This window comes from Pseudonocardia nigra (genome assembly GCF_019396355.1).
In the GTDB taxonomy this organism is placed as follows: Bacteria; Actinomycetota; Actinomycetes; order Mycobacteriales; family Pseudonocardiaceae; genus Pseudonocardia; species Pseudonocardia nigra.
Map to the genome: position 1 here is coordinate 1 of NZ_JAHKRK010000029.1, position 53,399 is coordinate 53,399.

Consider the following 53,399-nt stretch of genomic DNA (forward strand, 5'->3'; position numbering starts at 1 on the left):
GCGACGGTCCGTTCACGTGGGCTTGTGTTGGCAAACCCATTCTCGCGTGAATCGGACCGTCACTCGCTTGTCGACACGCGCAAGTTGATCTCAGAACCGTAACGAAACGCTTCGCTGAATAACCCTCCCTGGAGAAACACCCGTGAGCGTTCTGCAGAACAACAAGAAGGCGGCCGCAGGTATCGGAGTCGCCGCCGTCGCCGCCGCCGTCGTCGCGCTGGGTGCGGGCACCTATGCGGCCTTCACCGACACCGAGGACACGCAGGCCACCTTCGCCGCCGGCTCCCTCGACCTCGAGGTCGGCGGCTTCGGCGACGCCGGCACGCTCCAGTTCGCCGACCTCGCGCCGGGCTGGTCGGAGGAGCACGTCGTGTCGATCGACAACGTCGGCACGATCGACGGCGTCCTGAAGTTCACCGTCGACGTGACGGGCAGCGACAACACCTGCACCGAGCCCGAGGAGACGGACGGCCGCTGCTCCACCAACGGCGACCTCGCCGAGGCGATCACCGTTAGCGTCCCCGGCGCCGGCACCTACACGCTGGCGCAGCTCGACGACGAGGGTCTCGGCGGCATCCCGCTCGCGGCCGAGGGTGGCGCGCAGTCGTACACGCTGACGTTCGCGATTCCCGACACGGTCGGCAACGAGATCCAGAGCGACTCGGCGGTCGTCGCCATCGAGGCGATCCTCGAGCAGGCCGGCTCCTGATCCCGCGGGGCGGCGGGCACATCGTCCGCCGCTCCGTTCCCGTGCGAGGAGACACGATGCGCAAGAAGCTGCTGGCCGGCGGGCTCGGCCTGCTCGGCTGCGCGGCGCTCGGAATGGGGGCGACCGGCACGTACGCAGGGTTCGTCGACACCGAGCAGGCGCCGCAGGTACTCGTCCGGGCCGGCACCCTGGACCTGCGGCTCACCACGGCCGACGGCGCCGAGACCGAGCCGGTCACGTTCGCGAACCTCTCCCCGGAGGCCGCCCCGGTCGCAGGCACCTACCGCCCGTCGGCGCACCACTACTTCATCCGGCTCACGAACGACGGAAGCCTGCCCGGGCGCGCGAAGTGGGCGACGAGCGGTGTGGCCGAGCGCGAGAACGCGTGCAACGCCCCGGAGCGGACCGCAGGGGACCGGTCCTGCGGCGACGGCGACGACCAGGGCGAGCTCGGTGACCAGTTGCTCGTGTCGTTCTCGCTGATGCCCGGCGCGGACTGCGCGGGCGAACCCGGCGTGGTGCCGCCGCCCCGGCAGTACCCCGCGACCGCCGAGCGCGACTACCGCGACATCCTCCCCGGCGGGGCGGGCGACCCGCTCGTCCTCGCCCCCGGCGAGGCGCGGTGCGTCCGCGTGGACGTCCATTTCCCGCTCGTCCCCGAGAACAACCTGGCACAGGGCGATTCCTCGACGTTCCGGCTGGGTTTCCGGCTCGAACAGATCGGCTGAGCGCATTTCCGTGAACAGGCCCAGAACGAGCCGCCGGGTCGCGGCGGCATTCGCGATCTGCACCCTGGTGGTGGTTGCCGGTGGGGTACTGGCCGTCGCGCGGTGGGCGGCACGGCCGCGGCCCTGTCGGACACCGACCCCGCCACGCCGTCCGTCGTCGGGGCCGCGGAGGTCGTGCTCGGCCGCGACGGCGCCGCGCCTGAGCTCGTCTACGACGGCCTCGAGACCGGCAGGCCGCAGACCGTCGAACTCACCGTCGAGTACCTCGGGACCGTTCCCGCAGACCTGACTCTCGCGGTCGGGCCGGCGGGCCGTTCGGCGTTGTGCCGGCAGCAGGACGGGCAGTGGCGGCCGCAGCCGAACCGGGAGGTCACCGTCACGGTCGACGCCGGACCGCCGCTGGCCTTCTGCGACCTCTACAACGGCCACGAGCTGTCGCTCGCCCGCGTCGAGCCGGCGACGAGCCCGCGGTTCGCCGTGACGGTCGCCCGGGTCGGGGCCACGCCGGCCGAGGTCCCGTTCGCGGAGGACGCCGTCGTCGAGATCGTCGCGACCGGTGGCTTCGCCGACCGCGCCGAGGGCCGGATGAGCGTCCGCGCCTCGCCACGGACCGGACCGCCCGGCGCCGACGTGCCCGTCCTGCCCGCCGCGCCCGCGCCGCCCGGTCCACCGTCCGGGCGCGCCGTCACGGCCCCGGAAGCCCAGGTTTTGCCGAGTCCCACGGCCGTCGTGCCGCCGGTGCCCGAGGTCGACGAGGTGCCGGTCGACGTCCCTGCGGCGTGCCGTGACGCCGGGATGGTCGCCGCCGACTTCGTCGACGTGATCGTGCTCGACCCCGCCGACCCGGTCTGGGACGCGAGGGCGGAACCGGGGCCGTTCCTCGTCCTCGGCACCGACGGCGACGACACGGTGGCCGGCTCGGCGGAGGGCGACTGCGTCGTCGGCGGCGCGGGAGCCGACCGGCTGTCCGGCGGCGCGGGTAACGACGTCGTGGTGGGCGAGGCCGGTACCGACGTGCTGACGGGGGGTGACGGCGACGATCTCCTCGACGGCGGCGCCGACCTCGACGACCTGACCGGCGGCGACGGCCCGGACCGCTTCGACGGCGGGCCCGCGGAGGCAACCTGTGATGCGGGACCGCAGGAACAGGCCGTTCGATGCGCGGCGGCACCGGTTGCGGCCGAGCCTGAGCCGACGCCACTCGCGACCGTGGATCCGACGACGACCGCGCCGGAACCGGCCACGGAGGGCGCCCCCGTGACGGCCGAGCCTCCCGCGGTCACGCAACCGGCATCGACGACGGTTCCGAACCCGCCGGAGCCGGACCAGGGCGTTACCGACGGGGCGGGCTAGCTGTACTGCTCCTCGTGCACACAGTCGTGCGCCGCTCGTGAAGGAAGCGTGAGGGCTAACGGACTTTGTCCCGTTCGGCGCGAAGCAGTGCGCCCGTGCCGAGCCTGGTCACTGAACGGATCCGGAACGCCCTCGGCATAACGTCGCGTGTCCCGGTGGTCGACGGCAACGGTGGAACCGGCCGGTCCGCGGGTGCGCCGAGGAACACAGCGAGGTCATCGACGAGCTGCCGGGCGAGGAACTGTTCAGCGAACTCGGGTCCGCCGTTGAGGAGGAGGGACCGGACGCCTCCCGCGTACAGCTCGGCCAGGGCATCGGCCGGCTCGGCGGTGAGGACCGAGTCGGGGAGGGCGAACGAGTCGGCCCCGTGAACACCGGGGCGTCCTTCCTCGATACGGCCGTCCGCGCGCAACACAGCGTCGACACCGAATCGGAGTCCGGCGTGAGCGAGTACTTCGGCGGGGAGTGCACGTGGCCCGTCCGCTCTGGCTTCATACGCCCACACAACGAACGGACGCCCGGACTTCAGCGCTTGCAGCCACGGTCCGAGGACGACTAATGCCTCGTCGGCAAGGACTCCGACCTCGACCTCGATGCCGGCCTGCCGGAGCCGGGCGGCGCCGCCCTCGCCCCTCGAGGTCGGGTCGATGACCGCGATCAACACCCGCGACACACTGGCGTCGATGAGGGCCTGATGGCACGGGGGAGTGCGCCCGTGGTGGTTGCACGGTTCGAGGGTGACCACGGCTGTTCCGCCGGCGGCTCGCGCTCCGGCCGCCGTCAGGGCCTTCACCTCGGCGTGCGGTTCGCCTTTGCGTCGGTGGTAGCCCTCGCCAACAGGACGTCCGGCACGATCGAGGATGACGCAACCGACGGGCGGGTTGGGGCTGGTCGACCCGAGGCCGAGAGCGGAGATGGTGATGGCGCGCCGCATCGCGTCGGCCTCGGTGCCGCTGACGCTCATGCGGGAGCGCCCAGCTCGTTGAGCAGCGCTCCGACCGCGGGGACCCGTTGGTGCCGCGCGAGGAACCGGCCGAGGCGGCTCACCATTTGCTCGGTCTGCAGGGAACCGGAGCTGCGGGCAATCGCAAGCGCCTCGCGTCCGACCTGCGCGGCGGAGTCGACCTCGCCCGTGGCCGCGTACGCCTGTGCCAGTTGACCGCAGGCGACGCCGCGGTCCCGGCGGTACACCGCAGGGAGGGTGGGCAGCACGACCTCGAAGAGCTGAATGGCCTGTTTCGGCCTGCCGAGCGTCGCCCAGCACGCAGCGCGCTGCAGCTCCAGGTACGGGCCGGTGCAGAAGGAACCGTGGCCGCTGCGGGCGTCGCCTGCGGTGTCTGGCGCTGCCCACCCGAGTGCGCGGTCCAGTGCGCGGTGGGTCATCAGCTCGTCTCCTTCCAGGGCGTATCTATGGGCTTCCTGGTGGACGATTGCGGCACGCATCGGGTCGGGTAGCTGGTCACCGTCCCGCGCCGCGGCGCGCGCCAGGCTCAGCGTCCCCTGCGCGTCACGTTCCCGAGCAGCGTGCTGGCTGCGGCGGAACAACGTCCACGCGAGGAGCCTCCGGTCGCCGGCCTCGTGCGCCCACTCCATCGCCGAGCTCACCCACTGTGCCGCCGCAGGCATTTGGCCGGCGTCCTCGTGCAGCCAGGCTGCCGATTCGGCATACGTCGCGGCCAGCCTCACCAGCTCCGCGCGGTGCGTGCCGGACGTAATGGGCAGGAGTTCCTCGATGACGGAGATCTGGTCCAGGACGCCGGCCAGGGCGAATCGCGGCCCGAGCAGGTTGTCGGTTCGAACCAGCGCGTGCCATTGCTCGCGCAGGTGCACCAGGAGTTCTGCGATGTGGTCCGCGGAGCCCAGCGGCAGCCCGAAACTGGAGCTGCTCGGACGGGCGAACACGCGCTCGCGGTCGTCTCGACCAGGGTGATCGCCGGCGCGAGAGAGCAGGACGAACCGCTGCTGGGTCGCCGGATCGGCCCGGCTGAGTGCCGTGTCGAGGATGGCCTGGGTGTCCGGGCGCGGCACCGTGACGACGCCACCGGCCTCCCACTTCGACACCGTGCGCGCCGCGACACCGAGGTGCTCGGCGAAGGCGCGCACGCTGAGCCGGAGCGCGATCCGGAGTGCGCGGGCCTCGCGCCCGGTCCAGCGCCGGACCGCAGTCATGGTTGAACGGCGCCTTCCCCCTCGTACCTGCCTCAGCTGATCGTCGCCAGCTGAGCATCACATCTCCTCTGATACTCCCAGGTCCAGTCGAGCGGGTGCGGCGCAAGTGCCACAGGCGTTCCACAGCAGCTCGTTCCCGGCCCGGGCCTGGACGCCGAGCATTTGGTGATCTGCGGGACCGAACCCGCACTCGAACGGCCGGTCGGCGCGGGGAACTGCCAGCCCGATGCGCTCGCGGCGACCGGCGTCCACCTCACGGATGGAGCGGCTGTGACCTCGACGTACGAATCCCTCTGGCCGGTCGTCCGCCGGTTCTGGCGTGAGCGGCGCCGTCGCCGGCTCGGAGCCCGGTTGGAGCGGGTGACCTGTCGCGAGTACCTCGAGTTCCAGCGGGCCCGCTGGCGATCGCGATCGGGACGAGGACGAGGCAGGTGAGATGAACCCGCTCGTCGCACTGATCGTGTCGCAGCCCGGCATGGTCGACCGGCTCCTCGAACAGCACGTCGACGACGGGACCGGCCGTTGCCTGGTCTGTTCCGGTGGCGCTCAATCCGGCCGGCACGCGTGGCCGTGCACGATCCACGAGTACGCACGCCGGGCGTTCGAGGCGCAGTGCGGTCCTTCCCCCACTCGCGTGCCCCGCCGCGACGCTAAGTGAGCCGCTCGGCCAGGTGGACGGTGACGGTCGCGCCGGCGTTCTTGCCGATGACCTTGCGGACGTCGGCCTTCACCGGCAGCTTGTGGGTGCCGTCCCCGAGGGCCACGAACGAGCTCTGGAAGGGGTGGCCGTCGATGGTGCCGCGCACCTTGACCAGGCCGCGGGTGCCGAAGAACTCGGCGGAGCCGGGCATCACCACGTAGGTCCAGCCGCCCGGGTTCGGGCTCTTCTGCAGCACGGCGGTGAAGTCGTGGTTCAAGGCCTGCGGGTCGTTCTGGCTCATCATGGTGTCCTCTCTGGTGCCTACGGTGGAGTGTCGAGACCGAGGAGCTGGTTTCGACACTCCTGCAGCGAGAAACCGGCTGTCGGAACCGATCCGATGCCCCGTCCGTTGGCCGGGCGAAGCCAGGGGAAGGATCACCACCGATGTCTGCACGCCGCACCGCGGCCCGTTGTCGTCGGCTCGGGGCTGCGGCGGCGCTGGGCGGCATGGCAGCGGCTCTCGTCGTGCCCGATCGGCTGCGCCTCGACCACCGGTTCCCCGGCGTCGACGTCGTGGCCTGGCGCCCGCACACCACCGCGGCCACGTTGGCCGCCGCCGCGTTCCTCGCGACGAGGCGGCGTTCGCGTCCCGGGGCCGCACTGGTGGGAGCCGTGGGGCTGGGCGGGGCCGCCGCGGTCGCCGGCCGGGCGATCACGCGGCGAGCGCCCGAGCAGGGCCCGGAAGACCTCAGGATCCTCTCGCTCAACGCGCTCCACGGGCGGGCCGACACCGGCGAGCTGGCCACCGTCATCGAGCGGGAGGTCCCCGATTTCGTGGTGCTCCCCGAAGCCGGGTGCGACTTCCGCGACAAGCTCCTGCCGCTCGTCGAGGTGCTGGGCTACCGGGCGTGGACGTCGACCGAGCCCGGCGTCAGGGACGGGCACAGCGTCACCCTGCTGGCCGGCGGCCGGGCCGGCGACGTCCGCGTTCGCATCGGCACCGGGATGCGGTACCCGCACCTGGAGGTGACGGGCGGCATCCTCGGCAGGCGCACCCTCTACGCCGTCCACCCCACCGCCCCGATGGGACCGCGGCGCACCGCGCTCTGGCGCAAGGACCTCGCGCTGATCGCGCAGTGGTGCCGGGCCCCGATCGCGCCGATCGTCGCGGGCGACTTCAACTCCACCCTCGACCACAGCGTGTTCCGCGCCGCGATGGCCGGGTGCCGCAGCGCCGCGGCCGGTAGCGGGCAGGGCCTGGTCGCCACCTACCCGTCGGCGCTGCCGCGGTGGCTCGGCATCCAGATCGACCACGTGCTGGTCCCGCCGCGCACGGTCACAACCCGGTTCGACGTCGTCGACGTCGCGGGCACCGACCACCGCGCGGTGCTCGCTGGGGTGCGTCTGGGCAGCTGACGAACGGCGCCTCATCGTCCTACCCCGGCGCGCGGCGGCCCCTCGGCAGAAGGAGGATTCCCCCAGGCATCGGCAAGGGCCTGTCGTTCCGGGCGGCGAGGCGTCGGATGAGCGCCGCGGCCCGATTCCCGTGGGGACGGAAACGATTTGAATGCGATGGCGCATGCCGACCCGCGCCTACGGCGCCAGCACTCCTCGGTCGGTCAGCGGCGGCCGAGGGAGTAGCACGTGAAGCCGGCGCGGCGCAGCACGTCGGGGTCGAGCAGGTTGCGAGTGTCGATGACGATGGCACGCGAGGTCGCCTCGGCAAGCGCGGACCAGTCCAGTAAACGGAACTCCGGCCACTCGGTGAGGATGACCAGCGCCTCGGCGCCCTTCGCTGCGGCGACGGCGCTGTCGACGACGTCGATCCCGGCGAGGCCACCGTGGGTTGATCCAGTCGGTACTGACGGGTCGTAGGCGGCCAGCTCGGCGCCCGCCTGACGGAGCAGGGCGGCCACCGCAATCGACGGCGAGTCGCGGATGTCGTCGGTGCCCGCTTTGAACGTCAGACCCAGCACCCCGATCCGGCGGCCCGAGAGCGAACCGGTGCGCGAGCCGGTCACCGCCACCCGGACCTTGTCGACCATGCGCTGACGCTGCCGGGTGTTGGTATCGATGGTGGCTCGCAGCAGCCGGAACTCGAAGTCGGCCGAGTCCGACACCTGCAGCATCGCTTCGGTGTCCTTGGGCAGACAGGATCCGCCCCAGCCGGGGCCGGGAGACAGGAACGATTGGCCGATGCGGCGGTCGTAGCCCATTCCCTCGGTGACGTCACCGATGTCGGCCCCGAGCCGTTCGCACAATTCGGCAAGGGAGTTCACGTAGGACAGTTTCATCGCCAGAAAGCAGTTGGCGGCGTACTTGACCATTTCGGCGCTCGCCGAGTCGGTCAGCACGGTCGACGCGCCCAAACGCGAGTACAGTGCCGCGACGCGCTCGGCGGCGTCCTGCTGCTCGCACCCGACGACGATGCGATCCGGGTTGAGGAAATCCTGCACCGCGGAACCCTCGCGTAGGAACTCCGGGTTGCTGACCACGGCGACGTCGTCGCGCCCGAGCAGCTCGCTGGTGTGCCGCGTGGTTCCCACGGGCACCGTCGACTTGTTGACCACCACGCACCCTGGAGCGAGCAGCGACGAGATCTCGCGGGCGACGGCGCGTACCGCACTGAGGTCGGCGACGCCCCCGACGCCCATCGGGGTGGGCACACAGAGGAAGACGACCTCGGCGTCGCCATCCGGCCCCTGTACGGCGTTCGCCGCGCCGACCACGAAGTTCAACCGGCCGGCCGCGATACCCTCACCGACCAGCTCAGCCAGCCCGGGTTCCAGGATGTCGACCTCACCGCGGCGCAGCCGCTCAACCTTCTCGGCGTCGATGTCGCCGCAGGTCACCAAGTGGCCGAGCGATGCCAGACAGGCACCGGTAGTCAAGCCCACATAACCGGTTCCGATGACGGATATCCGTCGAGCGAACATGGCACCGCCTCATTCCTCGCATCACCCCACGTGGCCTCAGCATCCCATCACCCGGGTGTCCGGCCCAGGCCGGGCGGGTCCGGCTCAGCCGATCCGAAGGATCGTCGGGTGCGCGCTGACCGGCACGGTGAAACTGTCATCCTCGGCCAGCATGATCCGCTCGGGAAGTTCACGGCCATCGATCCGGACATACGACCCGGACGTCACGTCTGGTACGGCTACCGTCACGTCGGCATCGGGGTTGGGCAGGTCCTCGCGGACCTCCGGGTCCCAGATCTCCTGCGCCCGCCAGAGCGCGACGTCAACGCTGCCGTCCGAGCGTGTGAACGCCTGCACCCGCAGCTCCTTCCCTGCGCCGGAGACGACCATCCGCACTCATGTGGCCTGTGCAGGCCCTCCCTCGTCCCTCAGGGCCGAGGTCAGCGCGGCGAGAGACGCTCCACTGGGTTTGATCGAGCCGTCGGCCCGGAACAACCCGAAGTTGTGCTCCCGCTGGGTGCGGCCGGGGTCGTCGTGCTGGTCGATCAGCTCATAGGCGTGGGTAAGCGCGATGCCCTGGGCGGCGTACTCAAGGAACATCTGTGGTAGGTACGCCGACTGGGCCATCTCGGATGTGGGCTTGTGCTCGTTGTCCTTGTTCACGGCGCCGTGGAAGCCGCCTTCAGTGATCACCGGGGTTGCGTCAGGAGCCGCCTCGCGAGCTGCTGCGAGCAGCTCGGCGATCTTCTTCTCGGGCAGCTCGCCGCCGGTGTAGGGGTGCATGTTGAACCGCTCGCTGACGCCATCGTCCCCATAGGTGGTGAAGGAAGACTTGTTGTTGCGACAGAAGGACGGCGTGGTCAGCGGTACATCGTGCAGCTCGGGCAGCGAGTCCATCTGCGCGCGTAGGTCTCGGGCGAGGTCGTGGTAGCTCTCCACCTCGCCGGCACCCCAGCCGTCGCAGTCGGGCTCGTTGTCGGACTCGATCTGACTCGCGGTGCCGGGAGCCTGCTCGGCAATCAGCCGGAGCTGGTCCTGCACGCTCATCGGTTCGCCGTCGTTGAGAATGTAGGAGACCCCAGCGCCGGGGCCTACCTGCTCGACGAACTGCTTGTAGAACTCCATTGACTGCGGGGTGACTGCATCGCGGATGTGGCGCACGCCGAGACGCTCCAGCATCGCCAGCAGATCGTGCTCGCCATACGCGGTGTCGGAGTAGTGGTGGTGCATCGCTACTCCGATCGTGTCAACGACCGCGTCGGCCGGTTTCGCGTGGTACTCGGGCCACGTCGCGTGGTCGGTCTGCTGCTCGTCTGGGTCCGCGTGGTCTGGCCGCGCCGCGGGCGGCGTCGCTTCACCGAGTCGCACGGTCGGCTGAGTCTGGGCCGCGTCGTCTTGAGACGTGTTGGCCGATGGCGGGGCGCCCTGCGAGCTATCTTCGGCCGAAGCGGGCACGGCGGCATCCATTGTGCTGGCGTTCGCGCTGATCAATACCGCCGGAACCACGGTGGCGAGCAGCGCCACCCGCACAGGGCGGCCGCGCGCACCGCGGGTCGCGCCACGTCGTGGCGCCGAGACTCGAGGCGCCCTGTCGGCACGGCGGTGACGCGGGTGGACGCTATGCCGGGGAGCGGAAAGCCTGGACATGGCGGCGCACGCTACGAGCTACACCACGTGGATCAGGCGAACCTGAGAGCAGCAGATACGGCGCTGCGCTGAACGAGCAGTATCACGCGATGGCGAGCGCGGTCCGCCGGGCAGGTCGGCGCCGCGCTACACCAGATGAACCAGTGACGTTCTCAGCTTCGCGGACGACGACACTCATTACTTCTTGCCACGCCTGCGGACCGTGCCGACCAGCGCGCGCAGGTCGGCGGGTCGGGGTAGCAGCAGCGTGGTCGGCCCGACGCCGGTGGTCCGCCAGAACGCGTAGGCCAGCACCCCGTTGACCGCCACGGCGGCGGCGAGAGTGGTCCAGGCCGCGCCCATTCCACCGAGCAGCGGAGCGAGCACGATCAGTCCTGTCACGACCACAACGACCCCGATGGCGCAAGCCCACGACTGGATCCCCGGCCTGCCGAGGGCGCTGATCGATCCGGCGATGAAGATGTTGACGCCGCTGGGAATCGTGCCGAGTAACAGCACCTCGGCCATCGGCACGGCGGGCCGGAACGCCTCGGTGAACAGCAGCGGGAGGACGAACGGGGTGACCACCATGAACGCGAGCACTGGCACGGTCAGGGCGATCACGGACATCCGGCAGGCGCGTGCCGCCGCCTGGGTGTCACGGGTGGCCGCCACTTCGGAGAGCAGAATGGCGCGCAGATCGCTTACCAGCATTCGGGGCACCTCGGCCAGCGAAACGGCCACGGCGTAATAGCCCAGCTGCGCGGCGCCGGCCAGCGGAAGCAGCACCACCTGGTCGAGACGCCAGATGAGGACGTTCGACAGCTCGCCGCCCCAGGACCGGAAGCCGTAGGCGTAGGCGGCGCCACCGAGCGCACGCAACCGGCGCCACTGCAGCCTGGGGCGGGACAGCCCGGTGAGAAGCACCAGCTGGGCGGCCACGAGCATGCCCACCTGTGCAAACGTGGCGGTGGCAACGGTCAGGACGCCACCGATGGCCAGCAGGACCAGCAGCACGAGCCTGCCAAGTCCCACCATCCACCGCTCCCGCACGAGCAAGTCGTAGCGGCCCTCCCCCATACGGGCTCCACTCACCGCCCGCAGGGCCATCGTCGGGATCAGCGTCAGGGCGGCCAGCCGCAGGAGCAGCACCCCCGGCTCGTAGTCACCCATGATGTACGGCGCCAGCACCCACAACATCCCCGCACCGAGCAGACCGGTCACGGCCTGGCTCGATCCGAGGGTGAACGCGACCGTGGAGACGTGTTGCCTGCGCCGGGCGACGAGGTAGGTCGCCGCATCGGTTAGGCCGATTGCCAGTACGAAGGGCATCAGCAACACCGCGGCGAGGATCGCCGAGAGATACCCGCGGCCCTCCGGACCAAGGAAGGCGGCTAGAAGCGGTCCGGTGGCGAGCGATACCAGAGGCAGGACCCCGCCCGCGACGACGAGCTGCAGCGCATTCCGCCGCACGTTGCGCCGCTGCGCGCCCGACTTCACCCGCGCCTGCTTGATCTCGGCCAGGGAGAGCCTGTCGGTCGCCAGATCGTCGCTCAGGGCATCCGTGCCCACGGTCGACACGTCGAGCCGAGCGGTCGGGTTGTCCTGGTGATTGGACTGGTCGTTTGGATTGGGCTCGCCGCCGGTATCGAGATGGAGCTTCCCGTCGAAGTCGGGCTCGGCCGCCGGCCCCGCGTTCCCGGTGGGCTCGGGATCGGCGTGACCACGGGTATCGGCGGTTCCCGGGTTGGGTCTGGCCGGATTGCCTGGTCGCGGTATCGGCGTGGTCGCGGGGTCGTCAGGGGACGATTGCGGCGCCGTGCTGCTGGAAACGGCATCGGACGGGTGGTCGGCCGAGGGCGCCGGCGCGGTTGCAGCCTCAGGAGCCACCGGGATCGGGGTCGCCGGCTTCTCAACACCGAAGCAGGGGGAGCGGGAATCACGCTGGGTCACCGATACACCTGCTGGCGGCCGGCGGCTCTCGACGCGCGGGAGCCACGACAGATCGATCTGATCATCAGAGGCCTCCCGGGTCGAGATCGGGTGGACGTCGCGACGCTACCGCAACGTCCTGCCCCGCGAGGGACGCCGGGACGACGAGCCGGGCAGTGATCGCAACGGATGACACGGCCGCAGCCGCGATGGACGAGCCATGCGGCGATTCGCAGAAGTGAAATTGTGCTGCGGGCAAGCGGATCCGGTGACGGGATCCGCTCGTCGCCGCGGGCGTCGTAGCGGGGCCGGTGAGGACGCCTACGTGCAATGTATCCGGCGTGAAGCCCACAAACCGGGCACACACGTTCGGCTACGAGTTGTGCGGATCGGCCCCGCGGACGGCGTCGTCAGAGGTTAACTCGCGACGCTGAACCTCGTCCCCGCGACCGAGACGTCCACGAGGCGGTGACCATCAGATGGGTCCCAGGCTGCCCTTCCGGCCTCGCCGGCATCAGGCACTCTGGCCGATCCCGGCATGGCTGACGGCGGCCTGCCTGCTCGCGGCCGCGCCTGTGCTCGGGCACGACCAACAACACCCATCCGCGCCGGAGGCCGCATTCATCTCGGATGTCGCATCCGCTTCGGAACACGGGTGGCAGACCTACCTGGCGCCTCCCGCAGACGGCTTCGTCGACACGGTCGGCGTGGTGACCCACCACCACTACTCCAACACCTCCTACGGCGAGCACGACCTGCTGAAGATGCTCGACCGACTCAACATCAGGCACATCCGCGACGCGATCACTCCGCAGTCGATGGAGTTCTACGCCGACTTCGTCGAGCAGGCCGGCCCCGGAGCCGGCGTCTCCTACGTCCTCAACGACGGCGAGGACATTCCGTGGGAGGACCAGATCCGAATGGTCGCCGGGCAGGCGCCCGCCACCGCGAGCCAGATCGAGTCGGACAACGAACCGGACTGCGACGGCTGGCAGGACGGCGAGATCGAGGGTTATCACGAGCTGGCCCGCGACATGCGCGAGCTGATGGACTCGCTGCCCGAGCTACGCGAAGTGCCGCTGGCGACGCCGTCCTTCTGCCGCACCACGGAGGAGCACTACTCCGCTTACGGCGACGACGGGGTGAGCGACAGGTTCAACATCCACCCCTACGTGGCCGGACTGCTGCCCGAGGAGGAGATCGGACGGACGCTGGAGTGGGTGCGCAACGCCGCGCCGGGCGCCGTGCCCGTGGTGACCGAGGGCGGGTTCCACAATGCGGTGAAGACCAAGAGTGGCCACCTTCCGACATCGGAGCGAGCAGAAGGCGCTTACCTGCCGCAGATGTTCCTGGAGTATCAGCGCCGGGGTATTGCGCTGACCCACAGCTACGAGCTGATCAACATCCGGGACGATCCCAGCGAAACCAAGCGGGAGGAGCACTTCGGGCTCTATCGCTTCGACGGCAGTCTGAAACCGGCCGGGGCGTCGCTTGCGGCGCTGCTGGCGACGATGACCGACTCGCGGGGGGCGGGTGCCGAACCGCAGACTGTCCGCCTGGCCGCCGAGGGTGGAGGCGACAAGCTGCGTGTCCAGCCCTACATCCGCTCAGACGGCTCGATCGATGTCGTGCTATGGATGGCGCAGCGGATCTGGGATCGCGACGAGCGTCGTGATCTGCCCAACAAGATCTCGCAGATCACGGTGTCGGTGCCCGAGATCAGCGGGGGCAGCTACGTCCGTATCGACGGCACCGAGAAGCCCGAACGCATCCGTATGGGTGACGCCTCGCGTTTCACCGTGCCGGTCAACGCGCACCCAACCGTGCTGCGGCTGGATCCCGGGGCTTCGGGACACGTGCAGCCAGACTCCGGCGACCGGCTTTGCGACTCCGAGCGGCCCGACGGCGGCGCATGTGTGAGGGACCGGCGCAGTAATGCCGAACCGTCTGCCGTCTCCTCCAGCACCCGCCCTCAATCAGGCAACGGTGGGTCGGCCCGTGGAGGCGTTGCGCGCCTCCGCGAAGGGACGCAGGGATCAGTAGGCCCCGCCCCCACGGCAGACCGCCCCGAGTGTCTTCCAGAGGATCATGACGTCGAGTGCGATTGACCAGTTCTCGACATAGCGCAGGTCCAGGCGCACGGTCTCGTCCCAGGAGAGGTCGCTGCGCCCGCTGACCTGCCACAAGCCGGTCATGCCCGGACGCACGAGGAGTCTGCGTTGGGCCTCGGCGGTGTACGCGGCGACCTCCCGGGGCAGCGGTGGCCGGGGCCCCACCAGCGACATCGACCCGGTCAGGACGTTGAACAGCTGTGGTAGCTCGTCGAGGGAGTACTTGCGCAGAACCGCGCCGATCCGTGTGATTCGTGGGTCCGCTCGCATCTTGAACATCGGACCGGCGGCCTCGTTCCGCACCTCCAGGTCGGCGAGCCTGGCTTCGGCGCCCACCACCATCGAGCGGAACTTGACCATGCGGAAGGTCTGGCCTTTCGCCCCGACCCGCTCCTGGCGGAAGAACGCCGGCCCGCCGTCGCGACGCACACAGACAACAATGACCAGCAGCATCGGGGCGAGCAACAGCAACAAGATCGCCGCGCCGAGGCGGTCGATCGTTGCCTTCACCAGGCGTCCGGCGCCACTGAACCGGGGCTGGGTCAGGCGCAGCAGCGGCAGGCCGTCGACCGGCGTGATGTGCAGGCGCGGACCCGCCACCTCCATGAGCCCGGGGTCGACGACCACCTCTGTGGGCGTGCCCTCGAGCTGCCACGCGAGCTGGTGCAGCCGGGCGGGGCCCCATCCGGCCGTCGGGCCGACGGCCACGACGTCGCAACCCACTGAGCGCACCGACCGACCGACCGCGTCGAGATCGCCGACAACCGGCACCCCCTCCATTTCGGCGGCGCCGCCGGGTCCAGCTCCGGTTGGCGTGCAGATCGCGGTGATCGTCCACCCGAAATGCAGGTCACGGCGAGTGCGGCGGACCAGGTCGAGGACGGCGTCGTGGTTGCCCACCGCGAGCACCGTCTGCATGCACCGGTTGCTCTCCCGCCGCCGGTGCAGCATCTTGCGCAAGGTTCGACGCGAGATCAGGCACACCACGCCGTACAGCGGCAGCACGCCGAATACCCACGGGCGCACAGATTCGATCTTGAAAGCCAATCCGGCCAGCCCGAGGATCACGACGCTGCCCGCCACCGCGCGGTAGACGCGTTTGAACTCCTCGCTGCCGGTTCCCAGGATCCGCTCGTCCCACACCCGACAGAGAGTCAGGCTGACGGGCAGGAGGGCCAATGCGACAACGCCGCAGGCGACGTTGGCGCGCACGGCCTCGGCGCCCTCGCCGATCCCGAGAGTCATTGCGCAGGCGACGACGAGGACGAGCAGGACCAGGTCAGCGGTTCGGACGACGGCAGCGAAGCGGTGCTGCCAGATCCCCGCCGGTACCGCGGCGTGCTTCGCCACCCGATACGGCGGCAGGTGAGCCGGCGTGAACCTGGCGCTTGCGCTCGCCATGTCCGTGACTTCACGAGATGCGCTCATCGGAAGCTTCTCCCGGCGATCGAGTGTGCCGGTGCCGCCCACGTCGGCTCCCCGTGCCTTGCAGCCGCACCCTTCTCCTTCCTTCTTTCGATGCGGCCGGTGCACTCGTTACGCAGGCGTGGAGCTGCGATCTCCCGCGACGGCTGCCGGGAGGGTCACCGTCGGGGGCCGTAGCATCCGCTGGAACGCTCCTCGACGCGGGCAGCAGCTCGGCGCGCGAGGTCGAGAACGCAGCGAAGGGCGTGTAGCGGATGCGGAGCCAGGGCGATCGGAGACCGGCTCCGCGGGTCGTGCTGGCCCACGACTACCTGACCCAGCGCGGTGGCGCCGAGCGGGTGGTGCTCGAGCTGGCCCGGCAGTTCCCCTCAGCGCCGGTGCTCACCAGCTTCTACGAACCAAGCGGGACGTTTCCCGGTTTCGCCGAGGTGGACGTGCGGCCGAGCAGGTTGTCGCGGCTACGCGTGCTGCGCGCGGACCCACGCCGGGCGTTCCCCCTGCTGGCGCCCATGTTCTCGATGCGGTCCGCGCCACGTGATGTGCTACTGGCCAGCTCATCGGGGTGGGCGCACGGGCTGCGCAGCTCCGGGGCGAAGGTCGTCTACTGCCACAACCCGGCGCGCTGGCTCTACCAGCCCGACGACTACTTCGCCGGATTCCCGCGGCCTGTGCGAGTGGTGCTCAGCCGTATGCTTGCACCGCTTCGGGCGTGGGACCGGAGGGCGGCCCGCTCAGCCAACACCTACCTGGCCAACTCCAGCTCGGTTGCCGAGCGCATCCAGGACGTCTACGGAATCGCGGCACGGGTGGTCCACCCACCCAGCGGCTTACACCCCAGCGAACCGCGCGAGCCCGTCGCGGGTGTCGAGCCGGGTTTCCTGCTCACCGTCGGTCGTCGCCGGGGCTACAAGAACAACGCCCTGGTGTGCGAGGCCGCCGAGCTGTCGGGCAGGCGGTTGGTGGTGGTGGGAGGGCTACCGGAGCGCGCGAAGCCGTGGCCCGAGCACATCCTGGGCGTCCGGGACATCAGCGACGGCGCTCTACGCTGGCTCTACGCGAACTGCAGCGCGGTGGTCGCGATGGGCCACGAGGACTTCGGTCTCACTCCGATCGAAGGTTTCGTCTTCGGCAAACCGTGCATCGCGCTGCGGGCCGGTGGTTACCTGGACAGCTGCGACGAGGAGATCACCGGCCCACTGGTCGACGCGGCCACGGCGCCGCAGCTCGCCGCAGTGCTGGCCGCCTTCGACGAGCGAGACTTTGATGCGGCCCGCATAAGGGCTCACGCCACCCGGTTCAGCCCGGAGGCGTTCGGTGACCAGGTGCTCGCTGCGTTGGAGGAGGTTGCAGGTGTCTCGCTGGGCCACGAGCGGGCGAGCCGGTAGCCCGAAGTCGGTCTGGCGTCGAGCCGACTTCGCGCTCGTCGGCCGGACGCCCGACAGGATATGAAGTCAGTCGCCGCTACTGCCGGCCAGCGCGGAGCGACCCTGGCGCCGGGCCGGGGTGGATGTCGGGGCGTCGTGCGGCCAGGGCAGCCGTCCGAGCAGCGTGCGCACCCGGGGAGCCAACAGGACCCCGAGATATGAGGCATCCCAGCGCTCGATCGTGGCGCGCGCGTCCAGCAGCTCCTCGGCCCGTGCCTCCCCGCGCGCGGCGACGACCAGCACCGCGTCGGCCACCGTGGCGAGCACCGCGGCGCCGGCAGGTGCGGACAGGTCCGGGGCTTCGATGATGACGACGTCGGCGAGCTGATTGAGTTCGCCCAGCAGGGCCGCGATTTCGCGGTCGGACGCGGTGCTCAGCCGCAGCGGCTGGGTACCGGCACCGAGCGTCACCCGGCCGGAGCTGTTGTGTTTGGTGACTGCGGTCACTGGGTGGGTGCCGGCGAGCAGGTCGCTGAGTCCCGGCCCGGCGCGGCTGGCTCCGCGGGACTGCATCACGACCAGAGCCATGCTACGTCCACCCTCGCTCAGGGTGTCGGCGAGGTCTTCGGCGACCTGGGACGCCGAGGCTGCGTGCGATGGCGTCGGTGCGGTGAGCATCAGGATTGCACCGCGTGAGCGGGGCAATACGGTGAACTCGTGGTGCAGGGCCGCCAGCCGCAGCCGGTAATCCTCACGGCGCGGCCCGGACGAGGCACCCCCCCACCGGCGGGGCGGCAACCAGAAGACCGGGCCGACCCGATCTGCCAGGTCACCCAGGTCGTCGGGGTTGCGCAGCCGGTCGTCGACGCGAGCGGCCAGTGATGCGGCAGCCAGCCCCAGCCCCATCCCGCCCGCCAAACCCACGGCGAGGAACAGCGGTACGACCGGTGAGGTGGGGGAGCTCGGCAGGTTCGGCGACTCGGAAACCGTCAGCCGCACCGGCGCGATCGGCGGGGTCCCTGGCGGCGCGTCGGTGTCGACGATTCCGTCGAGTGGGAGGGCGACCGCCTCCAGGCGAGCCGTCGCGGCGGCGGCCGCTTGCTGCGCGAGCTGGGGGGTGGGGCCGGTGGCATTGAGTGTCAGCAGTGCGGTGTCCGGGTCGACGTTCGCGCTGATCTCGAGCTCAGCCTCCGCCGCGCCCACGTCCGCGGCCACCGCATCCTGGAAGGATTTGTTGTCCACCAGGCTGGAATAGGTGGCTGCCCTGCCCTCGACGAACGACAAGCTGCCGAAGACGTTGCGGTCCGCCGCGACCTCGGGGACGACCGACACGTAGAGCTGCGTCGACGAGGTATAGGTGGTGTCGGAGATCGCAAGGACGGTGATGCTGGCTCCGACTCCTGCGACGGTCGAGATCAGGACGAGACCGAGCCGCCGTCGGGCCGCCGCGAACAGCGTTACCTCTCGACCGTACACGGAGGCAAGGCTACCGCCCGACGATCGGTCGGAGCGATGATCGCGCGGGGAGCAGCCGGTATCGGGTGCGGGCCGCGGGCACTCGCACAACCGGGATCTGCGTGGTCGGCGCCTCCGTGTCGACGTACCTGGCGCGTCTACCTGCTGGGACGAGGGAGGCCGTGTCCTGTCCAGAAGTACCACGGATCGCCACACCCAGGAAAATCCAGAACACGATGGACAACGAGTTCGAGATGACGTCGGCCGAGGTCTGCAGCAGGCCGAAGTAGAGCAGAGCCGTGATTCCGAGCAGCGCAGTTGGGTCACGCGGGTTGCGCCGGGCCGTTCTGGCCGCACGCACGATCGCGATGCCGATCAGGCCGAGGAACAGCACCAGCCGGATCAGTCCGCCCTCGACGACAAGAGTCAGATAGCCGTTGTCGATGCCCCGCGCCGCGCCGTCCTCCGTCAGCCGCTTCGCGACCCCCGAACTGCCTGCGCCGGTGCCGATCGGGTTGGTGGCGGCGGCGAGGAAGGCGGGAAGCAGGTCGACCCGCTCCTGGAACGAGGTGTCCTCCGAGATACTGCTGATGGCGTAGCGGTCAGGGTCCGAGCCCTCCGGGCCCAAGCCCAGGGTGCCGACCCCGACTGTGGTTCCGCCGACGACGACCACCAGGAACAGCACTCCGTAGCGGCGCGCCCCGGGGATGAGGTCGAGCAGGACCATCACCGCGAGCAGCAGCGGAAGGGCGAACAGGACGGTACGCACGCTCGTGAGCAGCAGGGCGGCCAGCAGCAACACCGCGCCGAGGGCGCAACCGATCGTGCGTAGCACTCGTCCGGGAGCGTTACGCCGTGCCACCGCGACGACGAGCAGCGCGAGCAGGCCGAGCCCCAGGTAAGTCGCCGCGGTGAGCGGCGACTCCATCGTCCCCCAGACTCGGAAGCCCTGCGGCTCGGGTACGCCGACGCTGATGAAGTTGTTGCCGACGCTGCGCAGCCAGGCCAGATCCCACGCTGGGGGCTGGAAGAACTGGACGACGGCATACGAACCGACGAGCAGCGGCAGGGCGATCAGGGTGTGGGTGGTCAGCCGTTCGACAGCGGGTATCCGGCCTGCGGCCACGAGGTAGCCGACACCCGCTGGAACAATCGCCAGCGCGAGCCCGGTGAGCTGGGTGGTGAGCGAGCCCCCCACAGAGAGCAGCGAGGTCAGCAGCAGCCACAGCACGTAGGCGAGAAACAAGTTGAGGCCAGGCGTACGCCGTACCGTCCGGCCCGTCGTGAATGCGACAGCGAGCGCAGGCATCGCGGCCACGATGGGCAGCACAGCGAGTGGGTCGTCGGGGACGAACGCCTCTGGTCCGGCGGTCACACGCCGCAACAGCCCAACCATCGGAATGGCAATCAGCGCGATGCCGACGGCAGTGGACGACCTGGGCCGTATCGCCAGCACCAGCAGTATCGCGCCGACCGGCAACACCAGCCGCAGCGGCATCGCGTCTTGCATCAGGACCGCTGTTACCAGCAACGCGGCCAGCACGGGGCCTGCCCACGGCCCGATGGTGAGCAGCCATCCCGGAAGGACCGGCCGGGAGCCCGGCCAGCCCGCCTGGCGCGCGGTTTGCTGGCTGCTCAGCATGGCGACGATTTGGCCTCTCCGGCTCGGCGAGACGGGCCGACTGACCCTGGCCAGTCGCCTGATGGCCACGGACCGATTCGCAGGATCGTGGGATGAGCGCTGACCGGTACGGTGAAGCTGGTGCCACAGGCGAGCTGGACACGTTCGGGCTCCTCCGCACCGTTGATCCGCACGTAGCTGCCCTCGGTCGCGGATGGGACGCGCACGGTGACCGGAGCGTCCGGGTTGGGCAGGTCGATGCGTCGGTCCTCGTCCCAGATCTCCCGCGCAAGCCATAGCGCGACGTCGATCGATCCGTCGGACCGGACGAAGGGGTGTACCCGCATCTGGTCGCCGCCCCCACTGATCGAAAGTTCGACGTCGGTGGCCTGCGGACGCTCTCCGTCCTCATCGCGCAGCGTGTCCAGCAGGGCTGCCATCGACGCGCCCGACGGCTTGATCGACCCGTCGGCATGGAACAGCCCGAAGTTCTTCTGGTCGTCGTCCCGGTCGGGGTCGGGACGGATGTCGAGCAGCTCGTAGGTGTGGGTCAGCGCGATGCCCCTGCGGTTGTACTCCAGGAACATCTGCGGCAGGTAGGCGCTCTCGGCCAACATGGAGGTCGGCTTGTGATCGCCGTCGGTCTCGATCGCGTTGTGGTAGCCGCCCTCGGTCACCACCGGGACCGCGTTCGGATCCGCGGCGCGCGCGTAGCGAAGCGCCTCGTCGATCTCCGCCTCCGGCAGGAGGCCCGCAGCGTACGGGTGCATATTGAATCGCTCGCTGACGCCATCGTCACCGTAGGTTGTGTAGGCAGCCCTGGTGGTGCGACACAGCGAGGGGGTGGTCAGCGGAACGTCGCGCAGCACAGCGTAGGAGTCCATCAGTGAGCGCAGCTCTCGAGCCTGAACCCGGTAGTGCTGAGCCTCCTTGTTGCTCCAGTCGTCGCAGTCGGGCTCGTTGTCGGACTCGATCTGGCTGGCTGTGCCAGGGGCCTGCCCGGCGAGCATGCGGATCTGCTCTTCGAGTGGCATCTCGGCGCCGTCGTTGACGACATAGGACACTCCGGCGCCTGGGCCGGCCTGCTCGACGAAGGCGGCGTAGAACTCCATCGACTGCGGGGTCAGCGCGTCCCGGATGTGCCGGACTCCGAGCCGGTCGAGCATCGCCAGCAGGTCATGCTCGCCGTAGGCGGTATCGAAGTAGTGGTGGTGCATCGCGACCCCAACTGTGTCGAGGAACGCGTCGGCCGGTGTGGCACGGTGGGTCTGCCAGTCGCCCGACTCGCTGTCCGGGCCTCGGAGGAGAGCGAGGATGAGGAACATTATGATGCCGGTGGCGAGCAGGACGACCATGAGCGTGTAGCGCCGGCGGCCGCGGCCGTCACGAACGGCCACGCGCCGGGAGCGACGCGCCGGGACCGGGCGGCCAGGGATGGGCCCGGTCGGATCCTGGGGGCCGTCCATCACGAACATCAACCCATCGAGTATCGCCTGGCTCAAGACGCAGGTCGCGGTCAACGCTGGTGCTTCGCCTGGGGCGCGAGCCAGCCGTCGTCGGCGACCGACCACCGTGTCGCGGGAGCAGTGTGGGCTCGGGAGCAGCGTGATCGTGTCGCGTGCGGACAAAAGCGACCATAGCGGACAGGAGGTGAAGCGGCTGTCACGGTCGTTCAACCTCAGCTCAGGGCCGAACCCCGACCCCAACGCCTACCGTGATCGCCACTCGTTCACCTACGCTGACAAAGTGAGGACACTGCTCGCGGCCCGCCGTCATCCATGGCTGACACTGTCCTCGGTGATCGCCGGGACCGCGCTGGCGCTCGTCGCGCTGCTGCTCACCCCTCCGACGTACCACTCGTCGTCGGTGATCAATGTGGCAGCGTCGCCCACGGTGGCCGCCGCCGACCTGTTCGGCAGTAACCGATTTGTCCAACAGCGGGCAAGCACCATTGCAGCGCTGGTGACCACCGACACGTTCGTGGATGAGGTCGCAGCGCAGCTTCCCGGCGAGGACACCCCAAACCTGACCGCTTCGGTGCGGCAGGACACCTCGCTGCTCTCGGTCGAGGCAGCCGGCTCCAGCCCCGAGGGGGCGCAGCAGGCGGCGACTGTCGCGACGGACCTGCTGGTTGCCCGTGCCCGAGCATTGGACGAAGGCCTGGGTGGGGTCCCCACGACACAGCTCGTCGTCGTGGAGGCCGCAGCTCTCCCGCGGTCGGCCAGTCAACCCGTCGCCTGGGTCTTCGTCGCGGTGGGGCTGCTGCTCGGTGCCGCTGTCGGGTTCGCCGTACTCCGGCTGCGGATGCGCTCGGACAACCGGGTGAGCAGGCCCAGCGACCTCGTCGAGATCAGCGGCGACACCGGCGCGGTGTTCTGGATGCCGGACCGCCGGTGGAACGGGGCGAGCTCCGGCCCGCGGCACGCCGAGTACGCCGAGCGGCTGGCGGCGGTGCACCAGGAGTTCCTGGCCATGCCCGGCCGCGACAGCCGGATCCTGCTCATTGCCGCGCCTAGCCAGGCTCACGCCGAGACCGCGCACCAGGTCGCTGACGACCTCAGCACCACCCTGGTATGGGGCGGCAGGCGGGTAGTCCTGCTGCGGTTGGATGGCGACGAGCAGGACGAACACCGGCCTGGCCTGAGCGACGTGCTCGCCGGCAGCCACTCCATGAAGCAAGTCATCTTCCGAGACCTGGTCGGACGCTTCGATGTCGGTCCAGGGCAGCAGGTTCTGCGGCTGCTGACGGCCACCGAACGCGAGATTCGCGCCGTCATGGGGCAGCTGCTCGCCGTCGCCGATCTCGTGATCATAGATGCGCCGCCGCTGTCTTCGCCGGTCGGCTTCCCGGTGATGTCCCAGATCGTCGACGCAGTTCTCGTCACAGCCACGCCGAAGGACGTGCGTACCGACGAGCTGATGAGGGCCAAGTCCACCGTGGAGCGGCTGCGAGTGCGCTATCTGGGGCTGATGCTCGCCCCCCGCGAACCGCTGCCCATGGCGCTGCCCTCCCCGAGCCCCGCACGGGCTTCTGCATCCACCGGCGCGCGCCCCGAGGCAGGCTCCGACGAGGGTCTCGCTGGCACCCCCGCCGGAAGCTCGGAGGACCGGGCCAGGCGGCAGCCGGTGCGGCGAGCGGACGTATCCGGCTTCTCGTAGCGACCACACCGCACCGGATCGGCCACTGGGCCGGCGGGGCCAGACCGGATGCGTGCTCCCGTTGATTCGGCAAGCTGCCACACCGGCGATACCATCCGGTCGATACCGGTCGGGGACGCTTCCGCAGGAGGAGAGGGACGTCGTGTCCACTGCACCGCAGGTCTGCATCGGGATCCCCGTGTACAACGGCGCGAAGTACATCGCAGCCTCGATCGAGGCGTCGTTGGCTCAGACCTACTCCGATATCGAGGTCGTGGTCGCCGACAATGCCTCGACCGACGAGACCGCAGCCATCTGCGCCGAGTTCGCCGCTCGCGACCCGCGGTTCCGCTACGTGCGGTTCTCCGAGCACCTCGGGGTGGCTGAAAGCTTCACCCGTACCTTCGGGCTCTGCCACAGCAAGTACTTCATGTGGGCGGCCTCCGACGACCTCACCGACCCGACCTTCGTGGAGAAGGCGATCGAGGTTCTCGAAAGGCGACCCGATGCCGTGGTCTGCTACAGCGAGACCGCGATCGTTGACGATGCCGGCGAGGTACTGCGCAAGGACGAGTTCATGCTCGACCTGGACCACCCCAGCCCCAGCACGCGCTTTCACCGAATGGTCATGGCGCCGCCGAAGGTCCACGGCGCCCACGAGCTGTACGGTCTGATCCGCACCGACGTGATGCGTCAGACCGGGGTGATGAGCAACCACGTGATGGGGTGCCGGGTGCTCCTGGCCGAGCTGGCGTTGCGCGGGCGGCTCGCCCGGATCGACGAGATTCTCTTCCTCAACCGTGATCATGGTGGGCGTTCTCAGCGCGCTGGCCGCCCCCATGCCAAGCCCGGGCAGGTCCTGACGGCATTTCTGCCGATCGGCGCGTGGCCGCCGAGCGAGTTCTGGAACCCACGCAAGCGCGGGCGGATCGTGTTCCCCGAGTTCGACATCACCGGGCAATGGTTACTTGCGGTGCTCCGGTCACCGGTGTCGCTGCCGGCAAAGCTGCGGTGCTTTGGCACGCTCGCCTGGACGCTGGTGTGGCGGGCGCCGAAGTTCGGTCGGGACGTGGCGATCGGCACCGAGCAGGCCGTCCGGCTCGCCGCGAAGGGGCAGGCCCCGTGGCGCGGCGGCTTGCACGAGTACCTCGGTGACTACGCTCAGACGTCCGCGAACCGCCGTTCGGCGTGAGCATGAGGAGGGTCCGGGTCGCTTTCGTCGATCACTGTGCCCGGGTCTCGGGCGCGGAAATGGCGATGCTTCGGCTCACGAGCGCGCTGCGCGAGGTCGAGGCGCTGGTCGTGCTCGGTGAGGACGGTCCGCTGCGCCCGCGCCTCGAGGAGGCGGGGGTCGAGGTGGTCGTGCTGCCGCTGAGCGGACGCACTGCCACTCTGCGGCGGGACCGCGTGAGCGGCAAACTTCCGTTGTTCGCGGTCACCGACGTCATTGCCTACGTGTATCGGCTACGGAGGCTCCTGCGCGAGCGGGGCATCGAGGTGGTGCAGACCAACTCGCTGAAGGCGTGTCTATACGGTGGCCTGGCTGGCCGGCTGTCCGCGCTGCCCGTGGTGTGGCACGCACGTGACCGCTACAGCACCGACTATCTTCCGCGGCCGGCCGTGACGCTGGTTCGCATGGCCGCTCGACTGCTTCCCACGGTTGTGATCGCCAACTCCCGCACGACGCTGGCGACCCTGGCCCCGCACCCGCCTCGGCAGCCCCGCATCGCGCTGTCCAACGTGCTGGACGAGCCCGCCTACGAAGTCGGGCGGCGCAGGCTCGCCGCGTGGCAGTCCGGCGCGGCGCTCTCCGGGCCACTGGTCATTGGGCTCGTCGGGCGGATCTCGCCGTGGAAGGGCCAGGAGGTGTTCCTGCGGGCGATCGCCGAGGCCTTCGGGGAGCACGACCCGAGCCGGGTGCAGGTACGCCTGATCGGGTCCGCGATGTTCGGCGAGGACGACTACGCCGTCTCGATGCAGCGGCTGAGCCAGGAGCTGGGCATCGATGACCGCGTGCAGTGGCGCGGCTTCTGCGAGGACGTGCCCGCTGAGCTCGCCGAGCTCGACGTACTGGTGCACTGCAGCACCATCCCTGAGCCGTTCGGGCAGGTTGTGGTGGAGGGCATGGCCGCGGCGCTCCCGGTGGTCAGCACCGATGTCGGCGGTCCAGCCGAGGTGATCGACGACACCCGAACCGGTCTGCTGGTTCGCGCCGGTGATCACCACGAGCTGGCCGCGGTGCTGACGCGGCTGGTGGCTGATCCCGACGAGCGGCACCGGCTCGGGTCCGCGGCCCACGATGCGGCGAATGCCTACCGCGGGGAGAACGCCGCAGCGCCCTTCGACGCGATCTTCCGTAGGCTGAGTGCCCGCCGGAGATCAGGAGTGATTCACAGGTAGAACACGCGGTGGCGGACGCTGCCGATCAGCCGCCCGACACTGCCGCCGAGGTGGGTGACGAATCGCGCCGCGCCACCGGTGCGCGGCACGGCGAGGAGAAGTGCGATCAGCCGCAGGTAGCTGTACACCACGCGTGGCAACGTCCGGCGCTTCATGCCGTGCTCACGATGGGTGAGGTAGAGCTGCACCTCGGCCTCCCCGTATTTGCGCTCCTGCCGGAACGTCTCGCGGATGCCGGCGCGGTAGCGGTAGTGCACCACGGCCTCCGGCGCGAACTGGGCCCGGTAGCCTGCATCATGCAAGCGCCAGGACAGCTCCACGTCCTCGAGTTGTCCCTGTCGGTCGTCGAACCCGCCCACCTCGTCGAACACCGAGCGCCAGATGCCCATTGCCGCTCCGCTGACCGCAGGAAGATGCCCGCGCATCACGTCGATGCGCTCGTTCTGCAGCGGGGATCGGCGTGAGCGCACCCGCTCGTCGTTGAGCAGATCGACGTCGAGCCGGCCACCGACGAACGGTGCTCGGGCCAGCGCCCGACCCATGTGCAGTAGATAATCGGTGGCGGCCAGGTCGTCGGCGTCAAGGAACAATAGCGCTTCACCTTTCGTGCAACGCGCCCCTCCGTTGACTGCCCCTGCCTTGTACTCCGACTCTTCGTCACGTACCACCGTGACGCGGGGGAGCCGGTCGGAGAACTGTGCGGCGACCGCGGCGGTGCCGTCGATGGAACGGTGGTCGACGACCCACACCTCCCACCATTGCGGATAGCTCTGCACACAGAGCGATTCCAGGGTTGCCGGCAACGTGTCGGCCCCGTCGCGGACCGACATCACCACGCTGATCGTGGGCAGGCCGGGCGCGGAGCGGTCGATCTCGCCACTCTCGTGTCCCGCGCTCGTCATGTCTTCACCTCTACGCCGTGACGCGGCCACTCTCCCCTGGCGGCAGAGTCTAGGTCACTACGCACGCGCGCGGCCAGACGTGGTCACGAGGGCTTCAGGATCCGGGCAGGTGAGGCGAACGCGATGGCGCCCGCGGGCACGTCGGTGACGACGATGGCGCCGGGACCGATCCGAGCACCGTCGCCGATGGTGACGGCGCCGGTGATGACGGCGCCCGGGCCGAGCGTCACGCCGTTGCCGATTCGCGGCTGCCCGGTGTCGTCCCCAGCGCCCTGTCCGAGCGTGACGTTCTGGCGGATGAGCACGTCGTCCCCGATGACGGCCGACGATCCCAGGACAACACCTTGGTGGTGGCCGATCTTGACCCGCCGCCCTATGACGGTGGTGTCGTAGATCTCGGTGCCGTAGAGATTGCGAATCAGCGTCTTGAGAACCCAGTACACCAGCCCGACGGGAATCCGCACCGGCGCCGGCTGGCGCCGGCGCCACGCGCCGATCCGGTGGACGACAAGTGCATGCAACCCCGGCATGGACCACGACCGCCGGTGGGTCTGCCAATCCTCGCGTAGCTGCGCACCCAGAGAGATCCGTGGGACCGGACCATTCATCGATGTCTCCAGAGGTGTTGCCATCCAGTGGACGCGGCGCCGACGATCAGCACGGTGCCACCGGTCACGAAGTCGAGCAACGGTCACCGGCGGACAGCCTTTCCGCTTCCGGCGAGAGTGAGGGACGGCACGATCTTCACGACGGCTGGGACGTGGGCTGAACTCAGCCGCTCGGCGCAATAGCTGCGCAGCCGGGTCGGCAGTGTCTGTTCGTCGGCCTCACGGGTCGGCACCACGACCGCACTGAGAATCCAGCCGCTGAGGGGGTTGGGCCGGGCGGTCACGACGCTGTCAACCACGTCGGGGTGGCCGCGCAGCGCGGTCTCGACCTGCTCGGGCCACACCTTCACCCCGGCGACGTTGACCACGCCGGAATCGCGCCCACGGAAGTGCACCCGGTCGCGGTCCAGCTCGACAACATCGCCGGTGGAGACGAATCCGTCCGGACCCGCTCCAGGGACCCGGGGGGCGTGGACGTGCAGGATCGAGTCGCGGACGGCCAGGCGGATACCGCGCGGTGGGTCGGTGAGGTAGGTGGCCGGAAAGCCCGCGCGCCCGTCACTGACCGAGAACGCCGCCCCTGTCTCGGTGGAGGCGAACACGTGGGTGATCCGGGCCGCGGGAAACGCCTGCGCGAGGGCGTCGAGCACGAGCTGGTCGGCGATCTCACCGCCGAGGGTGATCTGCTGCAGGTTGAGCTCCGCGGAGTGCGGGGACTGCAGGGCCTGTCGCCACATGCTCGGCGTGCCTGAGAGCGCGGTACATCGCCGGGCGGCGAACCAGGCGAATTTCTCGGACACCGAGGACAGGTGCGCGGCATCGATCAGCAGTCCGCCGTCGGCCAGAGATTGGAGCACCACCTGTGTGCCTGCCATCCGGGTCGGTGCATAAAGCAGGCCCCACCGCCTTGACCGCTGCGGGCGCATGCGTACCAAGCGTGCGAGCGAGCCAAGGTCGTGGTCGACTGGCTTGGGTCGGCCGGTCGTGCCAGACGTGTAGAGCCGCCACCGAGTGCGAACGTCCGTGAGCTGCCGATCAGCCGAACGCGTCGCTTCGGCTGTGGGAGTGATGCTGTCGGGGAGCACGACCGCACCGCGAGGTGCGGGCTCGTCGAGATCGCCAAACAAGTGCACCTCGGCGGCCCAACCCTCCAGAGCGGTGACCGCGGCGGCGAGCACGGCGGCTCTCCGCCCCACGAGCACCCCCACGCCGCCGCGGGCCACACGTGCGCGCAGGCGCATCGCATCGGCACGCAGCTCGGCGTAACTCAGGATGCCGGTGTCGTCCTCGACGGCGGGCCGGTCGTCGGCGGGGACAGCGGCGAGCAGATCAGGCATTGTCGGAGGGGGCGAACCGACGGTAGATCTCGGTGAGCTCACCCACGGTCTGGGGGTAGATGGGCCTGTCCATCTTCACGAAGGGGTCGTAACCGAGGCTGTCTTCCAGCCGGGTGGCCAGCACCGCGATGCCGAGGCTGTCCAACCCGGTTTCCAGCAGGACGTCCTCGTCACGCAGCTGGGGTACCGGTCGGCCACCCTCCTTCAACAAGCTTGCGATCTCGGTGACAACGACCTCGTGCACGTCTACCGCGCCCATCCAGAACCCTCTTTCCAGTCCATGAGCCCCGAGTCGTCAGTGCGGGCAGAGTTTAACTACCTCAACCTGGTGAACGGGGGCCCTGTGTGGGACGTGGTCGGGCGGCCGGTCGAATGCTTGGCAGGCTCCCCATCGAGCCGAGTGCTACGTCGAGCCGATCTGGGGTCGGAGGGGGAGAGGCCACCGCTGGGGTAGGCCGTTGTCTCCCCCGAACGTTCGATACCGGAGGTGGTGCCGGATCCGGCGACCGCCCACCTGGTGCGCAGCGCACATCCGCGTCGACTACCTTCTAGCCCGTGAGCGTGCTGGAGACGATCCTCTACTTCGTGGTGCCGTCGGTGGGGTTGTATCTGCTCATCGCGCTGCTGGTCGTCGCGCCGCGGCTCGCGCGCCGTCCGCGGTACCGGGTGGGCCAGCCGTGGCCGTTCGAACCGCTGTGGTGGACGGCCAACCCGGAGGGCGCGCAGCTGCCCGCGGTCGAGGGTCACGCGGTGACCGGTGAGCGAGGAGGTGCCCGTGGCAGCTGGTGAGAAGACCCATCCCGGCGGCACGATGGACCACGGGGGCACCGGCACGGCCGTGGAGATCCCGGGCAGCGAGAACCTGCCCGAGGGTTCGGTCTACACCGCCTCCGGCCGCGTGTCGGTCGCCGAGGACTTCGTCGAGCCGTCCCCGGCCGACGAGCCGTTCACGCCGGTCCAGCTCACGCGCCTCGACGAGGCACTCACGCTCGCGAGCCGGGAGACCGGTCTGCGCTTCAGCGTCTACCTCGGTGACCTCGGGGCGGACACCGGCGCGCGCAGCGCCGAGCTGCACGGCGAGCTCGAGGGTGCGAGCGAGGCCGTGCTGGTGGCGGTGAGCCCCGGCCAGCGTGTCGTCGAGGTCGTCACCGGCTCGGAGGCCCGCCTCCGGCTGCCCGACCGCGGCGCCAAGCTCGCCGTCATGAGCATGGTCGCCTCGTTCAAGGAGGGCGACCTGCTGGGTGGGCTGCTCAGCGGCCTGCGGATGCTCGCCGACCAGGCAGGCGGCCGGCGCCGCATCTACCACCCCTGAGCAACGGCGGGCGAGGCCCCTCCCTCCCTCCCTCCCTCCCTCCCTCCCCACCCGCCGTCCGTTCGATCCTGTCTCAGCCAGGGTGACGCTGTCAGTCGTTGACGGTTCACATACCCAATCCTGACGACGCCATCGAGCGCGTGTCGCCGTGCACCCGCTCGGTGCAACGGGTGCCCTGGCCTCCACTTCGGAGGGTTACCGGCCACACTCGTGGGTACGCGACTCTGCACCGGTGCTACGGGGCCGGTGCGCACCCGACCAGGACGGGGACGGTCCCGCCCTCTGCTCCGCCGTTCGCCGGAAGCCGTCGTCGACGACCACGAGCTGGTCGCCACCTCACTGATGCACAGCCTGCGGGCCGAAGGGATATCGGCCGGCTGGTGTGCGGCGCGCAGCGTGGCCGGGATCCTCGCCGAGGCCGCCGCGTTCCCCCCGGGCATCGCGCTGCTGGACCTCGACCTCGGCCGCGACCCGAACGGCACGCGCGTGGACGGCACCCATCTCGTCGGCCCGCTCCTCGACTCCGGCTGGCGGGTGCTGGTGCTCTCGGGAAGCTCGGACCGCACCCGGATCGGGGGAGCGCTGGCGGCCGGCACACTGGCCTGGGTGCCCAAGCACGCGCCGTTCCCGGCTCTGCTCGCTGCGGTGCGCGCGGCCTTGGGCGGCGGCACGGTGATGCCCCCGAACCGCCGGGCGGAGCTCATCGACCTGTACGAGGAGCGCACCGCGCGCCACCGCGAGCTCGCCACCAAGATGGGCCGGCTCACCCAGCGCGAACGCGAGGTGCTCGCCGAGCTCGCGCGCGGCAAGCGGGCACAGGCGGTGGCCGACCAATTCGTCGTGTCGCTGTCGACGGTGCGCACGCAGATCCGGGCGATCCTCACCAAGCTCGAGGTCGGGTCGCAGCTCGAGGCCGTCGCGCTGTATCGGCGGGCCCACGGCTCGTGACCAAGCGGACATACCGCTGCCGATTGACGGCGCTCCCCGCGGTCGTTCAGGGTGGCAGTACTACCGAATGACGTCAGCGGGCTGCGGGGAGCCTCGTCCGAGGGGAGGGCTCCCGTGCGCGACCAGGTCCGCGGCCGTCTGCGGCTGCCCGGTCGGCCGCCGACGCGCCTGTTCACCGACACCGTCATCGTCGGCGCCGCGTGCGTCGTCGTCGGCGGGCTGAGCGGCGCGGCGGACGTCGGGGGCGCCCTGCCGCAGCCGGTCACCGGGCAGGTGCTCACCCTCCTGGCCGCCATCGTCGCCGCCGGTGCGGCAGCCCTCGGCGGCTTCGCGGCCCGCCTCACGAACGACCCGCGCCCGCGGTGGATCGCCGCCGCCCTCGCGCTCTACGCCGTCGTCGTCCTGCCCCTCACGGTCTCCGTGACGGCGTCGCCGGACCTGTCCGTCAGCTCGGCCCGACTGGTCGCCTATCTCCTGATGATCGGCATGCTCGTCGCCGCCATCCGGCCACCTCCGCGGGTCGGTACCGGTGGCACGTGGGCGATCGCCGCCGCCGGGGCCGCCATCGCCTGGCTCGCGCTGGCCGCCCACTTCGTGGCCCCCGCGTTCATGCGTGCGGTGCTCGAGGGTCCGATCGCCACCGTTGCCGTCCTGATCGGATGGACCGGTCTCGCCGCCGCTGCCGTGGTCGAGGGGTACGGGCGCCGCTCCGGCCCGCGCTGGCGGGTCGGCCTCGGCCTGGTCGTGCTCGCGGCCGCGCAGCTCCACCGCGTCCTGGTGAACGGGGGGCACTTGCCGGGGGACCTGCTGTTCGCCGGGTTGCGGCTGCTCGGCCTCGTCGTGGTGGTCACCGGCCTCGCGCAGCTGGTCACGCGCAGCGTCGCCGCCTTGCACTCCGAGCAGTTCCAGCAGCAGGAGGAGCTCGCGAACGCGGCGCTCCACATGGAGCGCGCGGCGGAGATCGCGGCCGAACGCGACCACGAGCTGCGCAACGGGCTGGCCGGCCTCGCCGGCATCACCCACCTGCTCAGCTCCAGTGCCGCAGGGGAGGAGCAGGACCGGCTCAAGCAGGCCGTGTTGGCCGAGCTCGGGCGGCTGCACACGATCTTGGACGGCGGCACGCCCGAGGTCGCCGACCTGGGCGGCCCCGCAGCCGTCCGGGTCCGGTACGACGTGGAGCCGGTGCTGAGCGGGCTCGCCACGCTGCGGCGCGCGGCCGGCACGCCGATCGGTCTCGAGATCGAGCCGGGCCTGCAGGCCTGTGGGGACTCCGCGGTGCTCGCGCAGGTCGTCACGAACCTCATCGCCAACTGCGAGCGCCACGCGCCCGGTGCCGCCGTGGTCATCCGCGCGTGCCGCCGTGCCGACGAGGTGGTGGTGGAGGTGCGGGACGAGGGCCCCGGGCTGCCCGCCGGAGCGGGCGACTCCCTGATGCGTCGGGGCGTCCGGGACGCCGCTGCGGGCGGTTCCGGGCTCGGACTGCACATCAGCCGGCAGCTCATCGAACGCGAGGGCGGAACCCTCGATCTGCGGACGGTCGACGATCCGCGCGGCATGGTCGCCACCGTGACCGTCCCCGCCGCGACCGCACCGTTCAACGCTCCACTGAACCGGTGACGGAACGTCGCGCAACCTCCCTGGCATCACCAAAGTTGGTGATGGTTTGATCGCTCCGGCGACCGCATACTGTGGACAACGGCTCCTGATAGCCACGAAGGACGAAGGGCAGGAACCCACATGGGCGACACGGCACCGATGCATCCGGACGGCCTGCCGCGCCGCCGTCCGCGGCAGTCCGGTTCCTCCCTTCTCACCCCGCCCACCGGTATGCCCGCGCTCCCGGACCTCGGGACGTCGATCCCCACCCAGCGCGCGGGCGAGCCCGCGGCGCCGTCCACCCCGTCCACGCCGCCCGCCCAGCCGGTGCGGCCCACCGTCGTCGAGCCGTGCGCCTGTGGCCACGCCCGGGAGGCGCACGAGCACTACCGTCCCGGCAGCGACTGCGGTGTCTGTGGTGCCGAGAGCTGCGCCGAGTTCCGCGCCGAGGGCGGCGCGATCCGCAAGCTGTTCCGCAAGTTCGGGCTCACCGCCTGAGCGCGCCCGAGCCGCGCTGACCCCGTCGGCCGCGCGGACGTCCGTGTCCAGCCGGATCCTGCTCATCGAGGACGACTCGACGATCGGGGAGGTCCTGACGTCGAGCCTGCGCAGCCATGCGCACGAGGTGATGTGGGAGCGAACGGGGGCGAGCGGGCTCGCGCGGGCCGCGGCCGGCGCCGTCGACCTCGTCCTGCTGGACCTCGGGCTGCCCGATCTCGACGGGGTGGAGGTCTGCCGACAGCTGCGGCGCGCCCAACCCGGCTGTGTCCTCGTCATGCTGACGGCGCGCGGTGCGGAGATGGACGTGGTGGTGGGGCTCGAGGCGGGAGCCGACGACTACCTGGTCAAGCCCGTCCGGCTGGGTGAGCTGCACGCCCGGATCCGCGCGCACCTCCGCCGGAACGAGGCCACGGCGACCGTGCCACCGGTCCGGCCCATCGGCGATCTCGTCGTCGACGTGCCACGGCGCCGGGTCACCGTCGCCGGAACGGAACTGCGCCTGCGGGCGAAGGAGTTCGACCTGCTGGCCCGCCTCGCCGCGCAACCCGGGGTGGCGCTCAGCCGCGAGACGCTCATGGCCGAGGTGTGGGACGAGCACTGGTTCGGCTCCACTAAGACACTCGACGTGCACGTCGCGGCGCTCCGCCGAAAGATCGGGGAGATCGCCGCGGCCTCCGGCGCCCGGGTTCCCGAGATCGTCACGCTGCGGGGGCACGGCTACCGGCTGGAGCTCACGGGCCCGGTGGACTGAGGCTCAGGCCGGCGCCGATGGCACGCAGCGCGGCGCTGTGCTCGCGGGCGTGGTGGCCACAGAAGAGCAGCTCGCCGCCGGTCGGCAGCGACGCCCGGACCTTCGCCGCCGCCCCGCAACGGTCGCAGCGGTCGTGGGCGGTGAGGGCGTGCGAGGTGATGGTGGCTGCGGTGGTCATGGCGTCACGCCGCCGCGAGCAGCGCCCGGCCGGACGCGGTGAGATGGGCAGGTCCCGGCTGCGCGTCGATCGCGATCAGACCGGCGGCCGTCAGTCGCGAGCCGGCGAACTGGTCGCTGAAGCAGAGGCCGTCGACGACCAGGACCTCGCCCGTGGGGCCGGCGATCCGGCACCGGCCGGCGGCGACGGCACGGAGAACGGCGCGGTCGCGGTGGGTGAGGGGGGGCGGCGGTCGTGGCGTTCATCGTCGTCTCCTTCCGGGTCGGCTGATGCGCTGACCGTTGAAGGATCCGCCGGACCACCCGGCTGCGACGATTCCGCTGTCCCTACATCCACCAGGGCGAACCCGCCGATGCAGGTAGGGCCTGCCCCCGCGAACTCTGCTAGCCCGCCAGGTTCAGCACCGTCAGCGTCCCGTCCGCGAGGTTGCTGACGTAACCCAGCGAGCCGTCCGGGAGGACGGCCACCGACGTCGGCGAGTTGCCGGTCGGGATCGTCGCGGTCACGGACATGGTGTCGGCGCTGATCACCGACACGCTGAGGTCGTTGACGTTGGCGGTGTAGGCGAACCGGCCGTCCGCGGCCCAGGTGATGTCCTGCGGGTTCGCGCCGACCGGGATGGTGGCCACGACCTGGTTGGTGTTCGTGTCGATCATCGTGACCGACGCGGCGTCGTAGTTCACGTTCGCGACGAGCGGCCGGGTGGGGTGCACGGCGACGCTGTGCGGGCTCGTCTGCACGGGGATCTCGGCCAGGATCGTGTTGTCGGCGGTGTCGAGCACGGAGATGACGTTCGACTCGTGGTTGGCCATGTAGGCGCGCGTGCCGTCCGGAGTGAACTCGATCCAGTGCGGGTTGGGCGCCACCTGGATCTCGCTCGTGACCTCGTGGGTCGAGGTGTCGATCACCGAGATGCTCCCCGAATCGTGGTTCGGCACGTACAGCTGCCGGCCGTCGTGGGTGACGGCGCCGAGGAACGGCCGGGTGCGCACCGGGATCGTCGCGACGATCGCGTTCGTCGTCGTGTCGATCACGCCGACGGCCGCGATGGTGCGGGCGTCGTTCCAGATGCTGACGTAGATCGTGCGGCCGTCGGGGGAGAACGACAGGAACTGCGGCGGACCGGCCGGGACCGGGATCGTGGCGGTCACCCGGTTCACGGCCGTGTCGACCACGGTCACCACGCCCGCGGTGCGGTTGGCGACGTAGGCCTGGCGGCCGCCGGGCGCCACGACGACGAAGCCCGACGTCGGGTTGACGGGGATGGTCGGACCGATGGACGGGATCGGCACGCTCGCGGCCACCGGGGCCCGCGTCGGCTCGGGCGCGACGGTGGCGGGCGCGGTCGCGACGGGCGTCGTCGCCGACGGTGGCACCGTGACCTGCGCGGCGCCCGACCCGAACTGCTGAAGCGCGACGTAGCCGCCGGTGCCGACCAACGCGAGCAGGACGACCACTGCGGCCGCCGCGGCGAGCACTCGCGATCCGCTCCGCTCAGGGCCACCGCCCGGGGAACCGTCCGGCGGCCCGCCCGGGAGCGCGGCCGGCGGTGGGCCCGGCGCGGCGGCCTGCCCCGCCGGGACGCGAGGGCCGTGCGGGCTGTCAGGAGCGGGCGCGGGCATCTCCGGTCGTCCCGGCGCCGTCCTCCCGGTGTCGCTTCCGTGTGGTGCCGGGCCGGTCGCGACGGGCGTGGGCGTCCACGCGGCTTGTGCAGGTCCGCTGTCGGTCGCAGGGGCTCCGGCCTGGGCGAGGGTGGCCGCGCCGAGCGCGACGGCGTACTTGGGGTGGGCGTCGACCACGGTGGGCCGGCCCAGCTCCTCGGAGATCATCCGCGAGACCAGCGGGATGCGTGAGGAACCCCCGACCAGCAGCACGGCCGAGAGCCGGCCGGGGTCGACCTGGGCGGAGCGCAACGCCCTGGTCAACGTGCCGATCGTCGACTCGATGGGTGCCCGGATCATCTCCTCGAAGTCGCTGCGGGTCAGCCGGACGTCGAAGTGGCGGTGGGGCAGGAACACCGGGATGGTGGTCTCGGTGTCGACCGAGAGCGCCTCCTTGGCCAGCACGCAGTCCTGACGCAGCCGGGCGATCGCGATCGCGGTCTGCGGGTCGCCCATGTCGAGCTCGCTCAGTGCCCCGCCCGCCGAGTAGTTGACGAAGGACAGGATGGCCTCGTCGAAGTCGATGCCCCCGAGCCGCTCGACGCCCTCCGGCTCGCCGAGGATCTCGATCCCGCCCGGGTGCTTGCGCAGCACCGTGGCGTCGAACGTGCCCCCGCCCAGGTCGTACACCGCGATGACCTCGCCGTCGGCGAGCTGCCGGGACGCGGCGTAGTGCGCAGCCGCGGCCTCCGGCTCCGTGACGGTCTGCGCGCCGGTCAGGCCCGCGATCTGCGGGACCTCGTCGAACAGCTCCCGCCGGAACGGCCCCCAGTTCGCCGGGTGGGTGAGCACGACCCGGTCCGGTTTGGCCCCCTCGGTCTCGGTGACCCGCGTGAGGACGTCGTGCAGCTGGCTCCCGAGCAGGGCCGTCACCGTGTACGGCGTGCCGCCGAGCATGACGGGTGTCGGGTCGCCGAGCCGGCGCTTGAACTCCCGGCCGATCCGGTCCGGCCGGGTCACCGCGCGGCGGCCGGCCGCGTCCCCGGAGACGAGCGCACCGTCCTCCCGCAGGTACACCACGGCGGGCGTGACCACGGTGCGGTCGCCGAGGGTGAACATCTCGACGCGCGAGTCGTTCGCGATCGCGGCGGCGACGAACGTCGTGCCGAGGTCCACCCCGAGGTAGTAGCCCACGACGCCTCCTGACCTCGTCTGAGTGACCTCACATCATGCGCCGGTCGGCCCGGGATGTGGGTCGCGAGGAGATGATGCATCGCTCGGCGGCGGATCGGGATGTGTTACGGGGGAGGCCCCCAGCGAAGGTAGGGTTCACCCCATAGTTCGCAGATCCGCGGCGCCGGACGATACGACGATGACGCTCGAGCCCGCGCACTGTGCCGCCCCCCGCGCCGGCCCCGGGCAGGGCACCGACGAGCTGTCCCGCGCTCGCCGCTGGGGACGTGGCCAGTGGCAGCGGCGCCGTCGCCTCGAGCGGCAGCTGCACGACGGGGCCGCGCTGCGGATCTCGGCGCTCGCTCTGCAGCTCGGACTGTTCCGGCACCGCGTGCTCGACGCCGACCCCGACCTGCACGGCGCCATCGACGGCCTGCAGGACGAGTTGCACGCCGTCCTCCAGGAGCTGCGCGACGTGGCGGGCCAGATCTATCCGCCGCTGCTGGACGAGGCCGGGCTCGGCCCGGCACTGGGCGAGGTGGCCGACCGGATCGGCAGCCCGATGCGGGTCCACGCCCCGGCCGACCGGTTCGGCCCGGCCGCGGAGGGCGCCGCCTACTTCGCCCTCGCCGACTGCCTCGCGGCCATCGGTCCCGGGGGGCCTCCCGTCGACGTCGTGGTGCGCCGGGACGGCGAGGTGCTGGTCGTCGACGTCCGCGGGGTGGACGTGCGGCACGCCGAGGCGATGCTCGACCAGCTCTCGTGCCTGGGTGGGACGATCGACGTCACCGGCGGGCCGCACACCGGCACGATCACAGCGAGGATCCCGTGCGAGTAGCACTTGCCGAGGACGGTGCCCTGTTCCGCGAGGGGCTGCTGATGCTGCTGCAGGCGGCCGGCCACGAGGTCGTCGGCAGCACGGCCGACGGGGACGCGCTGGTCGACCTCCTGTCGACGCGGCCGGCCGACGTCGCGATCCTGGACATCCGGATGCCGCCCGAGCCCGACGGCGGGCTGGTCACGGCGGAGCGGCTGCGGGCCCTGCACCCCGGCATGGGGCTGCTGTTCCTGTCGCACTACGCGGAGTCGCACTACCTCATGCGCATCCTGCAGATCGGCACCGAGGCGATCGGCTACCGGCTGAAGGAGAAGGTCGGCAGCGTCGACGTCCTCACCGACACGCTCACGCGGATCGAGTCCGGTGAGATCGTCATCGAGCCGGTGCTGGCAAAGCGCCTGGTGGAGCGGCCCCGCGGCGACAAGAAGGGCGTCATCGCGACGCTGTCGGAGCGCGAGTCGGACGTGCTGCGGCTGATGGCCGAGGGCCGGTCCAACAACGGCATCGCCGCGCAGCTGTTCGTCACGCCCAAGGCCGTCGAGAAGCACATCGCGAGCATCTTCGGGAAGCTGAACCTGCACGCGGACACCGCGGAGCACCACCGGAGGGTCCTCGCGGTGCTGACGTACCTGCGCTCCCAGCGCGACGGCGACTGAGCGGAGCTTGCGGGAGCGAGCCGCGCACGAGGCTTGGCCGCGGCGGGCGCGGCCTCTAGCGTTCCCGCAGGACCCGGATCCGGCCGGGCCACGACGACCGGTGGTGCGTGATGAACCGGACCAGCGTGGCGGGTCTGCTGCGGACACTGCTCGTCGCCTGCGGCGTGGCGGCGGTACTCGTCGTCGTGGTCGACGGCGGTTCCGCGGTGTTCGGGCCGGGGCAGCCGGCCGTGCTGCTGCCGTTCGTGGCCGTCGCCGTCGCCGCGGTTGGGCTCGGCCCCGCCCTGCCCCGGATCGACCGGATCGTCCAGCGGCTGGCCGACCACCGCGTGGTGACGCCGTACTCGGCGCTGGCGGAGGCCGCCGCGCGGATCCGGGCGGGCTCCCTGGAGCAGGCCCTGCCCGGGCTCGCCCAGGTGCTGGCCGACGGCACCGGCGCCACGCGCGCCGCGGTGTGGCTCGCGGTGGGGGACCGCCTCGTCCGAGCCGCGGTGCACCCGCCGGTCGATCCCGCCGGGCCCGCCGAACCCGAGACCGTGCCGAACCTCGCGGTGCTGCTCACCCACCCGGACACCGATCACGTCGTCCCGGTGCTCGAGGGCACGGTGCTGCGCGCCGCGCTCACGATCGGGAAGCGCGGCGCCCCCGTCACGCCGGCCGACCAGCTGCTCGTGGGGGACGTCGCGAACGGCGCCGGGCTGCTGCTGCGCGGCGTCGCGCTGAACGCCGAGCTGGCCGAGCGGGTGCGGCTCGCCGACGACCTCGCCGGCGAGCTGCAGGCCTCCCGGCAGCGGCTCGCCATCGCCCGGGACGTGGAGCGCAGGCGCCTCGCCGGGGAGCTCGCGCACGTCACCGGCGACCGGCTGGCCGTGCTGCGCGCCGAGGTGGCCACGGCGCGGTCCGACCTCGACACCCGCCCGGAGGGCGCCCTGACGGCATTGGCGCGCGCCCGGGTCGGGCTCGACGAGCTGCTCGACCGGTTCCGCACGATCGCGCGCGGGGTGTACCCGGCGGTGCTGCGGGACCAGGGCCCGGTCGGCGCGCTCGACGAGGTGGCCGCGGACCTGCCCCGCCCGGTGCGGCTGACCGGGGGCCTGGACGGCCGGCTGGCGTGGGAGATCGAGTCCGGGCTCTACTACGTGGCTGCCTCGGCGATGCACGAGCTCGCCGGCCGACAGGCGGAGCGTGAGCTGACCGTGCACCTCGCGCGGGCCGACGGCCGGGTGAGCGTGCTGATCGACGACCCGACCCCCACGGTCGGGGTCGATGACCTGCGCGCGGCGCTCGTCGAGGACGCCGAGCGCCTGGCCACCCTCGGCGGGAGCCTGGTCCTGAGGGGCGCCGAGGGCGGCGCCGTGGACACTGCGCTCCAGCTGCACGCCTGGCTGCCCGACCAGCTCGAGCCCCTGGTGCCGAGCACCGTGCGCACGTCGTCGGGCGCGTCGTGAGCAGCGGCGTCGCGGAGGGCGCCGCCGCGGGCCCGGCCGCGCCCACGGGCGCAGTGGTGGCCGGGCGGTGGGATCTTCGGCTCGGGACCGTCGGCTATGCGGTGCTGCTGGCGGCCTGCGCCGCGCTGTCGCTCACATGGCTGACCGTCGGCGCAGTGGTCGCGGTGGCGGCCCACGCCCCCGCCGTCACCGCGTCCCTCGCCGCCGCGGCCGACGGCGGCAGCCGCTGGGCGAGGGGCGTGCTGGACGCGGTGCCGCGCAGCGAGCCGGTCGGCCAGGCGGTCCTCGACTACGGGTTCAGCCTCCTCACCCTCGCCGTCGCGCTCGCGCTGCCGGCCGTCCGGGCGCGGAGTTGGTCGCTGCGGTTGCTGGTGCTCGCCATGATCGGTTCGGCCGGGGCCTTCAACCTGCAGGCCCATGCCGCCGCGGTGGCCGTGCAGTCGGCGACCGGCCTGACGCTCGGTGGGCTGCACCAGGTGCTGCTGCACGGCGTCGCCTGCGCGGCCTACGTCGTCGCGCTGCTGGTGTTCCCGTCGGGCCGCGACATCCGCCCCGACGCCGGGGTCGCCCGGTCCGCCGTGGTCGGGGCCGGCGTCGGCAGCCTGCTGCTGGTGGGGTTCGGCACCGCGCTGCTGCCGCACACCGTGAGCTGCGTGCTCTTCTTCGGGTTCCTTGTCCCCCTCGTGGGACTGACGGCGCTGCCGCGCCGGATCCGCCGCGGCCCCACCGCGGCCGAGCGCACCCGGGCCCGCTTCCTGTTCAGCGTGCTCGTGGCGGCGATCGCGGTCGCGATCGTGCTCGCGCTGATCACGCTGCTGCTGTGGTCGATCGGCTGGACCGGCCTGCTGCTCGTCGACCCGACGGCCCAGGCCGGCCCGGCAGGCCATGCGGAACCGACCGCGCTGCTGTTCTGGTTCGCCCGGCTGGCCTGCGTCGCGATCGCCGCCGGAGCGCTCGTCGCGATGCGCTCCGGCGGGCTGTGGACGGCCGAGCGGCACTTCAGCCGAGGCCTGGTGGCGGCGCTCGTCGCGGCACTGGTCGGCGGCGGCTACATCGTGGTCCGTGCGGTCGTCGAGTTCGCGCTCGGCAGCGACGCACTCGTCGCTGCGGTCCTGGCGACGGTGCTGGCGGCGGCGGTGCTCCTGCCCGTCCACGTGCGCACGGAACAGCTGGTCGACCGGCTGCTCTACGGCACCCGGCCCACCCCGTACAGCGTGCTCGCCCGGATCGCCGCGCTCTCGCGGGCCACCGCCACCGACGCCCCCGACCTGGCCGGGGTCGCCGAGGCCGTCGGCCGCGGGCTGGGCGCCACCACCGCCCGGTTGACGGTGGTGCGGCCCGGCCTGCGCGACCGCACCTATACCTGGAGCGAGCCGGGCGTCCAGGCGCCGGACGCGCTCGTGGAGGTGCCGGTCCGCTACGGCCCGGAGCGGATCGGCACCGTCGCGGTCGACCGCGCCGCGGTGGCCGGCGTGCACGTCCAGCGCCAGCGCCTGCTGGAGGAGATCGCCGACAGCCTGGGCGCCGTGCTCCAGGCCAGCCGGACCGGCATCGAGCTGGAACGCCAGCTGCGGGCCGTGCTGGCCCACGCGAACGCGATCGCGGTGTCCCGCCGCGCGGTCGTCGCCGAGATGGACGGGGAGCGCCGGCGCATCGAGCGGGACCTGCATGACGGCGCCCAGCACCACCTGGTCTCACTGCGGCTGATGCTCGGCCTGGTGGAGCACCAGGTGTCGACGGCCCAGCTCGACCAGGCCGCCGACCGGCTGGACGCGATCGCCGGCCAGATCGACACGACGGAGTCGATGCTGGCCGAGACCGCGGCCGGGGTGTCGTCCCCGCTGCTGACCGAGGCAGGCCTGGTCACGGCGCTGGGCACGGAGCTCGCCTGCGGCCACCCGCCCGTCGAGCTCGAGGCGGGCGACCTGGCCGAGGGCGCCCGGTTCCCGTCCGACGTCGAGGCCGCCGTCTACTTCTGCTGCCTCGAGGCGGTCAACAACGCCCGCAAGCACGCGCCCGGGGCGGCGATCCAGGTGCGTCTCGTGGCAGGCGACGGCAGGCTGCACTTCACCGTGCACGACGAGGGCCCGGGCTGGGGCCAGGCGGCCTCCTCCGCGACTGCCGGTCGTGGCCTCCGCAACGTGACGGCGCGGATGGCCGCGGTCGGTGGCCGGATCGAGATCCGCTCCGCGCGGGGCGCGGGCACCACCGTGCAGGGCTGGGCCCCGCTGCCGGAGCCCGAGCCGACCCGGGCCCCGGCGGTCGCGTCGACCGCCCTGCTCGACCGGGTGCGCAGCACCGTCGGCACCGCCCGCGAGCTCTACCACGGGACGGCATCGGCCGGGGTGGTGCGCGGCATCGCGGAGCGGCTCGACGGACCGTTGCGGGTGGCGGTGCTCGGTGCCGCGGGGTCGGGCGCCTCGACGCTGGTGGAAGCGCTCACCGCCGACGGGCCCGCGGCGTCGACCGCCGTGTTCGAGCTCGGCACGCCGGCCACCCCGGCCGCCGACGCCCTCGTGCTGCTGATGCGCCCCGGCCACCCCGGCGATGCGGCGGTGTTCTCCGCCCTGCTCGACGGGCCTTCCCCCCATCGTCCGGCGCGCGCGATCGGCGTGCTGGCCTTCCACGCCGAGCCTGCCGGTGATCTCGGGGCCGCGGAGTACGGGGCGCGGCCCGAGGTCCGCCGCCTCTGCCATGTCGTGGTGCCGATGTCCGGGCTGCGCGAGATCATCGAGGCGGCGTTCCTCCGGCGAGCCGACGCCCTGAAGGCCCGTTCGGCGCTGCTCGCGCTGGAGGCGCTCGTCCGTGCCCACCCGCCGGGAGGCGACGACGCCGGTCTGCGCTACCAGCTCGACCGGATCCGGGGCGGCACCCACGAGCTCACCGAGATCGACCTGGTCGACGCGCTGCGGGCCGACGAGCTGGAGCTGCCCGACGCGGATCGGCGACCGGCCGAGCGGCTGCTGGGGGCCGACGGGACGCAGGCCCGGGTTCGTCTCGCGCTCGCCCCCGACGCGGGGCAGGAGGAGGTCGCCCGCGCGGCCGCCGAGGAGCTGGCCCGCTGGCAGCGGCGGGCGGCGCACCCGATGTCGACGAACGACGTCCGGGTCGTGGCCGGGGCGCTGGTGCAGACGTGCGAACAGCTGCTCGCCGGGGTCGGCCTGAACGACGGCACACACCGTCTGTAGGCGGCACACAGGGTCGGCGGTGTGTGCCGACGCCAGTCGGTGTGTGCGGGCTTCAGCCGGTGTGGGTGCGGGCTTCAGCCGGTGTGTGCGGCCAGGTCCGGTTGGGCTGGGGGCTGGGTTGGGTCAACAGCGAATGGTGTGGCTGGGTTGGCAGCCGTACCCGACTTGGGGGCACCGCGGATCCGACGAGAGTCACTGCAAAGTAGCGGCTCAACTGGCTGTGGTCCTGTTTCAAGCAACCACAGGATAGTCCCTTATGGGACCGGGCAGGAGGATCATGTGCCTGGGCCCGGGAGGCATGACGAGTATCTCGCAAGGCGGCCACGTCATCAGTAGTTTGCCCAAACCGACCGAAGACTTGCTCGCGCAAACAATGATAGTCTCCATGATCCATTCACTATTGCAAATCTCGCATTCACTCGAATAGACCCGTTGCTCGAAAACATGTTCGAGTAAACTCGGGGGCATGTCCGACAGCCCGGCCGCCACCGCGTACCGCCACCTGCAGGCGGCGGTCGACGAACTGTGTGCGGCCGCGGAATCGTCGATGGCCACCGATGGCGAGTTGTTGTCGGTGCTCACGCTCGCTGAGGGTCTTTCCCGACGACTGGATCATCTGGCCGTCTCGACCGTGGCGACGTTGCAGCGGCGGGGGACGTTCGCCGAGCGCGGCTACAAGAAGCCCGAAGGTGCGCTGGCCGACCTGCTGGGCTGGGAGTGGTTCGAGGCCCGCCGCCGCGTGACGGCCGCCGAACACACCTGTGAGCGGGTCGAGCTGGACGGCACCGTGCTCGAGGCGAAGCTTCCCGCCATCGGGAAGGCGTTCGCGGCCGGGCAGGCGAGCCTGCGCCACGTCGACGTGATCATCACCCTGCTCGCCACCCCCGCCGCCGGCCGACTCAGCGAGGACCAGCGGGCCGGCGTCGAGGAAGAACTCGCCGCCCGCGCCGCCGACTACACCCCCGCCCAACTGCGCACCTACGGCAAGGACCTGATCGACCGACTCGACCAGGACGGCCCCGAACCCGACGACCGCCCGCACGTGCCGGTCAACACCCTGCAGGTCCGGCGGTTCCGCGACCGACCCGGCGGCGAACTCAAAGGCGTGTTCGAGGACGCGGCCATGTTCGACACCATCGCCACCCTCCTCGACGCGAAATCCAAGCCCCTCGACAAGGACGACCGCCGGGGTGCGGAGCGGCGGCAGGCCGACGCACTCGCGGACATCTGCGGCTACGTCCTCGACCACGGCGACGTCCCCGACACCGGTGGCCGTCGGCCGCACCTCAACGTGCTCATCCGCCTCGAGGACCTCGAAGACCGCGCCCGGTCGGCGATGCTCGACTTCGGCGGCACCCTCACCCCCGAATCGCTGCGGATGCTCGCCTGCGACGCCGGCGTGATCCCGATCGTGCTGAACGGCGCCGGGCAGCCGCTCGACGTGGGACGGTCCACCCGCACCATTCCGGACGGACTCCGGCGGGCAGTGACCGCCCGGGACCGGGGATGCGCGCACCCGGGCTGTGACCGAACCCGTCATGGTGCGAAATTCACCACGTCCTCGAATGGGAGCACGACGGGCACACCGAGCTGGACAACCTGGTGATGTTGTGCAGAATGCACCACCGGTTGATCCATCATTCCGGGTGGATCGTGCGGATCGCGGACGGACGGCCGGAGTTCATCCCACCGAAGTGGATCGACCCGGAGCAGACACCCCGTCGGAATCCACGCCCCGGGCCCGGCGCCGAGGGGCGAACCCGGTAGGGGAAACCCGACGTGCCCGCGGGGGAGAACGCCCTCGGATGCGGGTGTTCTCCGCTCCCGTCCGGGTGTGCACACCATCGTTCCGCGCCATGTCCCGCCGCACTCTCTAAGCAATCGAACGGGAGGGCGGCAGCCGGGTCTGCTGCTGATGAGGGAGTCATCATGCCGGTGATCTCGGTCCCCCAGGACTTCAACGAGGACGATCTCTACGTCGACCTGTTGCCGATCTTCGGGCACCCGCTGTTCCTGAAGTGCGAGGGCTTCAACTTCGCGGGCTCCGTCAAGCTGAAGGCCGCGTCCGAGATGGTCGAGGCCGCCGAGCGCGACGGTCTCCTGCGGCCGGGCTCGATCCTGGTCGAGTCCTCGTCGGGGAACCTGGGCGTGGCGCTGAGCATGATCGCGGCGAGCAAGGGCTACGGCTTCCTGTGCGTCACCGACCCCCGCTGCAACCTCGCGACCCGGCGGCTCATGGAGGCGCTCGGCAGCACGGTGCACACGGTGACCGAGCCCGACCCGGTCGGCGGCTTCCTCGCCGCGCGGATCGAGTACGTGCGTGCGCTGTCTGCCTCCGACGACCGGTACGTGTGGCTCAACCAGTACTCCAACCCGGGCAACTGGAAGGCGCACTACGGCACGACGGCGCCGGCCATCGCGCGCCAGTTCCCCGGGCTGGACGTGCTGTTCGTCGGGGCCGGCACCACCGGCACCCTGATGGGCTGCGCCCGCTACTTCCGCGAGTGGCACCCGTCGGTGCGGATCGTCGCCGTCGACACCGTCGGCTCGGTGAGCTTCGGCGGCCCGCCGGCGCGCCGGATGATCCCCGGGCTGGGCATGAACGTCCGCCCGCCGCTGCTGGACGAGTCCTACGTCGACGAGGTGGTGCGCGTCGAGGAGCCGGACACCATCCGGACCTGCCACCGCATGGCCCGGCGCGGGTTCCTGTTCGGCGGCTCCACGGGCACGGTCGTCAGCGGCGCGATGAGCTGGCTGGCCCGGCACGACTCCCGCGACCTCACCACGGTGGCCATCGCCCCCGACCTCGGCGAGCGCTACCTCGACACCGTCTATCAGACCAACTGGCTGCACGACCTCTACGGCGAGGACGTGCTCGGCTCGGACGAGCTGAGCGATGTCCCCCGGGCAGCCTGAACGGGAGTACGTGATGAGCACCCTGCAGCTCGACGCACCGCCCGTGCCGCTCTCCGAGCTGGTCCTCGTCGACCAGCACGAGGCTCAGGGCCGGCGGGTGCGCCAGGACGAGCGCCTGGACCACCTGTTCGAGGAGAGCTGTGACTGGGTTCGGACCTATGGCCGCGCCGGCCAGCTCGCGGTGGACTCCGACGAGCTGTCGCTGACCTACGACGAGCTGGACGCCCGGGCCAACCGGCTGGCCCGCTACCTGCGCCTGCACGGCGCGGGCGCAGGCGACCGGATCGCTCTGCTGTTCGAACGCCCCACCGACTCCTACGTGGCGATGCTGGCCGTGCTGAAGATCGGCGCCGCGTACGTGCCGCTGGACGTCAGCTTCGCGCCGGACCGGATGGCCTACATCGTCGAGGACGCCCGGGTGCGCACGGTGCTGTCGATGTCGCCGGTGGCCGACCGGGTCGGGCGGATCGACCTGCTCACCGCGGCCGGCGCCGAGCTGGTGTTCCTCGACCAGGCGGCTCCGCTGATCGACGAGCAGAACTCGCGCCGGCTCATCGACGCCGAGCGGGGGGTCCTGGACGACCAGCTCGCCTTCCTCATCTACCCGGCCGTCGCCGACGGGCGGCCCCACGGGGTGGCCGTCGACCACGCCAGCATCTGCAACTTCGTCAAGGTCGCCGCCGAGGTGTACGGGATCCGGCCGCGGGACCGCGTCTACCAGGCGCTGTCGATCGCGTTCGACTTCTCCGTCGAGGAGATCTGGGTTCCGTGGGTCCGCGGCGCCACCCTGGTGCCCAAGCCCGCCGGGGCGGGCCTGCAGGGCCGGGACCTGCACGCGTTCCTCACCAGCCGACGGGTCTCGGCCATGTGCTGCGTGCCGAGCGTGCTGGCCACCCTCGAGGACGACCTGCCCGGCCTGCGGTTCCTGCTGGTGGCCGGCCAGGCCTGCCCCCCGGAGCTGGTCGCCCGCTGGCACCGGCCCGGCCGCCGGTTCCTGGGCGTCTACGGCCCCACCGAGGCCACGGTCACCGCCGCCTGGACCGAGCTGCGCCCGGACAAGCCGCCGACCGTCGGCGTGCCGCTGCCCACCTACAGCACCGTCATCCTCGACGTCGACGACCCGTACCGCGCGCTGCCGCACGGCGAGATCGGCGAGATCGGGATCGCGGGAATCGGGCTGTCCTGCGGCTACCTCAACCGCGCCGACCTCACCGAGAAGGCGTTCATCCCGGACTTCCTGGGCATCCCGGCGAACCCGTCCGGGCGGATCTACCGCACCGGCGACCTCGGCCGGGTCAACGGCGCCGGGGAGATCGAGCACCACGGGCGGATCGACCTGCAGGACCCGATGCGCGGCTACCGGGTCGAGCTGGCCGAGATCGAGTCGCTGCTGCTGCGGGTGCCCGAGATCGCCCAGGCCATCGTCGCCGCGCCCGCCCCCGCCGCGTACGCCGACCCGACCACCGGCGCCGAGCAGGCGCTCGCCGAGGTGCTCGCCGACGTCCTGAAGATCGAGCGGGTCTCGGTCGGCAGCCACTTCTTCGCTGATCTGGGCGCCGACTCGATGATCATGGCGCAGTTCTGCGCGCGGGTGCGGAAGCGGGCGGACCTGCCGTCCGTGTCGATGAAGGACATCTACCGCAACCCGACGATCAGGGGGCTCGCGACGGCGCTCGCGGAGCCCGCGCCCGCCCTGCTGGAGCAGAACCTCGCCGAGGTGCTCGCCGACATCATGCGCACCGAGCAGGTGGCGGCCGGCAGCCACTTCTTCGAAGACCTCGGTGCCGACTCGATGGTGATGGCGCAGTTCTGTGCGCGGGTGCGGAAGCGGGCGGACCTGCCGTCGGTGTCGATGAAGGACATCTACCGCAACCCGACGATCAAGGGCCTGGCGACGGCGCTCGGCGAGCCCGCGCCCGCGCCCGTCGCGCCGGCGCCTGCGCCCGCGCCGTCGGTGGAGACGACGCCCCCGGTCGGCACGCCGCGCTACGTCCTGTGCGGTGCGTTGCAGCTCCTGGCGCTGCTCGGGTACCCCGCCCTCACTGCGCTCGTCGCCGTCCGCGGCATCGAGTGGATCGTCGCCGGCACGGGTGCGCTCGAGGTCTACCTGCGGTCGGTGCTGTTCGCCGGCGCGAGTTTCCTGGGCCTCTGCCTCCTACCTGTCCTGGCGAAGTGGCTGCTCGTCGGCCGGTGGAAGCCCCGGCAGATCCGCGTCTGGAGCATGACCTACCTGCGCTTCTGGTTCGTCAAGTTCCTCATCCGGACGAGCCCGCTCGTGCTGTTCGTCGGTTCACCGCTCTACCTGCTCTACCTCAGGGCGCTCGGGGCGAAGGTCGGGCGTGGGGCCGCCGTCTTCTCCCCGCACGTGCCCGTGTGCACCGACCTGTTGACCATCGGCGAGGGCACGGTCATCCGCAAGGACTCGTTCTTCTCCGGCTACCGCGCACACGACGGTCTGATCCAGACGGGCGCCGTCACCCTCGGCCGGAACGTGGTCGTCGGCGAGGCGACGGTGCTCGACATCGGGACCTCGGTTGGCGACGACGCCCAGCTCGGCCACAGCTCCTCGCTGCACGCGGGACAGGCCGTCCCCGCCGGCGAGTGCTGGCACGGCTCACCCGCGCAGCGGACCGAGGTGAACTACCGGACCGTCGAGCCCGCCCGCTGCGGCGCGCTGCGGAAGGTCGCCTACTCCGCCGTCCAGCTGCTGAACGTGCTGCTGTACCTGCCGCTGGTGCTCGGCAGCGCGATCCTCCTGCTCGCTCGGGTCCCCCAGGTCCCGGAGCTGATCGGGCCCGGGCCGCTGGCCTTCACGGACTGGCGGTTCTACCTCCAGGCCGTGGCGGTCTCCTACTGGCTCTTCCTCGGCTCGCTGCTCGTCGGTCTCCTCGTCGTGGTCACGGTTCCGCGCGCGCTCGCCCTGCTCGTGCGGCCGGACACGGTCCATCCGCTGTACGGCATCGGCTACTGGGCCCACCGGGCGATCGGACGCATGACGAACGTCAAGTTCTTCACGGAACTGTTCGGCGACAGCTCCTACATCGTCGGGTTCCTGCGCAGCATCGGATACCGGCTCTCCCCGGTCGAGCAGACCGGGTCGAACTTCGGGATGGCGGTGAAGCACGACAACCCGTTCCTGAGCTCGGTCGGTACGGGAACCGTGGTCGCCGACGGGCTGTCGTTCGTCAACGCGGACTTTTCCAACACATCGTTCCAGGTGTCCCGGGTGTCGATCGGCCGGCGCAACTTCCTCGGCAACAACATCGCCTATCCCGCGGGCGGCCGGACCGGCGACAACTGCCTGCTCGCCACGAAGGTCATGGTTCCGCTCGACGGCGAGATCCGGGAGGGCGTCGGACTGCTGGGCTCGCCCTGCTTCGAGATCCCGCGAACGGTCGAGCGTGACAACAGTTTCGAGCTGGACGACCCGGCCGAGCTGCGCCGCCGCCTCGGGGACAAGAACGCGCACAACGTGGCCACCATCGCGCTGCGGCTGCTGACGCGGTGGGTCTACACGCTCGGTCTCACCGTGCTCGCCATGGTCGCCGGCGACCTGTACCACGCGTGGGGCGCGGCGGTGATCATCCTGGCAGGCGGCCTGCTCCCGCTGGTCAGCGTCGGGTACTTCGTGCTGGTCGAGCGGGCCGTCACCGGCCTCAAGGCCCTGGTGCCGCAGGGCTGCTCGATCTACGACCGCGCCTTCTGGCGGCACGAGCGCTACTGGAAGGTGCCGTTCACCCAGTACATGCAGGCCTTCAACGGCACCCCGATCAAGAACGTGATCTGGCGGCTGCTCGGTGTGCGGATCGGGCGTCGGGTCTTCGACGACGGGGCCTTCGTCACCGAGAAGTCGTTCATCACGATCGGTGCGGGTTGCACGCTCAACGCGGGCACGGTCCTCCAGGCGCATTCGCAGGAGGACGGCGCGTTCAAGTCCAATCTCATCACGATCGGTGCGGGCTGCACGATCGGTGTCAACGCCTTCGTCCACTACGGCGTGACGATCGGCGACGGCGCGGTGCTCGCGCCCGATTCCTTCCTCATGAAGGGCGAGGAAGTCCCGCCGGGCGAGCGGTGGGGCGGAAACCCCGCCCGGGAGATGTGACATGACCACGACCGACGACGTCATTGCGACGAGCGAAAAGGACATTCAGATGGACGTTCCGACGATTGCCGATCGCGAGTTCTGGCGCGACACGCTCGTCGCCGGCGGCGGCACCGCGATTCCCCGGTGGGCGGCTGCCCCGGTGCCGGGTGTGGAGGTGCACGATGCGCCGATCCCCGCCGGCGACGTGGCCGAGCTGCGTCGGTGGGCGGGCGAGGGGGTGCCGCTGAGCGCGGTGCTGCTGGCCGCGCACCTGAAGGTGCTCGCCGCGGTGACGGGGGAGCGCGAGGTCGTCGTCGGCCTCCACGTGGCGGACGCGGGTCCGTTGCCGTGCCGGCTGACGGTGGCGGGCGGCTCGTGGCGGGCCCTGGTGCTGGCCGCTGCCCGGATCGAGGCCGGGGTGCTGGCGCACCGGGCCGTCGCCGTCGAGGAGCTGCGGCGGGAGCTGGGCGTGCCCGGGCCGTCGTACGAGAGCGTGCTCGACCCGACCGGGGAGGAGGGCGGCGACCTCGCCGCGGGCGTCGTGCTGCGGGTGGGCGTCGTCGGGGACGGCGGGCGGCTCACGCTCCGGCTGTGGTACCGCACCGACGCGCTCGACGCGGTCGCCGCGGCCCGGATCGCCGGCTACCACCTCGCCGCGCTCGCGCTGATCGCGGCCGATCCGGACGCCGAGCACGGGCGGCAGAGCCTGCTGTCGGCCGAGGAGCTCCGCTTCCAGCTCGACGGGCTCGCCGGTCCGTGCCGGGAGCTGCCCGACCGCCGGTTCCACGAGCTGTTCGAGGACCAGGTGCGGGCGCACCCGGACGCGGTCGCCGCTGTGCACGGGGACCGCGAGTGGACGTACCGCGAGCTCAACTCCCGGGCGAACCGCCTGGCGCGGGCGCTGCTCACGCGGGGGCTGGACCGCGAGGGCGTGGTCGCGGTCGTGGCCGAGCGGAACCTGGACTGGATGGCGGCCGTCATCGCGGTCTTCAAGGCCGGTGGCGTCTACCTGCCGATCGAGCCGCACTTCCCCGCCCACCGGATCGCCACCACGCTCGGCCGGGCCGGGTGCCGGCTGGTGCTGACCGAGACCGGCAGCACCGCCACGCTCGACGCGGCCCTCGATGCGCTGCCCGCGGTACAGAAGCTCGACGTGGACACCGCCTACGCCGAGGGCCACGCGGACGGCGACCCGGGCGTCGCGGTGGCGGGGGACCAGCTGGCCTACATCTACTTCACCTCCGGCTCCACCGGCGAGCCGAAGGGGGCGATGTGCGAGCACGCGGGCATGCTCAACCACCTCTACGCCAAGATCGATGACCTGCGGATCGGCGAGGGCGCGGTCGTCGCGCAGACCGCGCCGCAGTGCTTCGACATCTCGCTGTGGCAGCTCGTGTCGGCGCTGTTGGTCGGCGGTCGGACCGTGCTGGTCGAGCAGAGCACGATCCTGGACGTCGAGCGGTTCGTCGACACGATCGCCGAGAAGCGGGTCGCGGTGCTGCAGGTCGTGCCGTCCTACCTCGAGGTCGTGCTGTCGTACCTGGAGCAGCACCCGCGGGCGCTGCCGGACCTGCGGTACGTCTCGGCCACCGGCGAGGCGCTGAAGCGGGAGCTCATCCAGCGCTGGTTCGCGACCGCGCCCGGTGTTCCGCTGGTCAACGCCTACGGGCTGACCGAGACCTCCGACGACACCAACCACGAGGTCATGCACCGGGCGCCCGAGGGTGATCGGGTGCCGCTGGGACCGCCCATCCCGAACGTGCACGTGTACGTGGTCGACGAGCACCTGTCGCCGGTCCCGCTGGGCGCCCCCGGCCTGATCGCCTTCTCCGGGGTCTGCGTCGGCCGCGGATACGTCAACGACCCCGACCGGACTCGGGAGGCCTACCTGGCCGACCCGCACCGCGAGGGCGAGCGGCTCTACCTCGGCGGCGACTACGGCCGCTGGCGGCCCGACGGCAAGCTGGAGTTCCTCGGCCGCCGCGACAACCAGGTCAAGGTGTCCGGTTTCCGCATCGAGATCGGCGAGATCGAGAACACCCTGCTGCGGGTGCCCGGGGTCCGCGACGGCGCGGTGGTGGTGGCCGGGACCGACCAGGGCGCGCACCTGGTGGCCTTCTACTCCGCGCCCCGCCCGCTCGAGACCGAAGTGCTGCGGGACCGGCTGGTGGCGGCGCTGCCCGCTTACATGGTCCCGGCCGCGTTCCACCGGCGGGAGAGCCTGCCGCTGACCGCCAACGGCAAGATCGACAAGAAGGCGCTCACCGGGCTCGCCGCCGAGCTCGCGGTCGTCGAGGACGACCACCAGGCGCCGGCCACGCCGACCGAGCGGCGGCTGGCGGCGGCGTGGGCGGGCGGTGCTGGGCGTCCCGCAGGACCAGATCGGCCGCTCGGACCACTTCTTCGACCGCGGCGGCACCTCGCTGTCCGCCGTGAAGCTCGCGATCGCTCTCAAGCGCGCTGTGTCGCTCCCCGATCTCACCGGCCACCCCGTCCTCGCCGACCTGGCCGCACTCCTCGACAGCAGGGGCGAGCTGCCCCCTGCTGACCTGTCCTCCGTCGGCGGCACCTGCGGTGTCGCGCGTCCCTGAAAGGAGTCCGACATGTCCTTCTCCTACCCCTCCCAGCCCTTCCAGGTGGATCGGCGGCCCGGCACGCCCGCGGTCCTGCGGGTGCAGGCTCCCGGCGACCCGGCGAACTGGGCGGCCCAGCACCGCGACGCGCTGCGCAGCGTGGTCGCCGAGCACGGTGCGGTCCTCGTGCGCGGCCTCGGGCTGCGTGATGCAGCCGAGGTCGGCGCGGTCTTCCGGCGGCTGGCGAGCGGCCTGATGGCCGAGCGGGAGGCGTTCGCCTCGCGGGAGAGGTACGCCGACGGCGTCTACTCCTCCTCGGCGTGGCCGGCGAACCAGCCGATGTGCATGCACCACGAGCTGAGCTACGCGTTGGAGTTCCCCAGCCTGATGTTGTTCGCGTGCCTGCGTGCGCCGGATGCCGGTGGGGCGACCGGCGTGGCGGATGCGTCGGCGGTGCTCGAGGCGTTGCCCTCGGGCCTGGTGCACCGGTTCGAGCGGGAGGGGTGGCTGCTGGTGCGCAACTACAACGACGAGATCGGGGCGTCGTTCGCGGAGGCGTTCGGCACCGACGACCGCGCCGCCATCGATCGCTACTGCCGCGCCAACGCGATCGCCTTTGAGTGGCAGTCCGACGGGGGGTTGCGCACGTGGCAGCGCCGCCGGGCGGTCCTGCCCCACGCGGCGTCGGGCCGGCGGTGCTGGTTCAACCAGGTCGCCTTCCTCAACGAGTGGACGATCGATCCCGAGGTGCGCGAGTTCCTGGTGGACATGTACGGCGCGGACGGGCTGCCGTTCACCACGCGGTTCGGGGGCGGTGAGCCGATCAGCGCCGACATCGTGCAGCTGCTCAACGGGGTGTACGAGCAGCACACGGTGCGGGAGCCGTGGCAGGCCGGGGACCTGATGCTGGTGGACAACGTCCGCACGGCGCACAGCCGGGAGGCCTACACAGGCGCGCGCGAGGTGCTCGTCGGGATGGCCGACGCGGTGCGCCTGGCCGACTGCGCGCCGACCGTCGAGGTGGCCCGATGACCGCCGACCGGTCTGCAGACCCCGTCAGCGTGCCCCCGTTCGCGGTGATCCCCGGTGCGCAGGTGCAGAAGGCGCTGCGGGGGCGGGAGAAGCAGGTCGTCGAGCTGGTGGAGGCGACCTACCGGTTGCACGGTGCCGGGGATTCGGTGAACCCGCCGTCGTATTTCC

43 protein-coding genes and 2 pseudogenes are annotated in these 53,399 nt (G+C 71.2%); 28 read left to right on the plus strand and 17 right to left on the minus strand.

From position 1 onward, the window contains the following. The first annotated feature begins 142 nt into the window (after positions 1-142). The 3 genes from KME75_RS10285 (at position 143) to KME75_RS45760 (ending at position 2,790) form a co-directional block, all read left to right on the plus strand. Positions 143-709: a TasA family protein gene (locus tag KME75_RS10285; RefSeq protein ID WP_219414364.1), complete on the plus strand. Its 567-nt coding sequence runs from the start codon at positions 143-145 to the stop codon at positions 707-709. A 56-nt stretch (positions 710-765) separates the two neighbouring features. Further along, the gene (locus KME75_RS10290; RefSeq protein WP_219414365.1) at positions 766-1,437 is read left to right on the plus strand and encodes a hypothetical protein; all 672 of its coding nucleotides are present in this window, start codon (positions 766-768) and stop codon (positions 1,435-1,437) included. Positions 1,438-1,539: 102 nt separating this feature from the next. Continuing rightward, the gene (locus KME75_RS45760; RefSeq protein WP_219414366.1) at positions 1,540-2,790 is read left to right on the plus strand and encodes a calcium-binding protein; all 1,251 of its coding nucleotides are present in this window, start codon (positions 1,540-1,542) and stop codon (positions 2,788-2,790) included. A 55-nt stretch (positions 2,791-2,845) separates the two neighbouring features. Here KME75_RS45760 and ribD read toward each other — a convergent pair whose 3' ends face one another. Next, positions 2,846-3,754 carry a bifunctional diaminohydroxyphosphoribosylaminopyrimidine deaminase/5-amino-6-(5-phosphoribosylamino)uracil reductase RibD gene (gene ribD, locus KME75_RS10300; RefSeq protein WP_219414367.1) on the minus strand — a complete coding sequence of 303 codons (909 nt, stop codon included), beginning with the start codon at positions 3,752-3,754 and terminating at the stop codon, positions 2,846-2,848. Beyond that, on the minus strand, positions 3,751-4,959 hold the full coding sequence (locus KME75_RS10305) for a helix-turn-helix domain-containing protein (RefSeq protein WP_219414368.1): 1,209 nt from the start codon (positions 4,957-4,959) through the stop codon (positions 3,751-3,753). The genes ribD and KME75_RS10305 overlap by 4 nt, the downstream gene beginning before the upstream one ends. 436 nt (positions 4,960-5,395) lie before the next feature. Here KME75_RS10305 and KME75_RS10310 point away from each other — a divergent pair, with 436 nt between their 5' ends. Beyond that, positions 5,396-5,617: a hypothetical protein gene (locus KME75_RS10310; protein ID WP_219414369.1), complete on the plus strand. Its 222-nt coding sequence runs from the start codon at positions 5,396-5,398 to the stop codon at positions 5,615-5,617. On the opposite strand, the gene KME75_RS10315 is transcribed toward KME75_RS10310, so the two are convergent. After that, positions 5,610-5,903 (minus strand): DUF1905 domain-containing protein, encoded by a 294-nt coding sequence (locus KME75_RS10315; RefSeq protein WP_372452579.1) that lies wholly within the window; start codon positions 5,901-5,903, stop codon positions 5,610-5,612. The genes KME75_RS10310 and KME75_RS10315 overlap by 8 nt on opposite strands. 140 nt (positions 5,904-6,043) lie before the next feature. On the opposite strand from KME75_RS10315, the gene KME75_RS10320 reads away from it, so the two are divergent. Then, positions 6,044-7,015 carry an endonuclease/exonuclease/phosphatase family protein gene (locus KME75_RS10320; protein WP_219414370.1) on the plus strand — a complete coding sequence of 324 codons (972 nt, stop codon included), beginning with the start codon at positions 6,044-6,046 and terminating at the stop codon, positions 7,013-7,015. A gap of 203 nt (positions 7,016-7,218) precedes the next feature. On the opposite strand, the gene KME75_RS10325 is transcribed toward KME75_RS10320, so the two are convergent. The 4 genes from KME75_RS10325 to KME75_RS10340 all read right to left on the minus strand — a co-directional run bounded on the left by KME75_RS10325 (position 7,219) and on the right by KME75_RS10340 (position 12,093). Beyond that, positions 7,219-8,535 (minus strand): UDP-glucose dehydrogenase family protein, encoded by a 1,317-nt coding sequence (locus KME75_RS10325; protein WP_219414371.1) that lies wholly within the window; start codon positions 8,533-8,535, stop codon positions 7,219-7,221. 84 nt (positions 8,536-8,619) lie between these two features. Next, positions 8,620-8,904, minus strand: a complete 285-nt coding sequence (locus tag KME75_RS10330) for a hypothetical protein (RefSeq protein WP_219414372.1) — start codon at positions 8,902-8,904, stop codon at positions 8,620-8,622. A 6-nt stretch (positions 8,905-8,910) separates the two neighbouring features. Then, entirely contained in the window at positions 8,911-10,038 is a 1,128-nt protein-coding gene (locus KME75_RS10335) for a hypothetical protein (protein WP_219414373.1), read from the minus strand. Positions 10,039-10,338: 300 nt separating this feature from the next. Beyond that, positions 10,339-12,093, minus strand: a complete 1,755-nt coding sequence (locus KME75_RS10340; RefSeq protein ID WP_219414374.1) for a lipopolysaccharide biosynthesis protein — start codon at positions 12,091-12,093, stop codon at positions 10,339-10,341. A gap of 458 nt (positions 12,094-12,551) precedes the next feature. Here KME75_RS10340 and KME75_RS10345 point away from each other — a divergent pair, with 458 nt between their 5' ends. Then, complete coding sequence (locus tag KME75_RS10345; RefSeq protein WP_219414375.1) at positions 12,552-14,180, plus strand: hypothetical protein; 1,629 nt, start codon at positions 12,552-12,554, stop codon at positions 14,178-14,180. Here KME75_RS10345 and KME75_RS10350 read toward each other — a convergent pair. Further along, the gene (locus KME75_RS10350; protein WP_308282680.1) at positions 14,109-15,653 is read right to left on the minus strand and encodes a sugar transferase; all 1,545 of its coding nucleotides are present in this window, start codon (positions 15,651-15,653) and stop codon (positions 14,109-14,111) included. The genes KME75_RS10345 and KME75_RS10350 overlap by 72 nt on opposite strands. 209 nt (positions 15,654-15,862) lie before the next feature. Here KME75_RS10350 and KME75_RS10355 point away from each other — a divergent pair, with 209 nt between their 5' ends. Continuing rightward, on the plus strand, positions 15,863-16,993 hold the full coding sequence (locus tag KME75_RS10355) for a glycosyltransferase (protein WP_219414376.1): 1,131 nt from the start codon (positions 15,863-15,865) through the stop codon (positions 16,991-16,993). A gap of 66 nt (positions 16,994-17,059) precedes the next feature. Here the strand turns inward: KME75_RS10355 and KME75_RS10360 are convergent, their stop codons facing one another. From KME75_RS10360 to KME75_RS10370, 3 genes are all read right to left on the minus strand, one after another. Continuing rightward, positions 17,060-18,448, minus strand: coding sequence for a hypothetical protein (locus KME75_RS10360; RefSeq protein ID WP_219414377.1), 1,389 nt, complete (start codon positions 18,446-18,448; stop codon positions 17,060-17,062). A gap of 10 nt (positions 18,449-18,458) precedes the next feature. Next, entirely contained in the window at positions 18,459-19,970 is a 1,512-nt protein-coding gene (locus KME75_RS10365; protein ID WP_219414378.1) for an O-antigen ligase family protein, read from the minus strand. 92 nt (positions 19,971-20,062) lie between these two features. Beyond that, the gene (locus tag KME75_RS10370; RefSeq protein WP_219414379.1) at positions 20,063-21,523 is read right to left on the minus strand and encodes a hypothetical protein; all 1,461 of its coding nucleotides are present in this window, start codon (positions 21,521-21,523) and stop codon (positions 20,063-20,065) included. Positions 21,524-21,653: 130 nt separating this feature from the next. Here KME75_RS10370 and KME75_RS10375 point away from each other — a divergent pair, with 130 nt between their 5' ends. From KME75_RS10375 to KME75_RS10385, 3 genes are all read left to right on the plus strand, one after another. After that, positions 21,654-23,207 carry a hypothetical protein gene (locus KME75_RS10375; RefSeq protein WP_219414380.1) on the plus strand — a complete coding sequence of 518 codons (1,554 nt, stop codon included), beginning with the start codon at positions 21,654-21,656 and terminating at the stop codon, positions 23,205-23,207. 142 nt (positions 23,208-23,349) lie between these two features. Then, positions 23,350-24,378, plus strand: a complete 1,029-nt coding sequence (locus KME75_RS10380) for a glycosyltransferase family 2 protein (protein WP_308282683.1) — start codon at positions 23,350-23,352, stop codon at positions 24,376-24,378. A 59-nt stretch (positions 24,379-24,437) separates the two neighbouring features. Next, the gene (locus tag KME75_RS10385) at positions 24,438-25,586 is read left to right on the plus strand and encodes a glycosyltransferase family 4 protein (protein ID WP_281424488.1); all 1,149 of its coding nucleotides are present in this window, start codon (positions 24,438-24,440) and stop codon (positions 25,584-25,586) included. Here KME75_RS10385 and KME75_RS10390 read toward each other — a convergent pair. The 4 genes from KME75_RS10390 to KME75_RS10405 all read right to left on the minus strand — a co-directional run bounded on the left by KME75_RS10390 (position 25,577) and on the right by KME75_RS10405 (position 28,692). Then, positions 25,577-26,416 carry a glycosyltransferase family 2 protein gene (locus KME75_RS10390; protein ID WP_246631838.1) on the minus strand — a complete coding sequence of 280 codons (840 nt, stop codon included), beginning with the start codon at positions 26,414-26,416 and terminating at the stop codon, positions 25,577-25,579. The genes KME75_RS10385 and KME75_RS10390 overlap by 10 nt on opposite strands. 155 nt (positions 26,417-26,571) lie before the next feature. Beyond that, positions 26,572-27,018 (minus strand): serine O-acetyltransferase, encoded by a 447-nt coding sequence (locus KME75_RS10395; protein ID WP_219414384.1) that lies wholly within the window; start codon positions 27,016-27,018, stop codon positions 26,572-26,574. 161 nt (positions 27,019-27,179) lie between these two features. Further along, positions 27,180-28,274 carry an AMP-binding protein gene (locus KME75_RS10400; protein ID WP_219414385.1) on the minus strand — a complete coding sequence of 365 codons (1,095 nt, stop codon included), beginning with the start codon at positions 28,272-28,274 and terminating at the stop codon, positions 27,180-27,182. A gap of 151 nt (positions 28,275-28,425) precedes the next feature. Further along, positions 28,426-28,692: an acyl carrier protein gene (locus KME75_RS10405; RefSeq protein WP_219414386.1), complete on the minus strand. Its 267-nt coding sequence runs from the start codon at positions 28,690-28,692 to the stop codon at positions 28,426-28,428. A 296-nt stretch (positions 28,693-28,988) separates the two neighbouring features. Between KME75_RS10405 and ctaJ the strand changes: the two genes are divergently transcribed. From ctaJ to KME75_RS10435, 6 genes are all read left to right on the plus strand, one after another. Beyond that, a complete protein-coding gene (ctaJ, locus tag KME75_RS10410) occupies positions 28,989-29,222 on the plus strand; it encodes an aa3-type cytochrome oxidase subunit CtaJ (protein WP_219414387.1) in 234 nt (77 codons plus the stop codon). Then, a complete protein-coding gene (locus KME75_RS10415) occupies positions 29,209-29,745 on the plus strand; it encodes a DUF5130 family protein (protein WP_372452580.1) in 537 nt (178 codons plus the stop codon). Before ctaJ ends, KME75_RS10415 begins: the two co-directional genes overlap by 14 nt. Before the next feature lie 342 nt (positions 29,746-30,087). Continuing rightward, complete coding sequence (locus KME75_RS10420) at positions 30,088-30,693, plus strand: response regulator transcription factor (protein ID WP_246631831.1); 606 nt, start codon at positions 30,088-30,090, stop codon at positions 30,691-30,693. A 114-nt stretch (positions 30,694-30,807) separates the two neighbouring features. Next, positions 30,808-32,310: a sensor histidine kinase gene (locus KME75_RS45765; RefSeq protein WP_219414388.1), complete on the plus strand. Its 1,503-nt coding sequence runs from the start codon at positions 30,808-30,810 to the stop codon at positions 32,308-32,310. Positions 32,311-32,430: 120 nt separating this feature from the next. After that, positions 32,431-32,787 (plus strand): hypothetical protein, encoded by a 357-nt coding sequence (locus tag KME75_RS10430; RefSeq protein WP_219414389.1) that lies wholly within the window; start codon positions 32,431-32,433, stop codon positions 32,785-32,787. Positions 32,788-32,830: 43 nt separating this feature from the next. Next, positions 32,831-33,541, plus strand: a complete 711-nt coding sequence (locus KME75_RS10435) for a response regulator transcription factor (protein ID WP_308282681.1) — start codon at positions 32,831-32,833, stop codon at positions 33,539-33,541. On the opposite strand, the gene KME75_RS10440 is transcribed toward KME75_RS10435, so the two are convergent. Together KME75_RS10440 and KME75_RS45770 are read right to left on the minus strand one after the other, a co-directional pair. Then, complete coding sequence (locus KME75_RS10440; RefSeq protein ID WP_219414390.1) at positions 33,522-33,719, minus strand: DUF7455 domain-containing protein; 198 nt, start codon at positions 33,717-33,719, stop codon at positions 33,522-33,524. The genes KME75_RS10435 and KME75_RS10440 overlap by 20 nt on opposite strands. Positions 33,720-34,102: 383 nt before the next feature. After that, positions 34,103-36,514, minus strand: coding sequence for an Hsp70 family protein (locus tag KME75_RS45770; protein WP_219414391.1), 2,412 nt, complete (start codon positions 36,512-36,514; stop codon positions 34,103-34,105). A gap of 178 nt (positions 36,515-36,692) precedes the next feature. On the opposite strand from KME75_RS45770, the gene KME75_RS10450 reads away from it, so the two are divergent. The 12 genes and pseudogenes from KME75_RS10450 to KME75_RS43000 form a co-directional block, all read left to right on the plus strand. Then, positions 36,693-37,331: a histidine kinase gene (locus tag KME75_RS10450; protein WP_219414392.1), complete on the plus strand. Its 639-nt coding sequence runs from the start codon at positions 36,693-36,695 to the stop codon at positions 37,329-37,331. Then, positions 37,322-37,987 carry a response regulator transcription factor gene (locus KME75_RS10455; RefSeq protein ID WP_219414393.1) on the plus strand — a complete coding sequence of 222 codons (666 nt, stop codon included), beginning with the start codon at positions 37,322-37,324 and terminating at the stop codon, positions 37,985-37,987. Before KME75_RS10450 ends, KME75_RS10455 begins: the two co-directional genes overlap by 10 nt. A 110-nt stretch (positions 37,988-38,097) precedes the next feature. Next, on the plus strand, positions 38,098-39,435 hold the full coding sequence (locus KME75_RS10460; RefSeq protein ID WP_219414394.1) for a sensor histidine kinase: 1,338 nt from the start codon (positions 38,098-38,100) through the stop codon (positions 39,433-39,435). After that, positions 39,432-42,623, plus strand: coding sequence for a sensor histidine kinase (locus tag KME75_RS45775; protein WP_219414395.1), 3,192 nt, complete (start codon positions 39,432-39,434; stop codon positions 42,621-42,623). Before KME75_RS10460 ends, KME75_RS45775 begins: the two co-directional genes overlap by 4 nt. A 466-nt stretch (positions 42,624-43,089) precedes the next feature. Then, positions 43,090-44,229: a DUF222 domain-containing protein gene (locus KME75_RS10470; protein WP_219414396.1), complete on the plus strand. Its 1,140-nt coding sequence runs from the start codon at positions 43,090-43,092 to the stop codon at positions 44,227-44,229. After that, a complete protein-coding gene (locus KME75_RS46685; RefSeq protein ID WP_219414404.1) occupies positions 44,172-44,390 on the plus strand; it encodes an HNH endonuclease signature motif containing protein in 219 nt (72 codons plus the stop codon). Before KME75_RS10470 ends, KME75_RS46685 begins: the two co-directional genes overlap by 58 nt. A gap of 162 nt (positions 44,391-44,552) precedes the next feature. Continuing rightward, positions 44,553-45,539, plus strand: a complete 987-nt coding sequence (gene sbnA, locus KME75_RS10480) for a 2,3-diaminopropionate biosynthesis protein SbnA (RefSeq protein WP_219414397.1) — start codon at positions 44,553-44,555, stop codon at positions 45,537-45,539. A gap of 13 nt (positions 45,540-45,552) precedes the next feature. After that, complete coding sequence (locus KME75_RS10485; protein WP_219414398.1) at positions 45,553-49,644, plus strand: Pls/PosA family non-ribosomal peptide synthetase; 4,092 nt, start codon at positions 45,553-45,555, stop codon at positions 49,642-49,644. A gap of 49 nt (positions 49,645-49,693) precedes the next feature. Further along, positions 49,694-51,811 (plus strand): annotated as a pseudogene (locus KME75_RS10490) (non-ribosomal peptide synthetase); the annotation flags it as partial. Positions 51,812-51,983: 172 nt separating this feature from the next. Beyond that, entirely contained in the window at positions 51,984-52,217 is a 234-nt protein-coding gene (locus KME75_RS45780) for an acyl carrier protein (protein ID WP_308282682.1), read from the plus strand. A 12-nt stretch (positions 52,218-52,229) separates the two neighbouring features. After that, a complete protein-coding gene (locus KME75_RS10495; RefSeq protein WP_219414399.1) occupies positions 52,230-53,231 on the plus strand; it encodes a TauD/TfdA family dioxygenase in 1,002 nt (333 codons plus the stop codon). Beyond that, positions 53,228-53,399, plus strand: a pseudogene (locus KME75_RS43000) (2,3-diaminopropionate biosynthesis protein SbnB); the annotation flags it as partial. The gene KME75_RS10495 and the pseudogene KME75_RS43000, both read left to right, overlap by 4 nt.

Bases quoted from the DNA above. Each gene is read 5' to 3' on its own strand.
- KME75_RS10290 (WP_219414365.1), top strand. From the start codon at position 766: ATGCGCAAGAAGCTGCTGGCCGGCGGGCTCGGCCTGCTCGGCTGCGCG.
- ribD (WP_219414367.1), bottom strand. From the start codon at position 3,754: ATGAGCGTCAGCGGCACCGAGGCCGACGCGATGCGGCGCGCCATCACC.
- KME75_RS10305 (WP_219414368.1), bottom strand. From the start codon at position 4,959: ATGACTGCGGTCCGGCGCTGGACCGGGCGCGAGGCCCGCGCACTCCGG.
- KME75_RS10310 (WP_219414369.1), top strand. From the start codon at position 5,396: ATGAACCCGCTCGTCGCACTGATCGTGTCGCAGCCCGGCATGGTCGAC.
- KME75_RS10315 (WP_372452579.1), bottom strand. From the start codon at position 5,903: ATGATGAGCCAGAACGACCCGCAGGCCTTGAACCACGACTTCACCGCC.
- KME75_RS10320 (WP_219414370.1), top strand. From the start codon at position 6,044: ATGTCTGCACGCCGCACCGCGGCCCGTTGTCGTCGGCTCGGGGCTGCG.
- KME75_RS10325 (WP_219414371.1), bottom strand. From the start codon at position 8,535: ATGTTCGCTCGACGGATATCCGTCATCGGAACCGGTTATGTGGGCTTG.
- KME75_RS10330 (WP_219414372.1), bottom strand. From the start codon at position 8,904: ATGGTCGTCTCCGGCGCAGGGAAGGAGCTGCGGGTGCAGGCGTTCACA.
- KME75_RS10345 (WP_219414375.1), top strand. From the start codon at position 12,552: ATGGGTCCCAGGCTGCCCTTCCGGCCTCGCCGGCATCAGGCACTCTGG.
- KME75_RS10355 (WP_219414376.1), top strand. From the start codon at position 15,863: ATGCGGAGCCAGGGCGATCGGAGACCGGCTCCGCGGGTCGTGCTGGCC.
- KME75_RS10370 (WP_219414379.1), bottom strand. From the start codon at position 21,523: ATGTTCGTGATGGACGGCCCCCAGGATCCGACCGGGCCCATCCCTGGC.
- KME75_RS10385 (WP_281424488.1), top strand. From the start codon at position 24,438: ATGGCGATGCTTCGGCTCACGAGCGCGCTGCGCGAGGTCGAGGCGCTG.
- KME75_RS10390 (WP_246631838.1), bottom strand. From the start codon at position 26,416: ATGTCGGTCCGCGACGGGGCCGACACGTTGCCGGCAACCCTGGAATCG.
- KME75_RS10395 (WP_219414384.1), bottom strand. From the start codon at position 27,018: ATGCCGGGGTTGCATGCACTTGTCGTCCACCGGATCGGCGCGTGGCGC.
- KME75_RS10405 (WP_219414386.1), bottom strand. From the start codon at position 28,692: ATGGGCGCGGTAGACGTGCACGAGGTCGTTGTCACCGAGATCGCAAGC.
- KME75_RS10420 (WP_246631831.1), top strand. From the start codon at position 30,088: ATGCACAGCCTGCGGGCCGAAGGGATATCGGCCGGCTGGTGTGCGGCG.
- KME75_RS10430 (WP_219414389.1), top strand. From the start codon at position 32,431: ATGGGCGACACGGCACCGATGCATCCGGACGGCCTGCCGCGCCGCCGT.
- KME75_RS10440 (WP_219414390.1), bottom strand. From the start codon at position 33,719: ATGACCACCGCAGCCACCATCACCTCGCACGCCCTCACCGCCCACGAC.
- KME75_RS10450 (WP_219414392.1), top strand. From the start codon at position 36,693: ATGACGCTCGAGCCCGCGCACTGTGCCGCCCCCCGCGCCGGCCCCGGG.
- KME75_RS10460 (WP_219414394.1), top strand. From the start codon at position 38,098: ATGAACCGGACCAGCGTGGCGGGTCTGCTGCGGACACTGCTCGTCGCC.
- KME75_RS10470 (WP_219414396.1), top strand. From the start codon at position 43,090: ATGTCCGACAGCCCGGCCGCCACCGCGTACCGCCACCTGCAGGCGGCG.
- sbnA (WP_219414397.1), top strand. From the start codon at position 44,553: ATGCCGGTGATCTCGGTCCCCCAGGACTTCAACGAGGACGATCTCTAC.
- KME75_RS10485 (WP_219414398.1), top strand. From the start codon at position 45,553: ATGAGCACCCTGCAGCTCGACGCACCGCCCGTGCCGCTCTCCGAGCTG.
- KME75_RS10495 (WP_219414399.1), top strand. From the start codon at position 52,230: ATGTCCTTCTCCTACCCCTCCCAGCCCTTCCAGGTGGATCGGCGGCCC.